Here is a 57,671-nt window from a genome sequence, read left to right on the forward strand (position 1 = left end):
GCAGTCTCGTGGTACCACCCAAATTCCTCTAATTAGTCAATTAACCAATTAGAGCTCATTGAATAACGTAACATGTTATTAAACGATGTACTTTCATACATATCTCCAAAGTAGTAAAGTATTTATAAATTATAGAAGCTTCCAGCCGATGGCCTCTATTCCCTGTTTTTAGTTAAACACTTTTTCTTTTTCTCTGAACTCGATATTTAATTATCTATAATCATATATTAGTTAACTAATTATTTCAATGTGCAAATATCTTATAAATAATGATGTTTATATTTCTTTAACTTTAATTCTGTATACAGTTTGTCTAGTAATATTAACTTCTTTAGCTATTTGACTAATAGAAATTCCTTGATCTAGCATTTCTACAACACGATGATATACCAAACGCTTTTGAGGATCTTTAGCATTGGGAGAATACAGAACAGGTCTCCCGTTATATATACCTTTTTCTTTGGCTACTTTAATACCTTGAGCTTGTCTACGTTTACTTTCATTTCTTTCTTGTTCTGAAATCATTGCTAAAATTTGAATAATTAAATCTTTCATGAATTTATCTAGTAGTGGATTTCCAATCACTTCATTCATCATAGGTAAACTCGTTATCATTAATTGCACTTCTTTATCTTTTAAATAATTAACTGTTTGAATTATTTCATCATAATTTCTTCCTAGTCTATCAATAGATTCGACAATTAAACGATCTCCCATTCTTAAAAAATCTAATACTTCCTGAAAAACAGGTCTGTTTTCTATAGATTTAACTGATTGTTTTTCTGTGAAAATTTTCTCAGCAACAAAATATTTTGAATTTTCAATTTGCCTATCTAAATTTTGATTAATGGTCGAAACTCTTGCATATCCAACAATCATTCCCCCCCTTAACTTACACCCTAATCACATAAAATGTTTAACGTTTATCTTTTATTATAATTTTATATTTTTGTTATATGATGATGTGAAAGGAGGCTAGATATAAAATATTTTGAATCAAAAAGCTGGAATTATGGAGGTGTTAAAATGGATAAGAATTTGGCCGACTACACACATTTTCAAAGCCAAGAAGCTATGAAAAAACATAAAATCATTGAAGCCTATATAAAAAAACAGAAGTCAGTTCAAGATATTAGTAATAATAAACAAATACCTCAAAGAACAATTTAATCTTGGGTAAAACGCTACGACAATAAGGGATTAATAGTATTAATAAACAAAAGACGAAAGGACTTAGATAAAGTTAAAGTAAACCAAGATACGCTCAATTATATTAAAAATGAATATCTATCTAACAAAGGTATACCTATAGCATCAATACACCGTAAAACTATATATTGGTGTAATCAAATGAACTACCCTTTACCTAATTATAAACAAGTTTATGCAAGTATTAAAAAAATATCTAATCATTTAAAATCCTACTCTAATTTAAATAGTAACAAATATGCTTGTCATAGTTACATCCTCCGATATGTACATATTAATAATTAAATTCACTTTTCTATCGATACATAAACACTTTTAGGTGAAAATGTATTATTCTTGGAGGATATTTATAACTTTATAGTAATGCGAAATTTTAAAGCAATTAATTTTCTTAACTACGTGAATATAGTATGATGCTTATAACAAATAAGTAATTAAGTTAGGAAGTTTTAATATGAAATCAATATTGCTAATAGGGCAGTCGAATATGGCGGGGCGAGGTTATTTGCATGATGTTTCGCCTATTTTAGATGAACGTATTATGGTTCTTAAGAATGGCAGATGGCAAATGATGGATGAGCCGATTCATAGTGATCGTTCTGTAGCGGGTGTAGGACTAGCTGCATCGTTTGCCAAGTTGTGGTTAGATGACCATCCCGATGAAACGATAGGTTTGATACCTTGTGCAGATGGTGGAACTTCTATGGATGATTGGGACCCTGAGGGTATACTTGCTAGGCATGCTATTACTGAAGCGCAATTTGCACAAGAAACGAGTGAAATTATAGGTATATTATGGCATCAAGGCGAGAGTGATAGCTTTAATCAACAATATAAAACGTATGCTTCAAAATTAAAGACGCTCATCGATCATTTTAGAAACACTTTGAAAATACCTGAAGTACCATTTGTGTTAGGATTGCTTCCAGATTTCTTAGGGAAGTCAGCATTTGGTCAGAGTGCAGTAGAATATAAAGAAATTAATGAAGCATTACAACAAACAGCTGAAGAAAAAGACAATTGCTATTATGTTACGGCAGAGGGATTAACTTCTAATTCAGACGCCATTCATATTAACGCGATTTCCCAACGTCTCTTTGGTATACGCTACTATCAAGCATTTGCAAAATCTGAACACGTTGTCCACCCGTTACCAGAAGAAACACAAGCAGATATATTATTATATAAACAAGAACAAACAAAAAACGAGGAGTTGTATATGCTTGTTGCTCAGTTCTCCAAAAATGAAATTACTTATGAAAATTTTATAAAAAGTATGAAAGAGTTACAATAAATCAAAATTTCCTGGGAAATGAACTTTCTCCAATTCCCCTGTCCTGCCTTTTTTAAATATTTCAATACATTTAGGGTAATTGTAATATTACAAGATATTTGAAGAGGTGAGGATATGGTCAGATTTTCAATTAGACGCGTTGTGCTTACAGGGGCAATCGGCGGGTTCTTAGCAGGCGCTGTAAAAATAGGATGGGAAGGTCTTTTACCACCACGAACGCCTAAACGTGATGAAGAACCACCACCTGTTAAGATGATGGAAATATTTAATGTGCCTGATAAAATACGTAATGCGTCTTATGTATATAACGGCAATGAAGTGTCATTTTCAGTCATGGGTATCCACTATGGTTTTTCTATAGTCAATGCTACATTGTACGCACTATTAAGTGAAAAATACAACTCAATTTCAAGTTGGAAAGGTGGAATGTTTGGTATAGGTGTCCACGTGTTATTTCATGAGATTATGTTACCCATGCTAAAACTTACGCCTAAAGTTGATGAAATACCACCAGAAGAACATTTTTCAGAATTGATTGGTCATATCATATGGATGAATACGATAGATTTTGTGAGAAATTCAGTGAAATAATTTTACGTAGTATAAATTAACGCCCTCACCATATACATCTTATAGTATGTGTTGAGAGCGTTTTTGATTGTAATAGCTTAATTAATACGACCTTTATTAATTTTTGTGAGACTTTCATTAACATCGAATATTTTAGCATTTACATAAGGTACACCCATAGATTTTATACGTTGGCTATGCATCTCTAAATACTGATTTGCATGAGTTTTATTATCAAACGCGTAAATACCACCTGCTTCTTGTTCGGACTCATTTTCAGTCCAAATCTTCCATAAAAATCCTGGTTCATGATTTATGGATTCTGCTAAATCTTTAAATTGTTCAGCCATTTCATTGCCAAATGGTCCATTTAAAGGAAAGTCTACTTGTAGAATTGTTACCATTTAAAACATCCTTTCGATTTAAATTAACTATAAGTTCATCATAACTAGAATTAGTAATTACGTGTACCAACAAAAGCTCAAGTATGTCGTATATTTCTTTAAAAATAGAACGTTAATAGTTAAAACAGTATAATTTTCGTTATTTTTAAAAATAAAATCATTTTGATTTAAAATCAGTTTTAAAGGGAAAGTAATTAAAACTATGTTTATAAGGAGGATAACTATGGATTATACATTATTAGGTAATTCGGGCTTATCGGTATCAAAATATGCGCTTGGTAGCATTCCATTCGCGGGGACAAATGGTTTTGAAAACGCGGGTGGCATATCTCAAGAGTTGAGGAATTACATGATAGACTATGCATTGGATCAAGGAATAAACCAATTCGATACGGCTAATTTATACGCTAAAGGTGATGCAGAAATTGCATTGGGTAAAGCGATTAGAGACAAACGTGAACAGATGGTGATCAGCAGTAAGACTGGCTTTCAATTAACAGATAATCCAAATGATGGTGGGGCAGGTAGAGTTAACATAGAGCGCTCTATTGACGCTTCTTTAAAACGGTTGAATACGGATTACATTGACTTATATTATACACATTTATGGGACGGCCAGACGCCTGTAGAAGAGACGATACAAGTAATGAATGATTTGATTAAAAAAGGTAAGATTCGCTATTGGGGCGTATCCAATTATAGTGGTTGGGCATTAGCGAAGACGCATTCTCTAGCAGTATCAAATCATATGGCTCCTCCAATAGCACAACAGATTTATTATACACCCGAATCAAGAGAAGCAGAATACGAGTTATTACCTGCTGGCAAAGAATTAGGGGTAGGTAATAGCATTTGGTCGCCTCTAGGGGAAGGATTGTTAACAGGTAAAATTAATAGACAACAGTCTGGTGAGTCAGGCACAAGACAAGGTGATGGCTGGGCGGAACCTTATATAAAAGATAAAGAACTATTTTATAACCTCGTAGATACATTACAAGAAATTGCTAATCAACATCGTGTTTCAGTAGCACAAGTAACGCTTGCATGGCTTAGAGATCGTCCGAATGTTGATTCTCTTGTGTTAGCTGCTAGAACCAAAGAACAACTACAAGATAATATTGCTTCATATAATTTAGAATTAACAAACCAAGAAATAGCCGCTATTACTGATTTAACTACTCCAGAGCCGATATATCCTCTATGGCATCGTGCTATGAATTCTTATGAGAAAGCATCAAAATCAGAGAAAGTTTATTTGGACGGTTATAATCAATTAATGTCTAATAAAGATACTTTGTTATAAAAAAATTTTTATAATTAAAATTTGCTAGCCGAGGCAATAAGTCTCGGCTATATTTTTGCGTTGATTAAATATTACTTTTGAGATGAAAATAGAAATATTAAAGCAAATTATAAAAAGTTTTACTAAGCATAAATTAATTTTTTCATTATACTATTAGAAATAAAAAATAATTTATTAAATGTTTAATATCATATTGCAATTAAAAATATTAGGTGTATGATTAAGGTGAATAATTACACTTTTGCAGATAGGTGCTCTAAAAATGGAGGAGTGATTATATTCGTTAGTTTGGTTATATATAAGTAAACTTAACATTGGTACTGTTTATAAGGACAATCTCTTGCATATTTAACGAGTAATGGTCAAGAAGTAAAAGTAATAACGTCAAACGTGAAGTTATAGTGAAGCTGCTGCTAATCTAAACTCTTTAAACCCTTGGATACAATTATAATGGATACACAACTCATGAAGTATTACTTCCAGTAAATAATGGAATTGTACAATTGCTAAAATACGGTAATAGCACAATTGATAGCTATAAAGTGAATTCATATCATTCTACCGGACTTGATTAATCAAAGATGGTATATGACACTACAATTAATTTTAATAATCAAAATTACCTATATCAGATAGAAATTCATTAGTAATAAAAAGTTGTTGTTTGGCAAAAAAGGACATTAATTTCAAGGAGTGATTTATTATGCGTAAAACAGGCAAGATACTTTCAGCAACTGTCGTTGTTTCAACGCTTGTCGTAGGTTCTTCAGCAGCATATATTACGACAAATAGTCCGAGTGCACAAGCAGTTGAGCAAGAGCAAAAATGGGGACATGGTGAAGGTGGTGCTGGTGGTGCAAATACTGAAAGTAATGCAGAACTAAAAGCTGAAACACCATGGTACAACTACGAGGGTTATACGACATATGACCCATCATTCACTCAAGATTATAACTTTGTACGCGCTTTAAAATACGACAATGTTTCAATTAATGGTTATAAAGTAGATACAGATGCTAAGAAAGAGTTTGACCATGTTAAAAAGGTTTATGACACTTCTGTATCCTTTAATAGCGATAATGAAGTTGTTCAAATAACATTCTTCACAAAATCGAACTCAGTTGCTAAAGCAACATTCAAAGATGCACACAATTCTAATGAAATTATTGAGGAAGGGAAATTAGGTAATAAAGATGGAACATTTGTAAAATATGAAACTAATAATGGTTTCTATACGGCTTTCTTTGATCAAAACGATAATTTAATGGAAATTACAATTGGTCAATAAAATAAGTTAATAACGATAACAATTTAAAATTGTGGATTGAGAGGCTGGGGCATTAATTGTCTCAGTCTATATTAAATTAATGATTCCTATACATAAGCTATTTACTTAGGTGTTCTAGTTTTGAGAATTAGTAGTGCTTATGCATAGTTCAGTTCGGATAAATCTTTATTCCTTTCAACTATAGTCATTATAATCGGGAGCACGGCGGAATCTTTTTAAATAAATTAGATTTTTGTCTGACTCTATTATAATGTTATTTTTCATTAGTGAATTTAACAGTTATAATTATAAAAAATCTAATAAAAACATTTTAAACAATTAGGAGGATGATTTTTATGAAAAAAGTATTTTTAGCTATTATGGTGAGTATGATTACACTGTTACTAGCACATTTAACGCATTATAATAGCGCATCTGCGAGTGAGATAAAACATATTGAAGACAAGAATGATGTAACTATAGGTGTTTATGGTATGAATACTGAAAATGGTAAAGTATACAAACACAACGCTGACGAACGATTTGCTTTTGCGTCCACGTATAAAGCGATTGCGAGTGGAATTTTGCTTAATAATACGTCTCAGGATAAACTCAATAAAAAGGTAAAAATAAATGAACAAGATATTGTTGCGTATTCTCCAGTTACCGAAAAATACATAGGAAAAACAATGTCATTAAAATCTTTAGTGAAGGCGTCGATGCTCCAAAGTGATAATACTGCAAATAATAAAATAATAAAGGAAATTGGCGGAATTAAAGGATTTAATAAAGAACTTAAAAATTTAGGAGATGCTACTTCAAAACCTCAAAGATTAGAACCAGAGCTAAATAATTATGATCCAGCTAAAATTGCTGATACAACGACGCCAAAAGCAGCAGCCACAACCTTAAATAAATTGTTATCTAGCAGCCAAATGGATAAAGAAAATCAAACGCTATTAAAACAAGTTATGGTTGAAAATGAAACTGGTGATAGTTTGATTAAAGCTGGCGTACCTAAACATTATACGGTAGGAGATAAAAGTGGCCAAGCTTTAACTTATGGAACGCGTAATGATTTGGCATTTATATACACTGACGAACACAAAAAACCTATTATTTTAGCAATTTATACGAAACAAGGTCAAAAGAATGCAAAACCAGATGATAAAATAATCGCAGCGGCAGCGGAAAAAGCAATTGAAAAATTGAAATGATAACTTTGAGTTATCGAGAAAACAAAACAATCACTTATAATAGTTAAACAAAGGGTTATAGAGGAGTTCAAAATGGAAATTAAGCAGATGAAGTATTTTGTGGAAGTTGTGAAAAATGGTGGTATGACTCAGGCATCGGAGCACCTTTATATCGCACAATCTACAATTAGCAAGAATATCAAAAGCATTGAAGATGAATTTAATATTACGTTATTCGATAGACGCAAAAAACACATTATACTGACGGATATTGGTCAAATATTTTATGATAAATGCGTTGAAGCTTTGGCTGTATTAGATGATTTGTCGCTAGAAATGGGAGATGTCACAAACTTAGAACGTGGACATATTCGTGTGGGTATTTCTGCTATTATGAATGTTCGTTTATTTACAGAAAGTTTGAATGAATTTCACAATAAATATCCAAATGTAACGTATGAAGTGATAGAAGGTGGTGGAAAAGCTGTTGAATCCTATCTGAATAGCGACGAAATTGACGTTGGTATCACGACGTTACCTGTAGATGACGACATTTACCATGCAGTGCCTTTATATAACGAAAAGTTATTATTAGTGGTGGACAAAAATGCAGAGTTAGCGAAACAATCATCTGTGTATTTAGGAGATTTGAAGAGTGAACAATTTATCATGTTCCATGATGATTATTATTTAAAAGACCAAATTATTGAGAGTTGTAGGAAAGTTGGGTTTCATCCGAAAACAGTAGCAAAAATGTCGCAAATTACTTTTATTGAAAATATGATTCGTGATGGAATTGGTGTGAGTATCTTACCCGAGAGTATAGTACGTATTTTAAATGACGGCGTTGTAGGTATTGAGATTACGGGCGCCGATGCGGCATGGAATTTAGGTTTGATTTGGAAAAAAGATAGTTATATGAACCATGTGACGCATGAATGGATTCAATTTTTAACAGAGTACAAATAATATTAATCTACACCAGCAAATTAATATTATTAGGTAATTGAAGTATTCCAAAAGAGAATGTTAAGCATTCCAACTATGTATTTTAATCATGTTAAAGGCCATACTATAATAGAGTTGTAGAGGGTTATAAGTACTCATTAATAAATTATTCATATTGATTTATAAATAAGTATTTCATGATGTATTTATTTTATCGTACACCTAAGATACGATAGCAGTTTAACAGACAGTGGTTATTAACTGGGTTCATAATTTATAAAGAAAAAATCGTCTGAAGTTATGTATTACTTGGATAATGCATTACTGCTACACAGAGTCGATGTAGCGAAACCTAACATGGTTGTTATTTGTAAGCCTTAAACAGATAAAAGATGTATTACTCATGAAAACGTACTCATAATATTTCGAAATGGTAAATAAAACCAATATTAAATTAACTTTCTCCCAGTCATGAATGTTAAAAACACCCCATCGAACGCTATTGGTTAAGCATTATTTCGACACAAGACGACGCAACGTAGATAAAACGAACCTATATATAACGTTATTATTACTGGAACTTAGTAAAACTTATCACTACTGACTGCTATAAATCGATAAGATGGCACGCGCATCTATGAAGTCACTTATTAGATTTAAAAAACAATTACCAGATAAAACTATAATACATTGGACGAAATAAATATTTCGTTTGAACTCATAAAAATGCGGTAACCCTCTAGATAAATATCTCTCAAACAATCACGCCCAAAACTACACTGTCCATGTAGTCTTGGGCGCTTTGTTTGTGTATATTGATTAGTTATCATCACTTGCAGAAGGGTGTAGGTGATACGCAGGTTCCGTAGGTTCATCTTTAATGACTTTATCTAAAGTTGTAACGATTTGTTGTGCAATTTCGGCAGTAGGTACACCTATAGCGTGAACAGGGTAATCCAATTTTTTAATTTGTGGAATATTATCATAAGAATAAATTATAGGTTGATGATCTGAATCCATAGCGTTAATCGTTCCTACAGTAATATCGTAGCTTCCACAAATGACACCAGGTGAGAGCGCTCCATCGTTTAAAAATTGTTTTACTGCAGCCTCCGCGTCTATCGCATTTAATCCGTTAGAATCGATAATTCGATAGGTAACATTGTTGTTTTCACAGTAATTGATGATGGCTTCTTTTTTGGCAATTTGACGCGCATCTGTTGTGTTGATATCACCAATATAGTCTATCGTATCGATACCTTTAGCAAGCAATCCTTTTATTGCTAGAATCATCGCTTCAGCGTGGTTCACGTTAACAATTGGGTAAGGGATATTACGATCGACGCCATAAGCCACTACAGGTACGTTGTTATATATTTCTGGAGGTAGATTAGAGTCGTCACCTTCGTCAAAAATTACGATACCGTCACAGCCAAATTCAACAAATTTTTTCGAAGCAGCAGCGACATCATCGATAGACACAAACATGACATAACCTAATGATTTAATAGCCAAATTAATTTCTGTAATGAGGTGCGTTACGGCGACACGATCTACTGATGGCCAGATTAATCCAATTGTGCCACTTTTTTTAGAAACAAGAGCTCTTGCTGAATGATTAGGGATATAATTCATTTCAACGGCCTTTTGTTGGATCATTTCTTTTGTTTTTGGTTTAACTAGTTGGGAATTTTTCAATGCTTTACTGACTGTGGAATAGCTGACACCACAGGCTTCGGCAACGTCTTTTAAAGTCACAGCCATAAAACTTCTCCTTGAAATAGATTGATTTAAGTTAGAATTAATTATACCATAGAGACAAGCATTACAATATTTTTTTGGATATTAATAACAACGTTGTTATTTTGCTACCAAACTATTTTTTAAAGGGGATGACAAGATGAATTCCATAGAAACAATGAAGACAATTCAACAAGGGCAACATATTGCGGTGATGCGTACAGATAATGCTGAATCATTTTTAGATATTGCGCACACCATCATAGATAAGGGACTTAACATTATTGAAGTAACATTAACAACACCGAATGGCATCGATATTATTGGCGAATTATCTAAGAGAGAAGATGCAGTTATTGGCGCTGGTACAGTGTTAGATAGTGTTTCTGCACGTAATGCTATTTTAAATGGTGCTAAATTTATAGTAAGTCCATCTTTCGATAAAGAGACTGCAAAAATAGCTAATTTATATGATGTACCATATATTCCTGGCTGTATGACAGTTAAAGAAATGGTCGAGTCTTTACGTTATGGTTGCAAAGTATTGAAGCTATTTCCAGCGACACAATTTTCTCCAAAGTCTATAAAGGATTTTAAAGGACCTCTACCTCAAATTGAAATTGTACCAACAGGAGGCGTTGGTAAAGATAATCATCAAGAATGGTTAGATGCAGGTAGTTTTGCAGTAGGTATAGGCAGCGAAATTACAAAAATTTATCAACAACAAGGTAAAGCAGGGTTAGCGCAATATGTAGCAGAATTAAAAAGCGAGGGATAATTTATGACGGTATTTGGATTTGGCGAAGTGTTACTACGCTATACTCCGCCTAATTATGAACAGCTTAAGGACACACATACATTTGACGTTAATGTCGGTGGTGCAGAATTAAATGCGCTCATTACACTAGCAGAATTTGGGCATAAAACAGAGATGTTAACGGTGTTACCACAACATGCGCTGAGTCACATAGCATTACAAAAAATGTATCAAACACGTGTAGGTACTGAATTTGTGAAACAACAACAAGGTAGAATTGGAACTTATTATATGGAAGAAAGTTTTGGTTATAGAAGCGGTAAAGTTATATATGATCGTGAGCATTCCACATTTGCTGAACATGGGAACACGGTTGTCGATGACTTAGCTACGCAAAGTGGTGATTACTTTATTTTCACAGGTATTACATTAGCTGTGAATAAAACGATTCGTGAGCAAATTGTATCGGTTCTTACTAAATTAAAACAACAGGGTACTAAAATTGTGTTTGATATTAATTTCCGTAGCAATTTATGGACAAAAGCAGAAGCTTTACCAGTAATTCAATCTGTATTACCACTTGTCGATGTATTGTTCTTTGGCAAAAAAGATGCCACACACTTGTTAGAGACTAATGATGAACATGATGATATAGAAACGTGTGCTAAGACGATACAAAAGCAATTTGATATACATTTAATGGCTTCCAGTAATAGAAATATTGAGCAAAGTACATTGCAAGGTATTACATTAGCTGGCGAAAAATTTATTAACGGTAAAGCATATCCATATACTGTACTTAATCGAATTGGTGCCGGTGATGCATTTATGGCTGGATTCTTACATGGTCTTGTAAAGGGCTGGCAATTAGACGCTGTAACTGACTTTGCTACAAAATGCTCAGTGATACAACATACGACAAATGAAGATGCATTAAATATAGAAGAAAATGCAGTTCATAATCTGTCATCTCACTTTGGTGAACTGAAACGTTAAGATCTAAATTAAAAGGAGCGAAAAACATGAAAAAATTTTTAGCTCTGTTTGTAAGCGCATTCTTTTTAGCTGGCATGTTAGACATTGCGTTATCAGATTATAAAGTTAGCGCAGAAAGTAAGGAAAAAGAAATTATGTTAGCGCATAATCAGCCAACCGAGCATCCAGTACACAAATCACTTGAAATTTTTAAAGATAGATTAGAAAAAGAATCCCATGGACAGATAAAAGTTAATATATACCCAAATGGACAATTAGGTAGCGAACGTGAAGCAATTGAAATGACACAAACAAATGCAATACAGATGACTAAGGTTTCAGCAGGAGCATTAGAAAGCTTTTCACCAACGTACTCCTTGTTTAATATGCCTTATTTATTTGAGTCACAAGATAGTTATCGACATGTGATGCAAAAACAATCCGTACAAGATGCCTTTTTCAAATCAACTGCTGATAAAGGATTTTTAGGTATTACTTATTATGATGCAGGCATGCGTAATCTCTATACAAAAGATAAAAAAGTTGAAACAAGCAAAGATTTAAAAGGATTGAAAACTCGCGTTCAACCTAGTAAAACGAGCGTCGATTTAATTAAATCACTTGGCGGTACGCCTACACCTATGGATTTTGGAGAGGTGTACACTGCAATGCAATCAGGTGTGATTGACGCTGGAGAGAATAACGAAACAGCATTAACAAGTAATAATCATGGTGAGGTGGCTAAACATTATTACTATACGGAGCATGCCATAGTTCCAGACATATTAATTATGAATAAAGAAACCTATGACAGTTTTTCTGAAAAACAAAAACAGTGGTTGAAAGATGCAGCGGCTTATTCAACTGACAAACATGAAACGATTTGGGATAACGCGATTGAAGATAGTAAGAAAACAGCTAAAGAACAAATGGGAGTGAAATTTCATGATGTAGATAAATCTTCCTTCAAAGCGTCTTCTAAACCTTTACAAGATGAATTTAAAAAGAATCCTGACACTAAAGCGGATTATAAATTAATCGAAAAGGAGGAACAACGCTATGAAGAAAGCAAAGACCATCATTGATAAATTATTGCTAACTTTAGCTGGTATTGCACTTTTCGTAATGGTTATCCTCTCGATTTATCAAGTATTGACACGTTTTATCTTTAATAGTCCAAGCACTGTAAGTGAAGAAATAGTGAGGTTTTTATTAATTTGGTTTGGTTTACTAAGTGCAAGTTATGTATTCGGTATTAAACAACATATAGCGATATTATTTATCCGAGAAAAACTACCCAAAAAAATACAATTAATAATGGAAAAAATTTCGGATATTATTTTAATAATTGTAGCACTCGTTCTAATGATTTGGGGCGGTTATGAGGTAGTTAAACTAACATGGTTACAAATCGCACCATCAACTGGTTTGTCAATGGCTCTGATGTACGGTGCACTTCCCGTTTCAGGTTTGTTTATTATTTTTTACGCCATATATAACCTGTTAGATAAGCAAGAATTAGCGACCGTCCAAGAAACTAATAAGGAAGATGGAGGTGAGCATATATGACAATAATGGCAGGTTTAGTATTGTTTATAACTTTTTTCTTCTTCCTATTATTCGGTTTGCCTATTGCACTGGCGATTATCTTGAGTTCTATCATCACGTTGTTAATGATTCTACCATTTGATGTGACCATAGTGACGGCAGCGCAACGAATGGTTACGGGTATTGATGATTTTACGATGCTCGCTATACCACTCTTCGTTTTGGCTGGTATCATCATGAACAATGGTGGCATCGCATTTAGGTTAGTTAATTTTGCGAAAGTCCTTGTAGGTCGTTTGCCTGGCTCATTGGCGCATACCAATATTGTTGGTAATATGCTGTTTGGTTCGATTTCAGGGTCGAGTGTAGCAGCTGCAGCTGCAATGGGGCGCATCATGGGACCTATGGAAGAAAAACAAGGATATAGAAAAGAGTATTCGGCTGCTGCAAATATTGCTTCTGCACCTTCGGGTTTAATGATACCGCCAAGTTCATTATTAATTGTTTATTCACTTGTGAGTGGCGGGACATCAATTGCTGCATTATTTATAGCTGGTTATATACCTGGGATTTTATGGGGCATTGCCTGTATGATTGTAGCTTTTACTATGGCCAAAAAACAAGGCTATAAAGTATCTGAAAGTATTGGCTGGAGAGATAAATTATTTTTAACATTAGATGCTTTACCAAGTTTGTTGTTAATTGTCATTGTTATTGGCGGTATCGTTTCAGGGATATTTACTGCGACTGAGGGTGCTGCTGTAGCCGTACTTTATTCGACTGTTTTATCGCTTATTTATAAAAGTTTATCATTGAAACAGATTCCTAATGTAATTAAAGAAACAGCAGAGATAAGTGGGATGATATTGTTCTTAATTACCGCTTCTGCACTATTTTCACTTGTCATGAGTTATACCGGATTACCCGAAGCAATTTCAAATGGCATTATTTCTATGACAGATAATCCAATCATTTTATTACTATTAATAAATGTCATTTTGTTGGTTATTGGTACTTTTATGGACATCACACCAGCCGTATTAATATTTACACCGATATTTTTACCAATTTCAGAAGTTTTAGGCTTAGACCCAATTCACTTTGGTATTATTATTGCTTTTAATTTATGTATTGGAAATATCACGCCACCGGTTGGCAGTGCCTTATTTGTAGGTGCAAGTGTTGGTGGCGTGCGTGTAGAGGCAGTGTTCAAATATTTAGTACCTTATTTCATCGCATTAATTATCTTAATGTTATTTATAACATTTATACCAGAACTTTCATTATTCCTTCCTAAATTATTAGGATTATAGAAAAGGAGCAAAATATTATGTCATTAATTACTGATGATTTTTTACTAAACAATAAAACAGCAGTGAAGTTATATGAAAAGGCGAAAGACCTACCTATATATGATTTCCACTGCCATTTAGACCCTAAAGAAATTTATGAAAATAAAAACTATGAAAACATTACACAGCTTTGGTTAGGAGGGGATCATTATAAATGGCGTTTAATGAGAGCTTACGGTATTGAAGAAGCATATATCACTGGTAATGCAGATGACTTTGATAAGTTCCAGGCATTTATGCATATGCTGCCGTATTCAATCGTTAACCCGATGTACCATTGGTGTGCGCTTGAATTAAAACGTTATTTTAATGAGGATACTGATTTAGATAAAGTAAATGTAAAAAAACTTTATAAAACATTAAACCGTAAATTAGCTAAGACGTCACACACGCCACAGAATTTAATAAAGCAAAGTAATGTGAAAGTTGTATGTACAACAGATGATCCATGTGATGATTTGAAATATCATCAATTATTAAATGAAGATAAAAAAGTAACATTCAAGGTGTGCCCTACATTTAGACCAGATAGCTATGTGTTTTTAAGTAGTGCAACAGTGCAAGAGAAAATAGATAAATTAGATGAAGCGACTGATTGTGATGTTAGTAATTTAAATAATTATATCGAAGCGTTGAAAGCACGTGTACATTACTTTGATAGACAAGGAGCTAGGAGTTCGGACCAAAGTTTTGAAAAAACACCACTGATGACAGCTTCGTCTGAAGAAGCTAATGCTATATTCGAAATGTTAGTAAGCGGTCAAAGTGTTTCAGAAACTGAACAATATGAATTAGCGGGCTATATTTTAACAGAAATTAGTAAAGTCTATCACGAATTGAATTGGGTAGTTCAGTTCCATTTAGGCCCTACAAGAAATAATAATACAAACATGTATGACAAAGTAGGTCCAGACAGTGGTTTCGATAGTGTTGGTGAACAACTCAGTGCTAAAAGATTAAACGCCATGTTAGACCACCTTGAACAACATCAAGCACTTTCAGATACTATTATTTACCCAAATAATGGAAATGACCATTTAATGGTACAAGCAACTGCAGGTAACTTTTCAAATAGTCAACACAAAGTACAGTTAGGTGCAGCATGGTGGTTCAATGATACGAAAGAAGGCATGGAAAAACATTTAGTGGAATATGCTAACGTAGGTTTGTTATCTAAATTTGTTGGCATGCTTACAGACTCACGCAGTATGATTTCTTATACACGCCATGAGTATTTCAGAAGAATCTTATGTAATTTCTTGGGAGATAAGATTGAAAAGGGAGAAATTGCATTATCACCATCAACAATCGATCAAATAGTGAAAGATATTTGTTATAACAATGCAGTTAATTTATTCAAAATTGAAGGAGTTAAGGAGGAATAATTATGGAATTATCATTTCGTTGGTATGGTGAAGATGACCCAGTAACTTTAAAGAATATTAAACAAATTCCAGATATGAAACAAATTGTTACGGCGATTTATGATATCCCAGTTGGTGAAGTTTGGACATCTGAAAGAATTTCTCAGTTAAAACAATCTATTGAAGCGGAAGGCTTAAAGTTTGAAGTAGTAGAAAGTCTGCCGGTTAGTGAAAAAATTAAAATGGGGACGACGGAACGTGATGCTTTAATTGAAAATTATAAAGTATCGTTAAAAAATTTAGCGGCTAATGGCGTTAAAACAGTCACATATAACTTTATGCCTGTATTTGATTGGACACGTTCACAGTTAGATTATGAACTTGATGATGGCTCTAATACGTTAATTTATAAACATGATCAATTGAAAGACATCGATCCTTTAACAACTGATTTGAATTTACCGGGATGGGACGAAAGTTATTCTAGAGCAGAGATGAATCAACTCATTACAACATATCGTGAAATGTCAGATGAACAACTGTGGGAAAACTTAAAATATTTCTTAGAAGCAGTGTTGCCAACTGCAATTGAACACGATATTGATTTAGCAATTCACCCGGATGATCCACCATGGTCAATTTTTGGTATCCCTCGTATTATCAAGAATAAAGACAGCTATAGACAATTATTAGCTATAAATGATAGTAGACATAATGGTATTTGTTTCTGTACTGGATCTCTTGGTTCATTAGCTGAGAATGATTTGCCAAGTATGATTCGTGAATTTGGCGAGCATATTCATTTTGTGCACATGCGTAATGTGAAACGTTTAGATGAATTTTCATTCGTTGAAACAGGGCACTTATCTAAAAATGGATCTGTAGATATGAAAGCAGTTGTAGAAGCCTTAAGAGATATTGACTTTAAAGGTACAATCAGACCCGATCATGGACGTATGATTTGGGAAGAAACAGGAAAAGCAGGTTATGGGTTGTTCGATAGAGCATTAGGGGCAACATATATTAATGGTTTAATTGAAGGAGTGAGCAAATAATGACTGAACAATTTAAAAACGTTAATGTCGTTATTACAGGTGCCACAGGCGTAATAGGTTCAACATTTGTGAAAGCACTTGTAAAAAAAGGCGCGAATGTTGGTATTTTAGGGCGTTCCGAAGAGAAAATTGTGGACTTGCAAAATGAAATTGATAAAGAAAAAAGACAAACTGTAGCATTAGTCGCAAACGTATTAGATAAAGCGTCGTTACAACAAGCTAAACAAACCTTTAACGATAAATTTGGAAAAATATCTGTGCTTATTAACGGTGCAGGAGGTAATAACCCAAACGCTACTACTAATGATGAAATGTACGATGAAGATGGTGACAAAACATTCTTTGATTTAACCGAAGAAGGCGTAGATAAAGTCTTTAAGTTAAACTATACGGGTACATTCTTACCATCACAAGTGTTTGGTAAAGATGTTGTAGAAGTTGAAACTGGGACAATTATTAATATATCATCGATGAATGCTTTTACACCATTAACGAAGATTCCAGCATATAGTGGTGCAAAATCATCAGTAAGTAACTTTACGCAGTGGTTGAGCACATACTTTGCAGGCCATATACGTGTGAATGCGATTGCACCAGGTTTCTTTGAAACAAACCAAAATAAAGCACTATTACGTAATGAAGATGGTTCATATTCTGAACGTGCTTCGAAAATTTTATCTCAAACACCAATGAATCGTTTTGGTGAACCTGAAGAAATATTAGGTACACTTTATTGGTTAATGGATAATAATATGAGTGGCTTTGTTACTGGTATCGTCGTACCAGTCGATGGAGGATTCTCGTCATATTCTGGTGTTTAGAGCAAATTTGTAACTGATTGAGCTATCAGTAAATTGGCGATGCGAATGAGAATATAATCAAATTTCCCTATGGAAGTTGTCGGCGTCAGTATAGTATCAAAGTTTTGACGTTATAATGAATATGGGGCCTAAAACATCTCTGACTAGAGAATAAGCATCAATTTCTATTGAAATTATATATATGAACTGTTCTAAAATAGTGGGGCTAAAATAAAAAACACTTTCGTTGAATCTATATCTATCATTTCGATAAGTGTGTCATTTAAATTCTAGTCGTTAACGATTTTGTAACATACTGAAGCCCAGCGGATATTAGAAGTAAGAGACTCCAGGCTGGAAGCATATTATAGGTAAGCGTGCACGGTCAAAATTGTAAAGTTGTTATATAGCAAGGACTAACCCGTTTTTAATACGCATTAGTCCCTTGTTTTGAGAAAAAGGGGTTTGTGTCCCAAACTCATTGTGCAAGATGACAAAACAAACGTTATAACAACATTATTAATAGTTAATATTCTTGTAGGAGTGTGATACGAAATCAACGTTAAGGCAGTTGGTTTCTGATCCACTCTTATTTTTATTGGGAAAGTATATTGAGTTTAGACGATAAATGTTACATTTAATTAATTTTGTGAATTGGCGCGAAATGAAGAGTGAGTAACTGTTATCATTGTAAAAATAACTACAGATTAATTGCGAAAAAGCATTGATAATAATTATCAATTAATCCATAATGTAATGCATATGCACATTTATAATTTATAGATTAGGTGGGATGTTGTGAAATCATTTTTGAATTATTATAAGCCATACAAAGGGTTGTTTTTTATAGATTTTGGTTCTGCCATAGTTGTTGGGTTATTAGAATTAATTTTCCCGCTCATAACAAGTATTTACATAGATCGCTTGTTACCAACTAATAATTGGAACCTTATTGTGATTTTTGGATTAGTATTGCTAGGCATCTTTGCTGCTGAATCAGTGCTTAAATTTGTAGTAACATACTGGGGACATAAATTAGGTACGAATATAGAGCGAGATATGCGGAATGATTTATATAGTCATATTCAAAAATTAAACTTTAAGTATTTCGATAATCAAAAATCTGGAAAATTAATAGGACGCCTAACCAATGATTTAATGGATATTGGGGAAGCGGCACATCATGGGCCAGAGGATATATTTTTATCTATTATGACTTTGGTGGGTGCGTTTGTGATTATGTTGACAATTGACGTAAAATTAGCACTAATTACATTCTGTGTTGTGCCAATTGTTTTTATATTAGCTATATATTTCAGTCAAAAAATGTCTCGAGCATTTAAAGGGCTGTTTGCGAATGTGTCTCGTTTTAATGAATTGATAGCAGATAATGTTGGCGGTATCAGATTAGTTCAAGCATTTACTAATGAGCGTCATGAACAACAGAAATTCAATCGTATTAATGATAATTTTAGAGCTACCAAATTAAAAGCATATAATTACATGTCGTGGAATATTACGATTAGTCATATTGCCCAAAAACTAACACTAGTTATCGTGTTAATCGTAGGTAGTTATTTCGTATTACATGGGGACTTGAGTTATGGTGGGATCGTAGCTTTTATTATGATTACGAATGTATTGTTTAAACCATTAGAACAAATCAATATGATTATCGAATTATTTCCAAAAGCAATTGCAGGTTTCAACAATTTCAGAGAAATTTTAGCAATAGACCCTGAAATACAAGATGATCCACAAGCTACTAAAATGCCCGTGAAACCTGAGACAATTGAGTATAAAGACGTGTCATTTGGCTATGGAGAGACACCCATTTTAAATCATATGAATTTAACAATTCATCAAGGTGAGAAGATTGCATTAGTTGGTCCAAGTGGAAGCGGAAAGACTACAATTAGTTCATTATTACCACGTTTCTATGAAGTGGATGAAGGTGATATTTTAATAGATGGACAAAGCATTCAATCTATCCAATTAGCATCATTACGTTCAGAAATAGGAGTTGTGCAGCAAGATGTTTTCTTATTCTCTGGCACGCTAAGGGATAATATTGTCTATGGACATTTAGATGCTGATGAAACACAAATATGGGATGCCATTCGTAACGCGCAACTCGAAACGTTTATAAATGAACTACCATTCGGTCTTGATACCCTCGTAGGTGAACGAGGTACAAAATTATCTGGAGGACAGAAGCAACGTATATCGATTGCTAGAATGTTTTTGAAAGATCCATCTATTATTATTCTAGATGAAGCAACAAGCGCACTAGATATTGAAACAGAAAATAAAATTCAAAAAGCGTTTAAAAAACTTTCTGAAGATCGAACTTCTTTAATTATTGCGCACCGGTTATCAACGATTAAAGATGTAGATCGTATAATATTTATTAAAGACGGTCAAATATTGGAAGAGGGAAGTCATGAAAGCCTCATGAAACAGGATGGTCCTTATAAGCAACTGTATGCATCACAATTTGCGGAAGTTGAGGCATTTTAATTTTGAAGTATATAAATAAGAAGCGTGCATCACTAGGTTCGAGACCTAATGGTGCACGCTTCAATGTTCTTACAAATAGAAAATGGTGTTAGTAGATTGACTGTGTGGCTAGAATGTTTCGGATTGTGCATCTGTATTTACTGTAATAAGTTTATTAAAGTGATTATGATAAGCTTCCCAATCAATTTTTGAGTTAGTTTGGTCAGTAATCAACACATCGATAATGTCGTTAGGACAAACATGATAAAGCGACACCTTATCGAATTTAGAGCTATCGGTAAGTACATAAATTTGTTTGGCTTGTTTAACCATTTGTATTTTTGTAGAAGCTAGTGTGTCATTAAAATGCGTAACTCCTTTTTCTAAGTCGATTGCAGGCGTTGCAAGAAATAATTTCGAAGGGTTAAAGTGCTTAAGCGCTTCGTTTGTCAACATACCATTCAATAAGTAATTGTCTTTATATAACGTACCACCAGTAACAATTACTTGGTTAGATGTTGATTTTAAAATTGAAGCAATATGGATGTCATTAGTAATAATTGTTAAATTACTTTTTTGTGCAAGTGCACGTGCAAAATGCAATGTCGTCGATCCAGAATCAATGAACAATGTGTCATTCGCTTCAATAAATTCAGCTGCTTTTTGACCTATAGCTACCTTTTCATAATAATAGCTAGTTTCACGGTCATCAAAGTTTAATTCATCCCAAACTTCAGTGTCATTTAATACGACGCCGCCATGTGTCCGTTTGATTTGGTTGTACTGTTCTAATTTATTTAAGTCACGACGAATTGTTGCTTCATGTACATTGAATTCATTAGCTAAGGTGTGTACTGTAGCTTTTTTATTAGTTTTTAAAAATGTAATAATATGTTGTTCTCTTTCAGCTGGTAACATCGACGACAACCTCCTAAATATATTGTTTGGTTATTGTTAATTATGATGGATATTCATCATTTTTCATATGTTTTGGCATTTTAATAAAATAAGTCATAAATGTACTGATAAAGTATAGAATGGCTAGAACCCAAATGACACCGATTGCTTCTATACTACCGATAAATAGGTAAACAATCATCGGGCCGACAAATACGGGTAAACCGGCGCCTAAATTAAGCACGGATAAAGCTGCACCCTTATCTTTTTTAACAAGGGAAGGTACTAATGCAGAAAGTGGTACATATGCTGCAATAAACGCGCCCCAACAGAAACCAACAATTGTTAATAATACTAAATTACCATCTGTCCAAATTGGGACATAACCCATCAATAATACCGAAATACCGCTACCAATGCCACCGAAATACATTACAGTGTTACGCCAGCCGATTTTGTCCCCAACAACACCGAAAATAAGATTGAATAAGATATTACCAACAAAAATAGTGGACCATACCGCTAACCATTTTGAAGTCGGGATGCCAAAGGATGATAAATAGATAGGTAAAAAGACTGGAAATGCGAATTGTGCTGTCGTATTAATTACACGGACAATACCACCTAATAAAACTTTTGGTTCTTCTGCTACAATAGTCACACCTTTAAATACTTCTTTAAGTTTTTCTAATGCGCTGCCTTGGCTTGAAGGGAGTGTATCTTTATTTAATATTAAAGTAAAGAACCCACCGAGAACAACCCAAATTAATGAGCTCCATAATGTATTTATGTGGCCTAAATATTCAATTGCCCAAATAGAATAGAGGGCGCCAAGCACATTTAAACCACCTGTGAATACAAACCAGAACCAACCTACTGCTGCGCCAAGTGTTTTTTGCTCTGAACGATATGATATCCATACTAAGAATGAGTACGCAAATAATGGATAGCCCAAACCTCTTAATGCGTATGCTGGTAACATTAGTGCTAAGTTTTGAGAAGGAATTGCAAAGCCGACGAAGAAAATTGTACCGATAATATAGAAGAATAAACCTAATAACATGGTACGTTTACCGCCAAGCGCTTCCGCAAATACCCCACTTAACCAACTTGCTATAGCAACTGTAACTCCGTATGCAGAGAAGAGTAAGCTTGTTTCTTGAACTGAGAAACCATGTCCATGTAACCAAGGGCTTAGCCAACCGATCTCTAACCCGTCACCCATCATAAAGATGATGATACCAATATAGCCCCAAATAATTTGTCGAGGCATACCTAGAATAGAACTTGAATTATTCATTTATAAACCACCTTTTATTCATTTTGCCAATGATATTGTAAATAAGTTTTCTTCCATCCTTTGTGTGCAGCTGTATCATCTAACGCTACTTTCAAATCATCTGTGTTATAAATATGGTAATATTTGTCAGGAATCAATTGTCTTAATGCTTTTTGATATTGTTTGTTACTGAAAGCATTGATAAGTTGTTCGAATTCGCGCTTTGTACTGCGAGAACTGCCTGAAAATGTTAATCCTTTTTCCAGTACATCTCGTGTGTTGATACCGACACGTTCTTCTGTGACTCCCATTAATACAATATGGCCTTGTCTATCAATTAAATCAATTGCTTGATTAATAGCAGATTCTGAGAACTTGCCTCCTGCACATTCAAAGACAGTATGAACTCCACGATGTTGTGCAAAATCATAGTCAAAGACTAAATGAGTCGTTGCAAAGCTTTCAAAAGCTGCTAATTTTTCTTCAACAGCTCCAAATACTAATAATTGTTCTTGCTCAATACCGTAAATATAATGTAATGCAGTGGCTGCTAAATAACCTACTGGACCATCACCGAATATAGCAACCTGAGGAGAGTTATCCGTAGTGATATGTTCAAGCTGATTGATAGGGAATAACGAAACAGAACATAATTCCGCTAACAAAGCAACATCTTCATCTAAAGTATCAGGTACTTTAACTACATTATCTCCAGGTACAACCAGCTTATCTTGGCATATACCATCAAAGCCGCTTCCCATAAATAATGCGTGTTCATCATAATTATCTTGATAGGAAGAAGGCGCAAATGATTGTTTACGTAAATAAGAAGGAATATTTGGAACGATGACAACCTTATCTCCCTGAATAAAGTCCGGATGCTTGGAATCTTCAACAATACCGATTCCTTCATGAAATAATGCCATAGGTAATTTTTCTGCAAGTGCTTCGGGACGACGGTTACCTGTATAATAGCGTAAATCTGCATGACAGACGCTTGCTTTTGTTGGTTTAACGATAATATCTCTATCGTCATAATCATGAATAAGTGTAGCTTGTTCGAATTGACCAGGTTCAGTTAATCGGAAAGCATTCGATTGAATTTTCATATTTGCGCATCTCCTTGTTTTTTATTGTTCATCTATGTTTATATCGCTAATAGTAAACGCTTACATAAGTGTTTGTCAAACTATTTTTGCTTTATAATGCATTTATTTGTCGTTTTATGATTTTTTATGTTGATTTTTGTAACAATCTTAATTATGCTTTAAGAAAGCGTTTTCTTATTAGAAAGTGAATGGGGGCTTAAACAATGACTTACAGTATAGGTGTTGATTTTGGTACAGGGTCAGGAAGAGCATTTTTGATTAATACTGAAAATGGAAAAATTGAAGGGCAATATATAAAAAATTATACACATGGCACAATAGAAGGCACGTTAGGTGGAGAAAAGCTACCTCAAAGCTTTGCGCTGCAAAATGGTAATGATTATATGGAAGTCATTGAAACAGGTATTCCTGCAATTTTAGAAAAAACTGATATTTCACCTTCTGAAATCGTCGGCATAGGTATTGATTTTACGTCTTCAACAGTTATATTTGTAGATGAACAAATGGAGCCTATACACAACAAAGCAGGTTTTCAAGATAATCCACACGCTTATGTAAAGTTATGGAAACATCATGGTGCACAAGATGAAGCAGATTTACTATTTAAGACGGCACTAGAAGCTAAAAATAGATGGTTAGGTTACTATGGATTTAATGTTAGTAGTGAGTGGATGATTCCTAAAATCATGGAAGTTAACAATAAAGCGCCTGAAGTTATGGCCGTTACTGCAAATATTATGGAAGCAGGCGACTGGATTGTAAATCGTCTGACTGGTCAGAATGTAAGGTCTAATTGTGGCTTAGGATTTAAGTCTTTTTGGGAAGAAGAGACGGGTTTTCATTATGATTTATTTGATAAAGTAGACTCAGATTTATCAGACATTGTACGTACAAAAGTTGATGCGCCTGTGGTTAACATAGGTGATAGTGTCGGTACGCTGAGTAAAGAGATGGCTGACAAGTTAGGACTGTCACAAGATACACAAGTTAGTCCTTTTATTATTGACGCACATGCAAGTTTATTAGGTATTGGTTCGGAAAAAGATAAAGAAATGACAATGGTCATGGGAACGAGTACATGCCACTTAATGCTTAATAAAGAGCAACATAAAGTTCCTGGTATTTCTGGCTCAGTTAAAGGAGCTATCATCCCAGATTTATACGCTTATGAAGCGGGACAAACGGCAGTAGGCGATTTATTTGAATATATTGCGAAGCAAGCCCCTTATGATTACGTTAAAGTAGCAGAGTCACGTGGGATTTCTATATTTGATTTACTTAATGAAAAAGCGTCTAAACTTTATCCAGGTGAAAGTGGTCTTATCGCCTTAGATTGGCATAACGGTAATCGTAGCGTATTAAGTGATAGTAATTTAAAAGGCAGTATCTTTGGGATGAGCCTACAGACAAAACATGAGGAAATATATCGTGCATATTTGGAAGCAACCGCTTTTGGTGCAAAGATGATTATGCAACAATACCAAGGATGGCAAATGGAAGTTGATCATGTGTTTGCTTGTGGTGGTATTCCTAAAAAGAATGGTTTGCTCATGGAAATCTATGCCAATATATTGAATAAAAAGATTACTATAATTGATAGTGAATATGCACCAGCCATAGGTGCAGCAATTTTAGGTTCTATTTGTGGTGGTGCACATCCTGATTTTAATTCAGCTATAAAAGCAATGAAAGAACCAGTGCTTTATCAAGTAGAACCAGATCCTCAACAAGTACGTATTTACAAAAAATTATTTAGCGCTTATAAAGAATTACATGATTTACATGGTTACAAAAAAGCACGTATTATGCGTAATGTTAGTGCTTTAATGTAAATTTATAGCATTAATGCGATGTAAAAAAGTAAAGACTACAGCTAAAAATGCTGAGTATTTGTGGTTTATAGGTATTAAAAGAGGAAAAAGATATAGTAACTAATGATACTAAGGGGATGACTATTGTGGAATGGGAAATCGTTAATTTAGATATGGAGTTTAAGGTGAACGCTTCGGTCGAAAAAGTGTTTGAAGCATGGACAAATCCAAATGTTTTTAAGCAATGGTTATTTACTACTAAAGAGACAAATAAAGTAGCACAGAACCAGTTTGAAATAAATGGGGAGTGGGAGATAGTTGATGAAAGAGGAGGTAAAACATATAGAGCCACAGGCACCTATATGGATATTGTAAAACCATATAAATTGATGTATTCGTTTAAAATGCCTCAATTTAGCTATTTAGAAGATATCATAACCGTTGAATTTATAGATTTAGAAAATGAGACGCAAGTTAAATTTAATCAAGGTTTAAAAGTACCATTAGATGATACATTTAATAAACAATCATACGAACAATCAAAGGAAGATGCTAAAAAGCAAACAGAAGAAGGATACAATAAAATGTTTGAACAACTAAAGCAAATACTAGAGTGAAAATATATAGCATTATCATATGTATGATAAGCCCCTCATTACATAATAAAGGTAGTGAGGGTTTTAGTATGTATTTTAGTTAGCTATTTTTTGTAATGAGAAGTTACTTTTTTCTATCATGTTCTTAATAAGGTTAAAGGCTAATTGGCAGCGATAGAGAAACAACATTGTTTATATTAATAAAGACTAAACCTCTAGGTTGATTAGAAGTCGAAGCGCTATTTTACGCTATTATTTATGCATGTGGGAAAATAGAAAAGTTATAATTCACTCTATAAAAACAAAAAACTACTAATCTCCCGTGAATACAGTTGATTAGTAGCTTGAAAAACTATATTTAGAAGTTGTACAGAGAATGTAAGACGACGATACTTGATTATAAAAGATTAGGACATAAAAGTACTAATAGCATCAATTAAACTATAAATACCTAAAAAGCTTACAACTAAAACCACTATCCCCCCGATAATATTAAGCCAAATGGTATTCGTAAAGTGACCCATTAAGTTTTTCTTATTAATAATAATAAAAATTAAAATGGCCACAATAGGTAAGATAATACCATTTAAAGCTTGTGCAATGAGTAATACTTGAAGCGGTTCAAAGCCTAAGGCCGAAGTGATAATACCTATAATTATAATAATCGTAAATATAGACTTATATTTTTTACTGTTCATACCACCTTGCCATCCGAGTAGACTGCTAATAGTAGCAGCAGCGCCTGTGGGGGAAGCAATAGCTGATGATAGACCTGCAGCAAATAATCCAATACTGATTGCAATTGGAGCTGCGTCGCCTAATACAGGTTCCAATGGCCCTGCAAGCTGTATAACGCTTGTGACTTCTTTACCTTGAATTAAAGTGGCTGCAGAGATTAATACTGCGGCAGATATGATACCACCTATTGATATCGAGACGATTGTATCCCACCGTGCGAATTTTAATTCTTTTATGTGGCCAAACCGTTCATGGACTGCCGTAGAATGGATAAAGAAGTTGTAGGGCACAACTGTTGTACCAATAAGTGCAATAACTGTGAGAATTGAACCATCTGGTATTGTAGGGACAAAAATGCCTTTTAAGATACCAATAATATCCGGCTTTATTACAATCATGGTAGTAATAAAAATAATGCCCATAATAACCATGAGTACGATCATTATTTTTTCTAAAAAACGATAATTACCAAATAAGCCGATTAGTAATATAAAGAATCCGATTACCGGAGCTACCCAATGCTCAGGCAAATTTAGCAAATATGAAGCACCAAGTGAGGTGCCAATCAAGTCACCACTGATATATGCTGCACAACCAATGGTTACTGCGATTAAAGTGAACCAAACTATAATCAGCTTGCCAATTTTATTTTTAAATAAGTCTTGGATAGCCTCGCCTAAACCTTCACGCGTGACAAGAGATAAACGAATAATCATCTCTTGTAGCACAATTGTAGCAATGATGGAAAATACTACTGCCCAAAGTAAACTATATCCAAATCCTGCGCCACCTTGAGTCATGGTAGTCACAGTACCTGGACCAATAAAAGAGGCTGTAATAATCATTCCTGGACCAAGTGAACGTAAAACTTTCTTAGCACTTTTTATCATCTAAACCACTCCTCAAATTATTTTGATTGATTTAAATAAGCGACGTGGCCAGCAAGCACATATAGTACTGCTGTAGAGACAAAGTGGGCTGAGTTCTGGTTGGCATCCATCATTGGGTATACTTCTACATAATCCATACCACAAAGACCTAATTTACCAAATTCATGAATCATCGTTAATAATTCATAAGAAGTTATGCCGTTACCGTCTACGGGCCCTCCTGGATTAAAAGCAAAGTCCAATACATCACTACAAATTGTTAAGTACACAACGTCAACATTTTGACTTGCTTGATCGTAAATGTCGCGAGCATATTGTTTTAAATCTTTAGCTTCACGAATATCATTAATTGTTAAAGTAACAGCGCCAGCTTCTTGAGCGTAACGTCCAGTAGCAGGTTGATTTCTAGGACCGTGGATGCCTGTATGAATAATACTTTCATTTCGTATGCCCTCGGTGTTATAAAGGTGCATAAAAGGCGTGTTACGTGCATAAGATTCACCTTCATAGTCGGGCATATTATCATAATGAGCATCTAAATGTATGATGCCAACTTTTTTACCAGTTTCTGTTAAAGATTTAAGGATAGGGTATGTAACACCGTGTTCACCACCAAAACCAACTAAAAATTTTTCGCTTTCCCAAAGTGGTTTAGTAAAACTTGCAATATTATCATAACTTTGTTTATTATCGTGTGCGACAAAAGGAACATCACCCACATCTCCGATAGTTAAGTGTTCGCTGATATCAATATGATTTAATTCAGGTAAATATTGGCTGTAGCGCGCGGAACAACTGCGTATTTGTTTTGGACCTAATTCAACTCCAGTATAATCGCCCCAAGTACTTTCGCCTTCGAACGGTGCACCATAAATTATGACATCTGTGTCTAAAGTGTTTGTTTGAGTCAGGTTCTTACTATTTAAAAAGCATGGAACATTACCGTAAATATTATTTTTCATAATGTATATCCTCCCCTTTATTGTAAATAAGTATATAGATAATTATTTTGTATTTCAAATAAATCTGAAAATTCGAATTTCTATAAAACGGTAATATATAATAAATAACTTACATAGATGTAAAATATATTTTAAGTAGAAAACTTTACGTTGTTGGTATTAATTGGTGTTTATTAAGTAGTAGGTTAGTGATAAATAAACAAAAACATCCACTAACGTCATTTAACGCCAGTGGATGTTATATACAATATCTATTTCATTATTTACACGCTTTATGAACCGGCCTGTTACGTATTAAACGCTAAGCCCAACCACGGAAGCGTGATGCTTCAGCAGTACGTTTGATTCCTAAGACATAAGCAGCTAAACGCATATCCATTTTTCTATCTTCTGCTAAGTCATATATTGTATTAAATGCTTCAACCATTTTTTCACGAAGTTTCATATTAACTTCAGCTTCAGGCCAATAATAACCCTGATTATTTTGTACCCATTCAAAGTAAGAGACAGTTACGCCACCAGCACTAGCTAAAACGTCAGGAATAATTAAGACGCCACGCTCAGTTAAAATACGCGTCGCTTCTGGTGTTGTCGGTCCATTAGCTGCTTCAGCGATAATTTTTGCTTTAATTTGATGCGCATTATCCTCAGTGATTTGATTTGATAGTGCAGCAGGTACTAAAATATCACAATCAACCTCAAATAATTGTTCTTTAGGTATACTATCATCAAATAATTGTGTGACTCTGCCATGTTGCTCTTTGAGTTCAACGAGACGATCTACATCTAGACCGTTAGGATTATGTAACGCTCTGAAACTTTCAGAAATAGCTACAATTTTAGCACCCATATCATGTAAGATCTTTGCGATAAAGCTTCCAGCATTACCAAAGCCTTGAATTGCAACACGAGATCCTTTAATATCAATATTCTTACGCTTTGTTGCTTCTTCGATTGTGATAACTGCACCTAGCGCAGTTGCTCGGTTACGACCTTGTGAACCACCTAAAGAAAGGGGTTTACCCGTAATAAATGCAAAGGCATTAGAACGATTAATCTTACTATATTCATCCATCATCCAAGACATGATTTGCGGATTTGTGTAAACATCTGGCGCTGGAATATCACTCTCAGGGCCAACAAATTGTGAAATGGCTTTAACGTAGCCTCGGGATAAACGTTCTAATTCTTGATTACTCATTTGTCGAGGGTCACAGATAATACCACCTTTACCACCACCAAAGGGTAGATTTGTGATGCCACATTTCAACGTCATCCACATAGATAATGCTTTGACTTCCTCTTTATTTACATCGGGATGAAAACGAATTCCTCCTTTAGTAGGACCAACAGCATGATTGTGCTGTGCACGATACCCAGTAAATGTTTTAACCGTTCCGTCATCCATACGGACGGGTACACGTACTTCTAAAAATCTTAAAGGTTCTTTTATGAGTTCATACATGCCATCGTCAAAACCTAATTTATGTAAAGCTTCTTTCGTAATTTCCTGTGTTGAAGTTACTAAATCATTATGTTCTGTCATTACATTACTCCTTTACCTATTACTTATTACTTATATTTCATGTTAATGGCATGTAGAATGAAAATCAATACTAAAAACTGAATTTTTATAAAAGTAAGAAAATTCAGTTAACAAGATAACGCTTACTTTTTCAAGTAACTTCCTATCTTGTATGCGTATGTGCGTTGAACTTAGCTTAGTATATTTTGTAACTTTATATTGACTAAATTTTCAGAAATCAATAGAATGATTAATAATATAAAAAATTATATATTGAGTACTTAAAGATAAGGAGCACATACAATGGAACAAACGACATTCAAACGTGCGATGAAGCAGCGTCATCTTATGTTATTAAGTTTTGGCGGCGTCATTGGTACAGGTTTATTTTTAAGTTCTGGATATACATTACAGCAAGCGGGACCGCTAGGAACTGTATTGTCTTATTTAGTAGGTTCAATCCTTGTATACTTAGTTATGCTTTGTTTAGGACAATTAGCTATTAAACATCCTGTAACAGGAGGATTTCATACATATGCTAGCAAATATATTCACCCATCTGTGGGGTATATCGTTGCATGGTTTTATTGGTTAACGTGGACGGTAGCTTTAGGGTCTGAATTTACTGCGGTAGGCATTTTGATGCAAAAATGGTTTCCTGAAATACCCGAATACATATTTGCTGCCAGTGCGATTATATTAGTATTGATTTTTAATATCGTATCGACAAGGTTTTATGCGGAAGTAGAATTTTATTTTTCAATGGTAAAAGTGATTACCATAATTGTATTTATTATTTTAGGTATATGTGTCATCTTAGGCATGATTCATTATAGTGGATATGAAGGCATAAATACCATTACGCAGAGATATACTAATCCGACTTTCCCTAATGGTATAGGAGCAGTATTTTTAACAATGTTGGCTGTAAATTATGCATTTAGCGGAACAGAATTGATAGGAATTGCGGCCGGTGAAACGGAAAATCCTAAGCAGGTAATTCCTAAGGCGATACGCGCCACTTTATGGAGGCTTGTTATCTTTTTTATAGGAACGATGGTTATTATTTCGATATTAATTCCTAGCTATCAAGGGAAATCTTTAGAAAGTCCTTTCGTGGTTATTTTCCAAAAAATGGGGATTCCATACGCTGGGGATATTATGAATTTGGTGATTATTACAGCATTATTATCTGCTGCTAATTCAGGGTTATATGCCGCCAGCAGAATGATATGGAGTTTATCAAATGAAGGTGTATTTCCTAAATGGTTTGGACGTTTAAATAAATATCGTATGCCTATAAATGCGACGCTATTTAGTATGGTAGGAGGCTTGTTAGCTTTATTATCCAGCGTTTACGCAGCCGATTCACTATATGTTGTACTCGTGTCTATTGCTGGTTTAGCAGTGGTAATTGTTTGGATGAGTATATGTGTTTCTTACTTTAATGCTAAAAGAATTGATCACAGTTTGAAGATACATCAATCGGTACCTATTATTGGATTTATCTTATGTTTAGTATCGTGTGTTGGAATGATTTTTGACTCTAATCAAGCACCAGCCCTTTATTTTGGTATACCTTTTGCAACAATCGCATTATTATATTATTTTGTTAAGTACCACAAGAAATGAGGCAAATAAATGAGGTTATTAGAAAAGTTAGAAGATCAATCACCATTAGTGTTAGATGGTGGATTAGCAACAACATTGGAACAAGCAGGGTGTAATTTAAATTCATCTTTATGGTCGAGTGAAGTATTAAAAAATAATCCTGTCAAAATTAAAGAAGCACACCAAGCATTTACAGATGCAGGAGCAGACATATTACTTACGAGTACATATCAAGCAAGTTATCAAACATTTTCAGATATTGGATTGAAAGATATTGAAATAGAGCAGTTATTTACTACAGCTGTTGGTCAAATCATGGAATCGACTGCTTCAACGCAAGTAATCGTTGGTAGTTTAGGACCTTATGGCGCATATTTAAGTGATGGTTCTGAGTATACAGGTGATTATGAATTAAGCTACGAGGATTATTTTAAATTTCATCGCGCACGTATAGATGCATTAATTACAAGAGGGATTCATGATTTTGTTTTTGAAACGGTGCCTAAATTTGAAGAGGTTAAAGCTATTGTTGAGTATATTGTGCCGTATTATAAGAATCAAACATTTTGGTTATCTGTAACGGTAGATGATTTTGGTAATTTATCTGATGGTACAAATTTTGAAGATTTATGCGAATATATCAAAACACATAAAGAAGAAATTCCAATATTTGGTATTAATTGTTCTTCTGTAGTTGGTGTTAATCAAGCAATCGATAAAGGGCTCACTAGTTTACCGCAGACAATTGCACTTTATCCTAATGGTGGCGCACAGTATAATGCGGAAACAAAGCAGTGGGAGAGTAAGGGCGACAGTCACTTGATTATTGAACAAGTCTCCAAGTGGTTAAAACAGGGTGTTAAAATAATTGGCGGTTGTTGCCAAACGACACCAGAAGACATTAAAAACATACACGTTAAAATAAATGCATAGACTTGATTATAATATGTATGAATATATTAAATGAATTTTTGTTATAACTTATGGAAAATACGCTGCAAGAAATAATTTTTTAGATTATTTCTTGCAGCGTATTTTAATGTAAAACGATAAGATATTAAGTAAAATTTTAAAATTGATTATATTGTTAGCACTATATAACTTTCATAAAACAAAGAGAAATTCAACTTACTTGAGTTTTAAATTTCAGTCAGTGACAAATAAACTACTTTGTGTTTTATTTATAGAGACGTATCACTTTTCGTCTTGTTCTTTTTTCTAAAGAAGAGAAGTGTAGTACCTATTAGTAGTAATAAACTACTCCAAATAGTTGTATTATGCTCTTTTTCACCAGTATTAGGTAATTGTTTCTTTTCAGCTGATGACTGTGGAGCATCTGTTGTTGAACCGGAGTTGTTTATTACTGTATTGCTTGGGCTAGCTTTTACAGTCGTACTAGTATTGATAGTTTCTATATTTAATTTTGTATATTTTTGTGAGTTGAGTTCAAATACTTTATTGTGTTCATTTGGTAAAACTTCAACTTTCTTATCTTTAGTTGAGAGCTCTCTATTTTCTTCAGATGTCGGTTCCGGATTTGGCGTAGGCTCAGAATCAGGTGTTGGTTCTGGGTCAGGTGTTGGCTCAGGATCAGGTGTTGGTTCTGGATCAGGTGTCGGCTCAGGATCAGGTGTCGGCTCAGGGTCAGGTGTTGGTTCTGGATCAGGTGTCGGCTCAAGATCAGGTGTTGGCTCAGGATCAGGTGTTGGCTCAGGATCAGGTGTCGGTTCTGGATCAGGTGTTGGTTCTGGATCAGGCGTCGGCTCAGGGTCAGGTGTTGGTTCAGGATCAGGTGTTGGTTCAGGATCAGGTGTCGGTTCAGGATCAGGTGTTGGTTCAGGATCAGGTGTCGGCTCAGGATCAGGTGTTGGTTCAGGATCAGGTGTTGGCTCAGGGTCAGGTGTCGGTTCTGGATCAGGTGTTGGCTCAGGGTCAGGTGTCGGTTCCGGATCAGGTGTTGGTTCAGGTTTAGGTTTCGGGTCGGTTCCTTCTCCATTTGCATTATTTTGATAGAATAAAACTCCGTTATCCCAACTTGCTTGCGTATAATAATTCTCATAATATGGTGAGAATCCTGAAAGTGTTGTTCTAAATGTTAGTGATTGCGCATCACCATCATAAGCGCTATCAAATTTTACTACATAGACACTATCTAAATTATCAAAGTCTATTTGATAATTACCATTAGTAACATTTAAATTAACGTTGTTCGTTACATCTTGGAACATTGAAGTATCTGAAGTATCGGCATATACGCTTTGGTTTAATTCATTAGGCTTAGTTACTTTAAAAACTTTTACGGATGGTATATTACCGTCTTGATGATTACCTTTAAGTATTTGACCATAAACAGTGGCACCAGAAATTTTAAAGTTATTTGGATTAATATAAGCGAGATGAGAAAAAGTATTATTTTGTTTATTTAATAAAGTAATACTTCCGTTAACGCTTAATCCGGCATTGTTTATACCATTTAAATATTTTATATAAACATCTTTTTGAGTCTTATGTCCATTTATTGTTGCAACAATTGATTGATTACTATCTTTAGTTACATATTTAGGATCGACAAATAAATTTAGAGACAAATTTGTCTTTATGTTCTCTCTGTTATTAACATAATCTGTAAATGTATATCTAATTTTACCATTTTCTAAAATATTTCCATTTGCAATAACTGTTTCTCCATTTTTAATTTCTGGAAATTTAGTTATGGCAGATACGCCTCGTGTATTTACATTATTAGAAAGTGAAATATCAAAATAATCACCTTCTTTAACACCCTCACCAAACGATAATTCATATTTTAAGGTTGATTTTTCACCGTTATGTGGTTTAACCGTATCATTTGATTCAATATTACTATTAACCACAGTAATTTTATCACTTACATCTTTACCAACTACATTTTCATTACTAGATACTTCAGGGTTTGGATTCGTAGCATTATATGTAGAAATTGTGCGTTTTGGTGAAGTAATGTTTTCAATTGATGATATTTGTGCTTTATCTTTATTAGGTTCACTTACTTCATTTTTCTGTGGTGTGTTTTGTTCAGATGTAGCGACAGATTGCGTAGTTTCATTTTGCGAATGGGCTACGTTAGAAGTTGGTACAGAGTTAGATGGTGTTTGTTCACCAGAACTAGCGTCTTTATTGTTTCTGTTCGTATCTAATTTAACATTTTCGTTTTTATCGTTCATATCTTCTTGAGGTGATTCTTCAAGTTTAGTGCTATCTTCAATTTTTAAAGTTTCATCTGCTTCGATTCTTTTATCATTGTTAACGGATTCCGTCTTTTCTACATCATTTTTATTTAACGCTGTATCATTAGGTGCAGTTATTTCATTGTTAATAGCAACCTCATTTGATGTATTGTTTTCACTTTGTGCTGCACTGTTTTGATTATTTGAATCGATTTTTGTTTCTTCATTCGTAGTCTCTGATGCTTTTGCCTCCCCAGAAGCACTTAGACCAATGGCTAGACAAGTACCTAAAAGTACTGAAGCAGCTCCAAATTTATATTTGCGAATACCAAATTTTTCATTTTTCTTTATAAACATAACATTCTCCTCTTTTTAAAATTCATATTATATTGTGATATAGATAAGTATTATAATTTATTTTATATACTTACGCAATGTAATAATTAATTGTTTTGAATTATTTATTAAATGATAAAAATAAGATTAGCTTTGCTAATCGTTTAAAAGTTAATTATTTTATGAATTTTAAAAAATGACGCACAAAATTTTTTGGGCGTAAAAAACTACTCAATCCTCATGAACTTTGAGAATCAAGTAGTGTGTTAGAGTAATTATATTTTACTGTGTATAAGTAATATTATATTTACGAAGGCTGTTTTTGTCTTAATGCAAATTCTTTAAATGTGATAAAGCGTTTATGGCTTTCATCATATAATTTAAATTTTAACGAAGCGAAACTTTCTCTAATCGTAATTGAGGTTGCATGATGTAATGGTGTAACATTGTCATGCGTGGCTTCTAAAGCATAATTTGGAATTCTAGGGTTTAAATGATGCACATGATGATACCCGATATTACCAGTTATCCATTGAATAAATTTTGGTAATTTATAGTAAGAACTGCCATCAATAGCTGCTTTAACATAATCCCATTCGGATGATTCTTCAAAATAGGAATCTTCAAAAGTATGTTGGATATAAAAGAGCCAAATACCGATCATTCCTGAAATAAAGACCATAGGAGCAAAAATAGCAAAAAATTGACTAACCCCTAATAGATAAATAAGCCCCCCATAAATGACTAATAATAAAATATTATTAAGCCATGTATTAGTACGTTCTTTTGTTTTAGCACCTTTTGCGTTAAAGCGATTAGATACAAATACTAAGAAAAACGGTCCTAAAACAAACATTACAAATGGATTGCGATAACATCTATAAGTTAAACGTTTAAAACGAGACGAAATTTGATATTCTTCAACTGTCATGACCCAAATATCTCCAATGCCACGCTTCTCCAAATTCCCACTACCTGCATGGTGCATTAAATGTTCTCTACGCCATTTTCGATAGGGAAAGAAGGTTAAAAAACCTGTCACATTACCTAATAAATCATTATGCTTCTGTTTTTTTAAATATGAACCATGACATGCATCATGAAAAATAATGAACGTTCTAATTAAAAAGATTGAAGCACATATACTAATAATAATTGCTAATGACCAATGTACTTGATATAAAAACCCACTTGCTACTAACAACGCAAGGAGGGGGATTATTGTATTGATTATTTGGATTGTACTCTTTGTATAGCTCGTTTTTTCAAACGGTTTGACCATCTTACGTAACAATTTCTTTTTATCTTTTTCCATTTACACCAAACTTTCTATCCACTCAGAAATCAATTTTTACTGAAGTGTTTAATTCAGTGTATAGAAGTGGGACACCTATTACAAACATTTATTTGAATTATTTGAATACTTTTTAATAAAAAGTGAAATAATGGCTAGTAGAAAGCTTTATCTAAAAATAAAATTTAATTCTCAGTTAATTTAAATGTTTATATTTTAATCAATTAATGCGTTGAAAAATTTAAAATTGTAAAACCTCAATGATATTTAAATAATTTTATATCAATAGTTGTAATTTTCAGAAAAAAAGAATATTATACAACCAAGCATTGTGAGGTATATGCATGCAATATTTAAATTAGTTTATTTATAGTAAAACAAAGGGGCAAATAAACTGAACATATATTAATTATGCTTAAAAACAACTGAGGTGGGGCTAGTTTTATGACGAATACTTTAAACAGAGAGTTAAGCAATAGACATATTCAACTTATTGCGATTGGTGGCGCTATTGGAACAGGATTATTCTTAGGGGCAGGACAATCCATAAGTTTAACGGGGCCATCCATTTTACTAACTTATATTATTGTCGGTTTCGTATTGTTTATGTTTATGCGTGCAATGGGAGAAATGTTATTACATAACACAGAGTACAAAACATTTGCAGACATCGCACATGATCAAATAGGTCCGTTTGCGGGGTTTGTAACTGGTTGGACATATTGGTTAACTTGGATTACATCTGGTATGGCTGAAATTACAGCAGTTGCAAAATATGTAGAATTTTGGGTGCCAGATTTACCAAACTGGATAACATCATTATCATGTATTTTGATATTAATGGCATTTAATTTAACAAGTACAAAAATGTTTGGAGAATTAGAATTTTGGTTCGCAATTATAAAAGTAATTACAATTATCGCATTGATTGTTGTAGGTATTGTAATGATAGTATTTGCGATACAGACACCCTTTGGAAAAACGAGTGTATCTAATGTTTTTAATAATGGTTCATTTTTTCCACATGGTGCATCTGGCTTTTTCATGTCATTCCAAATGGTAGTATTTTCATTTACAGGTATTGAAATTTTAGGTATTACAGCAGGTGAAACGAAGTATCCAGAAAGAACGATACCGAAAGCAATTAATAGTGTGCCTATAAGAATTTTATTATTTTATGTAGGAGCATTGGCGGTTATGATGTCTATTATTCCATGGCAAGATATTGATCCGAATAACAGTCCATTTGTTAGTTTATTTGCATTAATTGGTGTGCCATTTGCAGCAGGACTTATCAATTTTGTAGTATTAACAGCTGCGTCGTCAGCGTGTAATAGTGGTATTTTTGCTAATAGCAGAATCCTATTTGGATTATCAGAGAAAAAGCAAACACATCATTTATTGATGAAAACTAATAAAAAAGGCGTACCGTATATCGCAATTTTAGTGACTTGTGCGTTATTATCTATAACAGTGTTGCTCAATTACTTAATACCTAATGCAACTCAAGTATTCTTTTATGTAACAGCAATATCAACTATATTGTTAGTTATTGTGTGGATGTTTATCATGCATTCTTATGCGAAATACGTTAAATCACATCCAGAAAATCATAAAAAGAGTGCATTTAAACTTCCTGGTGGCATAAACATGGCAAGAACGGTTCAATTATTCTTTGTTTTCGTATTAATTATTTTATTCTTTGTTCCTGATACGAGAATGGGTATTGTGTTATCGCCAATATGGTTTATTCTACTTGCATTAATTTATTTGAGGTATACAAGAAAAGCGCGTAAATTAGAGATGGACGGTCATGGTCATAAATAGATGTCTAAGATTGTGTAGTTATTTAAGCAGTAGATGACTAAAGTGAAAAATCCCTAGTTTTATGCAAGGGTTTGGCAATGGTGACCATTGGTCAAAAACATTATACTCTGGGGCATTTTTGCTAAGGATGAATTATTACAATGACACTATTTTAACAAAAATGTTTTCTGTACTATTCAAAGTTTAAATAACTCATTGTAGGCATTATGATGAAATTTAATGATATTCATTAAATTTTTTGATGTACGAGAGGAGGTAAGTTTGAGATGGAGGCTGTATATGCTAAGGACGATCAAGGTGCTTATCAAACACTGAAACTAACTATTGAAAAAGATAGTGAAACTGTTTTTAGTTTATTAAGCACGACTGAGGGTGTTCAGAAATGGTTTCCTCAATTATCATTTAAGGAACGAAAAGTTGGTGGCAAGATGACATTTCATATGGATGAACAAGACGATATGGAGATGGAAATTACTGCTTTCGAAGATAATGTAGCTATTGGTTACACATGGGACACCGGTGCAGTAAGATTTGATTTGTATGATAGTGGACGTGAAACAGTGCTTATATTAGATGAGTTTTTACCGTTTGATTTTCCGCATATCATTTTAGACTTTTCGGGTTGGCAGTTCCAAATGCAAAGTATAAAAAACGTTGCAGAAACAGGAAAAACCTTAGACCAAAGTGAATGTGATTTGGACAGTATAAAAGATGAAGTAGAAACACAACTTGATTTAGGTTAAAAATTTAAATTTAGTAGAACTTCAAAAAATAAAGACTATACGATTGTATAAGTGCAACTAATTCAATAAACTAAGTAATGATTTTAGCAGTTTGATTTTTTATTGTGATAATTGTCGCTTAAAACCAAAATAAAGCTGGGACATTAAATTTAATGTCCCAGCTTTATTTTTTAGTCTATAAAATTAGAATTTATCTTTTAAGTCTTTTGCTTTATCTGAAGCTTGATCTTTCACTTCTTTTTGCTTATCTTTGTCGTTTTTTACTTCGTCAACCTTATCTTTTGCTTTGTCTTTAAATTCGTCAAATTTACTCATTATAAAAACCTCCTTTAAGATTTGTGACACAAGTAATTTTCCACTTATTAATGTAAATAAACATATTTCTTTATATTGATTGAAAAAGATAAGAAGACAATGACGTTAGTATTATTAGAAAAATATGGTATATCGACTTTTTAACAGTTTAGTTAGATGAGAAAAATAAGTGACGATTTTAATAAAAAAGTAGAGAAAATAGAGGATATATTTTATAATATGGTAGATTAAAAGCAAGTCAATAATTTAATGGAGGTTTAAGCATGGAATATACTTTACCTAATTGTCCAGAGTGTGATTCAAGTTATACATACGAAGATGGAAATTTATTCGTTTGTCCTATGTGTGGTCACGAATGGTCTGAAGCTGAAAATGATGAAAACAAAGAAGCTCAAATTACAAGAGATGTGAATGGGCAGGAATTAGTTGACGGGGATGCTGTTACAGTTATTAAAGATTTAAAAGTAAAAGGTACATCATTTGTAATCAAACAAGGTACGAAAGTAAAAAGTATAAAAATAGTTGAACCTGACGATGGCCATGACATCGACGCGAAAGTTGATAAAATTGGACTAGTGGGATTAAAATCTTCACTTGTAAAGAAATTAAAAGGTTAGAGCAAAATTTAGCATAAAATAACAACATTGAGGGATGGGATAAAACCTGATTTAAATAAGGAATCTCATCCTTTTTGTTATTTATATTTAGTGAAGTTAAGTAGCTGAAAGATTATTTATAGTAATTGAATAAGTGTATTTACTATAAATGAATATGACGTTACATCGAAAAATTACATGTTGTGTATATCTCTATATGTTATTATAAATCTAACTATTTTACATTCGTTAATTATGTTAGGTATGAAATTTATCTATAATTTTCTCAGATAACAAATACGAATTTAATTACTTATTACGAGGAGATTGAGTATATGTCAAAAGATAACATTTTTATAAAAATTAAAGAAAATATAAAAAACTTATCTCAATCAGAAAGAAAGGCAGCCAATTTTATAACTAAAGAACCAACAGATATTATGTTTGATACTATAAACGAATTATCTGAGAAAGTTGGTACCAGTACTACAACAATTATGCGTCTCGCAAGTAAATTAGGTTACTCTGGTTATACAGAGTTGCAACGAGACATTCAAAATTTTATAAAAGATGGAAAAGCACCTCAGTCTAGATTAACTTCTAATTTACAAAATATAGAGAAAGATAATTTGTGGACAGAAACGGTTAATTTTCATGCTACACAATTACAACAATTTTCAAACCAACTTGATGAGCAAACTTTGGATAAAGCTATAAATTTAATTGAAAATGCTAATCTTATTTGTTGTACATGTGTGAGAAGTGGCTTGCCTGCAGGTCATTATTTTTCACAAAATATAAATAGAATAAAAGGCAACTGTAACCTTATAGTAGCGGATACTTCAGATTGGGTAGATGAAGTTGTGTCAATGAATGCTCAAGATGTGTTAGTGGCGATTAGTTATCCTAGATATGCTAAGCGTATTAATGATTTCGTGAAAATCGCCAAAAATAAAGGTGTGAAGATTATTGTAATAACAGATACATTTTCGTCTCCATTGGTTGATTACGCAGATGTAATTCTACCTTGTGATTCTAATAGTTTAGCTTTTCACAATTCACCGATATTGTCACTTGTAGTAATTGATTACTTGATTAATGCTTTGGCAGTTAAAGAAACTAAGAAGAATTCAAGTCGCTTAGATGATATAAATGAAATATTAAAACAAATAAAATATCACACGAATAACTAAAAAACAAACCATTTTAAAAATATAATGGTTTGTTTTTTTATGTAATTTTTTATGTAAGGGTTTACATTTGTTTAGGCAAGTGGTAACTTTGTAAATAATATTACAAATAAAAAGTTATATGTAATAAATTTTACGAATGGATGGTGGCTCAATGAATGGTAATAATGATGAGATTTTAAAGCGTTTAGAGAAGCTAAGTTCAACGTTAATTGCAGATAGCATGAAATTTGAAAATATTATGAATCATAGATTAAAGCCAGTTAATTTTCAGGAACCTCTTGTCGGGCAAGCAAGAACGGTATCACTTTATCCAGGAGATAATCTCTACTTGCACCTTGGAATATATGAGGCAAAACCAGGAGAAATATTGATTGTTGAAGGAAAAGATTCTACAACTTCAGCTTATATGGGGAACTTGATGGCAGCAGCAGCAGAAAAACTTGGTATAAAGGGAATAATTATTGATGGCTTAATTAGAGATAAAAAAGAATTAGAAAGTATGAATATACAAATCTACGCAAATGGATTTATACCTAAAGGACCGAGAAAAAATGGACCAGGTGCATTTGATATACCAATTCAATGTGGAGGAGTTTTAGTAAATCCATATGATTTTGTAGTTGCAGATGAGGATGGTATTGCAATCATCCCTTATAAAAAAGCAGAAGAATTTATAGTAAAAGCAGAAGAAAAATTAATATATGAAGAAAAAAGATTAAATACTATAATGTCATTTAGCTTGGAACAGGGGTATGACAAAAGCACAATAGAGCCGTCCTGGTTAAGAGAAAATATTGAAAATCAATAGGGGTGGATAAAATGAATATAGGATTTATAGGGTTTGGAGAAGTTGGAAAAGAATTGTCTAAAGGATTTAGTAAACATGAAGTAAATCGTATATATGCTTATGATCCATTACTGATAGGCTCAGATTCTAAAAAGTTATCTGAAAGAACCGAGATTAACTACGTTGAAAAGGCAGAAATTGTAGCAAAACAAACGTTATCTATATTATTTGTTGCTGTTCCTGCGACAAAAACTGTAGAAGCTTGGTCAGAAATAAGTGATGTTGTTGCTAATGAAACAGTACTAGTAGATCTAACAACTGCTAGTTCTGAAGAGAAAAATAAGGTGAATGAAATGATGTACAACAAAGGCATGACAATCATAGATGCTGCAATACTTGGTGCATTAAAAGTATATCAAAATGAAGTGCCTATATTAGCATCTGGAACACAAACAAATAAGTTTATAGAGTTAGGTTATCAAATTGGGATGAATATTACTAAATTAAATGAAAAAGTCGGCGATGCTACTAATTTTAAATTTGTGAGGAGTATATTTACAAAAGGATTGTCTGCATTATTATTTGAAGTTATGGCATCTGCAGAACAACTTGATATTACAGAAGAAATATATGAATCTATCACCAGTACGATGGATAAAGATAACTTTGGAGAAATTATAAGTAGATATATAAAAAGTAACGTAAAACATTCACAGCGCCGTGAGAAAGAAATGAAAAATGTAAGTGAATTTTTAGAACACCATCACATCAAACCTGTAATGACTAAAGCTACGATTCAAAAATTGAAAAATATAACTCAATCAAATTTAGAAAATAAATTACGAGATGAAGTTGATGATTGGTGTAACGTGATAAAGGCTTACAATCAAAAATAAATAGGAGGCATGTATATGGGGATATTGGCTTTATTAATTTTTGTATCTATTTTAATTATATGGAGCGTTTTCTTAAAAAGGAATTTAGGAGAAGCGTCATTAATTGGGTTTATCGCGTCAAGTCTTTTAGGTGGCAAAGAAGCTTTAGGATTACTTGCAAATGGTTTTTCATTTGCGGCAACATTTTCAGTGCTTTATGCTGCACTAGCATTTGTATTTATGGCATATATCATTGATAAATTAGGGATTGTTGAAAAGCTATTAGCGATTTTAAATTCTATGGTAGGAAAGATTCCAGGAGCGCCAGCGTATATGGACGCAGTAGGGTCAGTTGCATTAGGCACGCTGTCAGGTGGTGATTCCGGTAATACGGCTGCCACTGGTTCAATTACAGGACCTTGGATGTTGAAAAATAAATGGAAGAAAGAGATTGCCGCATCAGTCATGGTTGGGAATGGTGGTATAGCATCCGTATTTCCACCAACTACTTCAATGTTTATCATACTTGGCTTCGCTCCAGTTGCTGCGGCGGTAGGCGTTGGTGAGTTTTATATTGCATTGTTTATTGCATCATTATATCAACTTGTCCACAGATTATTAATGATTTGGTTCTTTGTAAAGAAGCAGAATATAAAAGCATTCTCTATTGAAGAATTAGAGCCATTAAGTAGTTCATTTAAAAGAGGATGGACTTCGATATTATTATATATTGGCGCCATTATTCCTTTAGCTATAACAATTGGACCATTAGGGGAAAAACTAGTAAGTATACCATCAATAGGAGAAAAATCATTAGATAGTATAGATATCGTTGTATGGATACCAACTTTAATGATTACTATCGCCTTTATATTAGGAAGAAAAAATTTACCAAAAACAGTACCGGAGTTTATGAAGTTTATTCAAGCTTCAATACCGAGATTTACTACAATTGGTGCTTTAATATTCTTTGCTGTTGCAGCGAGTGAAGTTTTAACTAAATTAGGTTTATCAAATAATATTGCCTTTCTTATAGAAACGGCGAATGCACCAGCTTGGTTAACGCTATTACTCATAGGTGTAGGTATTACAATTATTGCTGGACCTTTAACATCTACTGGGACGCTTACGGCAGTAGGGCTGGTTTCCTATCAAATTTTAATTTCAAGCGGATTCTCGCCATTAATTTCTGCAGTAGTAGTGATGACGTTTGCTTCTACATCGGCACAAATGCCACCTGCCTCAGGATCTATTTATATTGCTTCAGGGATTGTTGATGCTAAACCTGAAAAAACATTTGGCATGTTGATTGTACTTTATGCACTGCCTGTAATTATTATAGGTTGGCTTATAGGTATGGGTATATTGCCAATATGGGGAGGATAAAATTTATGGAAAAATTACTAGAAAAAATTTTCGCAATTTTCTTATTACTTTCAATTGTAACGGCACTTATTATGGTAAGTGCACAACTACTTGGATTAATTATGCTTAACGGAGAATTTATTATAAAAGTAAATGATATGTTGTTAACACCTGCTATTATTTTAGCCGCAATATTTTCAGGAGTAGCATTTATATTAGGTTACTTCCCAAAATATAAAGATAAAAATTAAAGTATTAAAAATATATTTTATGTCTGAAGTGAAATGAATAAAATAATAATTCTAAGCTACTAACTTCAATTTCTTTAAAGAATTTAGTAGCTATTTTAATGTTTTATTTATTTGAACATTTTAATCTTTATGTGTAAAAATTATTTGAATTAAGTGCATAAAAGTAATTGTTTTTATATACTATGTGTAATTAAAACATTGTGAATTTTTTCGTAATATCTTACTTTGTAAGATTATAGTGATAAAAATTTCATAATAATAAGGGGATTAGAAGACAATATTATGAAGAATCAGATGCATATTGTTTCACTTATTTATAGTACAGGTTTACATCCTGCTTCATGGAGACTAGAGCATTCTAAGATTGATGAAATAGGCCAAATTACATACCAACAAGAAATTGCTAAAATTGCAGAACGTGGTTGTTTAGATGCTATATTTTTAGCGGATGGACAATATATTTCCCAAGAAAATACAGGACATTTATCTTATTTTTTAGAACCTATCACTACATTGACGGCTATTTCACAAATCACTAAGCATATTGGATTAATAGCTACGTTATCTTCTACATTTTATGATCCATACAATGCAGCACGCTTAATAGGTAGTTTAGATCATATTAGTCATGGGAGGGCCGGTATTAATATTGTTACCTCACAATTTGACAATGAAGCACGTAATCATTCAATGACTCAACTTCCTCCTTTAAATGAAAGATATAAAAAAGCAGAAGAATTTGTACATGTATTGAAACAATTGTGGCAATCGTTTGACAGTCATGCATTAATTAATGATAGAAAATCTGGCAGAGGTATAGAGTGGTCTATAGTAAATGAAATTAATCATGAAGGAGACTATTTTAAGATAAAAGGCCCTATTAATTTACCATCTAGCCCTCAAGTATATCCGGTTTTGTGTCAAGCTGGTACTTCGCTTCCAGGTCGTGATTTTGCTTCGAAAGCAGTAGATATGATCTTTTCAGTAGCTTGGAACAAGGCAGACGCTAAGAGATTTTTGAAAGATATTGAGAAACGAACAGAACAGCTTAATAAGTCTGAGGGTAGACCATTGATTTTACCAGGTTTGACTGTTTATGTTGCAGATACGATGGAAGAAGCTGAAGAAAAAAGAGCGGCACTAGATAGTTTCATAGATGTGAATGATAAAATTAAGCAGATTGAACAAAGTATAGGGCAAAGTGTTGAAGGATGGGATTTTGATGCTGTAGTCCCCCCTTTACCATCTTTTGATAAATTACCGACAAAAGTTGTGTCGAAAGCGCGTTATGAAGCAATAAGAAATACTATAGAAACAGAATCGCTTACATTAAGAGAACTAGCACAGCGTGTAAGTACATGGATGGGACATAAGACAATTGTTGGAGACCCAATAACAGTTGCAGATATGATGCAAGAATGGTTTGAAGAGGAATGTTGTGATGGTTTTACGCTTATGCCGCCTACTTATCCAGATATGTTTGAAGCTTTTATTGATAAAGTAATTCCTATATTGCAAGAGCGTGGCTTATTTAGAAAAGCGTACACGGGAACAACTTTGAGAGAAAATTTACAATGCGTAGTGGAATAGCGCGTTAATGCAAAATATAGTAGCAAAAAGAGTTACAAAATTTCATGAAAACAAAGAAAACGTCAAATTCTATATCTCAAGAGAATTTGACGTTTATTTTCTTCATAGAAAAACTTACTATATTCTTGATTTTTTTGTTATAAATTGTAAAAAGCTGTAAAAGTTTGATCTAAGTCGATTTCAGCATTTTGTAAAACTGTGATTCAGACAATATTGTTGTTCCTTTCTTTTTATACAATTTAGAACATATTAATACGGTTGACGAGCACGTTGTTTACCATGCATAAAGTAATAAAGTATTATCGAAACAATTACTAAAATTGACATAGTTAAGTATAGATTTCGGTATCCCATCAATGGAATGACAACTCCTAGCACAAATGGTCCAATGCCTGCGCCGAAATCTGCAAACATATAAAACGTAGATGTCGCTAAGCCGATTTTATCTGTAGGTGATTGTTGAATAGCGATGGCTTGGGCAGTTGGTACTATCGTGCCATAGCCGATCCCAATAAATATTGCAGCAATGAGTAATAAAATACTTGTGTGGGTTAGACTTAATAGTATTAGACCGAAGGTAAAGCTGATTAACACAGGGTACATGACCTTATTTTCACCGTAATTATCGTAAATCTTACCTGTAAATGGGCGAGTTACAAAGGTGCTCACTGCATAAACAACAAAAAAGAAACTTGATGCAGTGGCAAGGTTGATTTGTTCTGTGTAAACCGTTAAGAATGATAAAACGCTTGAATAAGCAATACCTACGAAAATAATAACAAATGAAATTGGTAGGGCTTCTTTTTGAATATATGCAGCCACGCCTGTAATTTTCTCAGTATTAGATGTTTGGACAGATACTTTTGGTAACCCTTTGATTAATAATGCCACAATTAAAGCGACGACAATAACGATAAGACTAACTATAAAGATAGATTGGAAACCAAATTGTCGATTTAATATTATGCCACAAAAAGGTCCAATCGCGGATGCAGTTGTTACACTAAGTGCGTAATAACCAATACCTTCGCCTTTGCGCTTTTCTGGAATAATTCTTGATGAAATCGTACCGGTTGCAGTTGAAGATAATCCAAAGGCAATTCCATGTAATAGTCGTACAATCATTAATATTAACAGGCTATGAATTGCGAAATACAAGCCAACAGTTATGATAGAAAAGATAATCCCAAAGAGCAGCACTTTTTTTGGTTTCAAATTGTCAATCACACGTCCAGAAGCCAAACGTCCGAATAGCATGCCGATAATAAATATGCCTGCCGCTAATCCTCCCATACTTTCTGAAGCGTGATATTTATCAATAGTAAATATGGTGACTGTAACGATTAATGTATAATGAATCAAATACATTAAAAAATTTACAATTGTAATGGAGATAAAATCTTTTGACCAGAGTTTATCATACATACGAAGACCGTCCTTTAATTAATTTTTCATGCACTATATATTATAATGATTAATATACGCTAATGTAAAATTAGAATTTATGATATTTGTATAAGTATTGCTTATATAAAAGGGGGTGGGATAATGAACTTTGAACAATTAACTTATATTCAAAAAATATATGAAACGGAATCAATCGTTAAAGCAGCAGATATTATGCATATCAGTCAATCTGCGATGAGTCAGTCAATCGCAAACCTAGAATCAGAAGTAGGATATAAAATATTTAATCGATCACGTAAAGGAACTTTGCCAACTGAAGTTGGGAAGAAACTGATTCCGTTAATGATTAATATTATTGAAGCGCGTAGTGAATTATTATCTGAGGTAGACGCGATGCATTCAAATATCGAGGGTTCATTAACAATTGCTACGATACCTACACTATTCAATAAAATTATTCCTAAAGCATTATCTGCATTTAAGAGAGATTATCCACATATTGAAGTGGAAGTAATCGAAAGTGATAGAGATGACATTTTAAAAATGGTTGAAGCTCAGGTAGTTGATATAGGATTGATTGGTAAAGCTGAAAATGAACAGTTTGGACAGCACATTGTAGCGCATTCATTGAATATTGCTACAGATTTTAGGTTGATTGTGCCTAAAAAATCAAAATTATCATTGCAAAACACGGTAGATATGAAAGCGATTAGTGAATATCCTTTTGTTTTGTACGATCGCAATTTCTACCATCACAATTTCAAGCAATTTGAAGATGACAATGGCCCCTTGAAAATTGTGTTCCGTACTAATAATCCAAGTGTGTTAATTAAAACTGTGTCAGAGGGTTTAGGGATAAGTATTGTATCAAGTTTGATGTTGGAAGATGATCCGTTTATATTGAATGGCTTGATAGAAATGTTGCCTATTGGCTCCCCGTTTGATTATTATATTTATTTTACGGCACTTACACAATCAGATAGAACTAATGAACAAACAATAAAGAGATTTATAGAATATTTAAGAAAATGAATAATCGCAAAATAAAGCAGAACCTATAGGGTGACATTGAAGTCCTTATAGGTTCTGCTTTTTAATTATTTTATTTTATTGAGAAAATGATAAAAGTAGGATAAATCAGAGATTTGTTGATTACAAACTGTACTATCGAAGCATATATAATCACCTTTTTTAGTGTATTGTCCATCACTAGTGGTGCGTGTTTTCCTCATGAATAAGGTAACACGAGACTCCTTATTACAAATTGAACAAAAGCCTTTAACTGTTTGGTTTGAAATATCCCCATAAAACCCATCTAATTTTCCAAAATCATTATAATAGATTATATATTTTCTATTGGAAGCCACATCGTTCCAACCAATAAATGTACTTTCTAATAGCACTTCATTACTGATAAGTGGTGTTTTCAATTTCTTTACTTTTCTAAAAACCTTATCTACTTGTTTTTTAGAAGGGTGTTCGAAAGGCAAAACATAACCTTGAAGTGTACTTAAGATTTTTTCAGCTTGCATTTTTGATAATTGGTAATTCATTAATTTTTCAACTTCTAATTGAATATGTGAATCTACTTTTTGAAACGTATTGAGAATTTGTTCACGTGTAGCCTCTTGGATAGAAGTGATAGTATTAAGGTCATTGACTGAATTGTACACATTGATTAAATGCGCGACATGTTCTTTTATATAATTAAACTGATAAGGGTATAGTTGTTTTTTCATAATTTGATATTCCTCTCACATTTTAATAACTGTATGCATAAGATAGATGCTCTGTGAAAAGAAAAAGTTTTACAAAGCATCGACTATTTTACTCGAAAACTTTGTATTAACAATGTGGCATTTGTATGCAACATATTATCATCTCCATAAATACTTATTAAATAACTTATACCAACATATAATACCTGTGTCAAACGTTGAATTTTATCACAATTTACTAGATAAATTTTATATTAAATAGAGATATAGCAACTAGAAATAGTGAAGAATGTAATGGCTAAATAGTAGACATTAGCGATTTACACTGCTAAAATTCAAAGCGAATGTTCACTCAAAGTATACAAAAAAGCGTTTTTATAGTATAATATTGTTGAAAATAGGGGTATTGTCCACTGGGAAAATACATTACAATTTCTGTAATATACAAGGGAGATATAAATATGAAAAAAATTATTATTACTGGTGCATTAGGACAAATAGGAACTGAATTAGTTGTGAAGTGTAGAACATTATATGGCAATGACAATGTTTTAGCTACTGATATTAAAGAGCCAGAAGCTGATGCTGCAATTGCAAATGGTCCATTTGCAATATTGGATGTGACTGATAAATCACGTATGAATGCACTTGTTGAATCGTTTAAGCCGGACACGATTATGCACATGGCTGCTTTATTATCCGCTACTGCTGAAAAAAACCCGTTATTTGCATGGGATTTGAATATGGGGGGATTAATGAATGCTTTAGAGATTGCACGTGAGCATGATTTATTATTCTTTACACCAAGTTCTATAGGTGCGTTCGGTCCATCAACACCTAAGGTAAATACACCACAAGTAACGATTCAGCGTCCAACTTCAATGTATGGCGTGAATAAAGTTGCAGGTGAATTGTTATGTCAGTATTACTTTGAAAAGTTCGGTGTTGATACACGCAGTGTAAGATTTCCAGGCTTAATTTCACATATTAAAGAGCCAGGTGGCGGCACAACAGACTATGCGGTTGATATTTATTTTAAAGCTGTAAGAGAAGGACGTTATTCAAGCTTTATTGAAAAAGGCACATTCATGGATATGATGTATATGGAAGATGCAATCGATGCCATTATCCAACTTATGGAAGCAGACGGTGTTAAATTAATTAACCGTAATGCATATAATTTAAGTGCGATGAGTATTGAACCAGAAATGGTTAAAACAGCAATTCAAGAATATTACCCAGACTTTAAATTAGACTATAATGTAGATCCAGTGAGACAATCAATTGCTAATAGTTGGCCAGATAGTATTGATGTAAGTTGTGCAAGAGCAGAATGGGGCTTTGATCCACAATACGATTTAAACAAAATGACTAAAGTGATGTTAGATGCTATCGAAGGTAAAGAAACAGCTGAAGTAAGATAAAACAATACCAGCTGTTATTCAATAGAATTTAAAAATTCAAGCAGCTATGATGATAATTAAAAATGGAGCGTTTGCTGTTATAAATTATAACTAAATACTATTTATTTTCGTCTGTTAAGCGTATAGAAAGTCTAATACGGCGTGGATATGTTGCCAAAATTTTGAATTTGATAACATGTCTACGCTATTATTATTAATAAAAATATTAAGATCAATGAAAATGAAACAGTTATAAAACAGCATTTTACCAGTTATGAAAATTAGGCACTTATGCAGAAACTTTAGCTTAGGTGCACCTATTATATAAATCTTTTCAAACTTTCAATCGTCATATTAAGGGGGAGGTGAGTATAACGAAAACAGTGTATTAAAATTGTTTTCTGTTCCTCTCCCTTATTATTTCTTTATTTTAAATTTTTTGAAAATTATTGAACAGCACTCGTTGGATTGATATAATTTAATGTAATACTCAAAGAAATACCATTAGGAGGAAAAATCATGTCAGAAAAAATTGAATTTGTACAACGAGAAACACTTAAAGAAAAACCGGATCCAAGTGATTTAGGTTTCGGGAAATATTTTACAGATTATATGTTAAGTTTCGACTACGATATTGATCAAGGATGGCATGATTTAAAGATTGTGCCTTATGGACCAATTGAACTTTCTCCGGCAGCACAAGCCTTACATTACGGCCAAGCAGTATTTGAAGGTTTGAAAGCTTACAAGCATGACGGTGAGGTAGATTTATTCCGTCCCTCTGAGAACTTTAAACGTATTAATAATTCATTATCACGATTAGATATGCCGAAAGTTGATGAAGAGGCAGTGTTAGAAGGGTTGAAGCAATTAGTAGATATAGAACGTGATTGGGTGCCAGAAGGTGAAGGTCAATCGTTATACATACGTCCATATGTTTTTGCCACAGAAGGTATTTTAGGCGTACGCCCTTCTTATTCATATAAATTATTAATTATTTTGTCACCATCAGGTTCATATTATGGTGGGGAGTCGTTAAGTCCAACTAAAATTTATGTAGAAGATGAATATGTGCGTGCTGTTCGTGGCGGTGTAGGCCATGCAAAAGTTGCTGGAAACTACGCTGCTAGTTTATTAGCACAAACGAATGCATCAGCACAAGGCTATGACCAAGTATTGTGGTTAGATGGCGTTGAACAAAAATATGTAGAAGAAGTCGGTAGTATGAATATCTTCTTCGTAGAAAATGGTAAACTTGTAACACCAGAATTAAATGGTAGTATTTTACCAGGTATTACACGTAAAACTGTAATTGAATTAGCGCAAAATTTAGGCTATGAAGTGGAGGAACGTCGAGTATCTATCGATGAACTTATTGAAGCGCATAATAAAGGTGAATTGACAGAAGTATTTGGTACGGGTACTGCAGCAGTTATCTCACCAGTAGGTCAATTAAAATATGGTGAAACTGAAATTGTTATTAATAATAATGAAACTGGTGAAGTTACTCAAAATTTATATGATAATTATACTGGTATCCAAAGTGGTAAACTTGAAGATCCACAAGGTTGGAGAGTCGTTGTACCAAGATACTAAACCACACAAAAATATAATGATTATTGAACAATAATCTAAATTATGAGAGTAAATTGTAATAACTAATATAATATTTGAGGCTGAGACATACCAATGTATGTCCCAGCCTCGCTTTATGTATGATTTGATAAAATGTATTCCAATAGAATTATTATTTTGAAGATGACTGAGATTGATTTTCCTCTTTTATACCATCTTTAGCACCTTTTTTTATATCATCTATATGATAAAATCCACTAACGACAATCATAGAAACTACAATGACACCAATACCTTTAAACCAACTAGATGGAGACATTTGTTTTTCTCTTTTAGCAAAATATAACCCGATTAATACGGCAACAATAATAAAAGTAATTGCGTAACCCATAAAACAAACCTCCTTTTTGAAATGTTTGAAAATAAACAAAACTAAATTTTTAAGAAAATACCTTCATATCAAAATAGTAACACAACTTTTTAAAACATTAAATATTTAAAAAATAGTGTTTAATGCAATCATTATTAAAGTGAAAGTTGTTTTTGAAAGGAACATCGACGTGAATAAAATATTGAACATTACCAGTTTTATTATGCTTATCTTGTTACTACTATATATATTGATAAATTATAATGCTTTGCCTAAAACGGTGCCAATTCACTATGATTTATACAATCATCCAGATGGATGGGGTGATAGAAATTCATTGTTTGCCATTCCTTTGGTAGGTTTGATGATATGGTTTTTAATGTATTCATTGTATAAATATTATCCAAAACTTATAAAACTAGATATTAACTTAAGAGGCGAACAACCGACAAAGAAGGCGATTAAAACGCATATAACTTTTGTTGTTATTTTGAACTTTGAAATTACTTTGTTTATTTTTTTAATGGGAGTAATGGATATCTATAATATCAAAGGTGGGTCGATACATTTAGGCATCTTTCAGTTTATCGCTTTCGCTATAGTTATTGGAGTAACCTTAATATGGTTAGTAGTGATCGACTATAAGAACAAAAGGAAATAATATAACGAAGGCAGTTTCATTATTTGTATACAAAGTTAGTTTTATATTAAAATAAAATAGGTTTTAAAAACAAAGATAGTGTGAAACTATAGGAGCTGTTCTAGCGATGAAATGGATTTTATTTGATAAAGATGGCACGATTATATATTTTGATCGTAGTTGGATGAAGATTGGTTTACAACTTGTAGATGATTTTATGGAAGTTTACCAAGATGAAATTGGAGATAAAGAAGCGGCTTACGCGCATTTAGGTGTTGTCGATGGAGAAATTCAACCAGGCACAATCATGGCTTCAGGTGCCTTAGATGAAATGGTTAAAGCGTTCTGTGATATTGCAGGCCAAGATGTTACTAAATGGGCACAAAGTAGAAGTCAAATACTTGTAGATAACCGTGTTCCAGAAAATGTCTTGGTAGAAGGTATTGAAGAGACACTTGAAACCTTAAAACGCCAAGGTTATAAGATGGGTATTGTAACAAGTGATTCTAAAAAAGGTGTGGAGCAGTTTCTAGAAATTACGAAATTCGATCATTTCTTTGATGTGGTTATTTCAACAGAAGCAAACGCAGTTGAAAAACCAAATCCAGAAGTACTTAATCCGTTATTTGATTATTATGATGTAGCGCCTCAAGATGTAGTTATGGTAGGTGACACTGCAAATGATATGCAAACAGGTGTTAATGCGGAATTAGGCTTGAAAATTGCTGTTTTAACGGGTGTGGGTTTGGAACAAGAATTTACAAATGCGGATTACATAGTAGAAACTGCAAATGATATTGTGGAAATAATAAATCAATAGGCTTAACCACTAAATTATGTCATAATATACGTAACGTATATTATGATTTTTTTATATTTAATATAAGTGTCGAGGTGATTAGATGATTGATGGTAAATATGCCGATTATCAAGGTGAAACTTATAAAGTAGTGGAAATTATTAGTAATGAAGTTGTATTGGTCACTGAAGACGAGCGAGCTTTAGCGCATGGTTTTAAAGCAAATACGACAAACCACACTGCACACGCGTTGTATTTTAAACACGTTGCACGAGATGATATAGATGAAATGTATGCACTGTATCAAGAAGCGAGATACGGTGGTGCTGTTTTTGATCTCTATCAAGATACTGAGGGGCAATTATATATTGGTACCGAAGATGAAGATAAGGCTAGCACCTTTGGCTTAGTACAAACAGATGAATATTACTATAGTAAATACGTGACTGAAGATGAAATTGAAAAAATTATATATCGAAGTCATATTGAATAAATTACGATACCTGAATAAAAAGTCACTCCGACTAAAAGTTTAGTGGAGTGACTTTTTATGTAATGTTAGAGGCTAACGTTGATCAACTTTACGGTATGTGTCAATGACATGACGTATTTTATCGATAACTGGGTTTAATGATTCGGGATCCTCGTGTAAGTCATATTCATTAATGTTTACTCGAACAACAGGGCACGCATTAAATTCGGAAATCCAATCTTCATAGCGTTGGAATAATTTTTGCCAATATGCTACATCTGTTTCAATTTCCATTTGACGACCACGTTGCTTAATTCGTTGAATTACATCGTCATAATCACATTCTAAATAAATTAAGACGTCTGGTTTAGGGAAGTAAGGTGTCATTACCATAGCGTTGAAGAGTTCAGAATAAGTTTGAAAGTCTTCAGAACTCATTGTTCCTTGTTCTTCATGCATTTTGGCAAAAATATCAACATCTTCATAAATAGAACGGTCTTGAATAAAACCGCCACCGTATTCAAACATTCGTTTTTGTTCTTTAAAGCGTTCTGCTAAGAAATAAATTTGTAAATGGAAGCTCCAACGTTCAAAATCATTATAAAATTTATCGAGGTAGGGATTATTATCGACATTTTCAAATGACGTTTTAAAGTTAAAGCGTTCTGCTAAAGCTTTTGTTAATGTTGATTTGCCAACGCCTACTGTACCAGCGATAGTAATTACAGCATCTTGTGGAATACCATATTTATTCATGCTCATGTCCTCCAATAAGTGGTTTCACTAATTCTAAAATATAATTATAATCTTCATCATACTTAACAAAGTCAAGTTGAGTAGTATCGATTCGTATAACGCGAGCGCCCTCTGATTTAAGAGACTCGTAATAAGCATTATAGTCACGCTTTAGATTTAATAAATAATCATCTGCAATTTGATGTTCAAAGCTACGATTACGATGTGCAATACGTGTTTTTAGCATTGCTAAATCAGCATCTAAAAAGATGATAACATTCGGCATTTCTAAATCTTCGGTTAAAATATCGTATATTCTTGAGAATTTATTATATTCTGATGTGGTTAAGGTATTATTCGCAAATATCTTATTTTTATATATGTGATAATCGCTAACAATCCCATTATTAATTAAAGCAAGATCTTGAAATTGTTTATATCGATTACATAAGAAAAACATTTCTGTTTGGAAACTCCATTTTGAAATGTCATCATAGAAATCTGATAAAAAAGGATTTTCTGTAATAATTTCTTTTTCTTCATAATATTTATAAGTTTGACTGAGTTTATGTGCTAAAGAAGATTTTCCGACTCCAATCGGACCTTCAATTGCGATAAAATGTTTTTTCATATTTTCCGCTCCAATGTTAAAATAGACATTAAATATTGTACCATATGTGAGGTGTGTGAGACACATGACAAATCACCAATTTTATATGAAAATGGCGATTGAAGAAGCTAAAAAAGCTGGCGATATAGGTGAAGTACCTATTGGTGCTGTGATTGTTAAAAATGATGAAATTATTGCAAGAGCACACAATTTAAGAGAATCAAAAAAAGACCCAACCGCACATGCAGAATATCTTGCTATTCAAAAAGCATCAAAGCTCTTAAATAGTTGGCGACTGGAAGAATGCCAACTATATGTGACATTAGAACCTTGTGTTATGTGCGCTGGTGCCATTGTAATGAGCCGTATTCCACAGGTGATATATGGTGCAAAGGATCCCAAAGGCGGATGTGCGGGTAGTCTAATGGACCTCTTACAAGAACCTAGGTTTAACCACCGTGCACAAGTAGAAAGAGGTGTAATGGAAGAAGCATGTAGTCAATTATTGACTGAATTTTTTAAGAACATAAGAAAAAAGAAAAAAATCATACAAACAGCCGATAATACAAATAACTAAACTTTTGGTAGAATAAGAATGTGTTACAAAATTATGGCAAATGAGAATGAGATGTAATTAAATTTGTGTAATCGATCTAAGAAGGGAACGAGGTAAACGAATGATAAACTTAATTGCTACAGATATGGATGGGACGTTACTTAATGCCGCACATGAAATATCCGAGGAGAATATTAAAGCCATTAAATATGCGCAGTCACAAGGGATTACTGTTGTAATAGCAACAGGTCGTGCTTTTTATGAAGCAAACACGCCTGTAAATCAAACAAATTTAAAAATGCCGTATATTTGTTTGAATGGCGCTGAAGTGAGAGATGAATCATTTAACATCATGAGTACTTCTAATTTGAACCGTGAATTAATCAATAGAATTACGCATGAACTTAAGAATGAAGATATCTACTACCAAGTGTACACAAACTTAGGTATATATACAGAAAATCCACAGCGTGACTTAGAAATTTATATAGATATTGCTGAACGTGCAGGACAAAATGCGGATGTAGAAAAGATTAAAGCGGGCATCCAAAAACGTATTGATAACGGTACTTTAAAAGTGGTAGATAATTATGACAAGATTGAAGATACACCTGGTGAAATTGTAATGAAAATTTTAGCGTTTGATAGCGATTTGTCTAAAATTGACCGTGTCAGTGAAAAATTAGCACAATCAGAAAGTCTTGCAATATCTTCATCATCTAGAGGTAATATTGAAATTACGCATTCAGATGCACAAAAAGGTATAGCTTTAGAAACAATTGCTGAACGACTAAACATTGATATGAAAAATGTTATGGCAATCGGCGATAATATGAACGATATTTCAATGCTTGAACGTGTAGGATATTCTGTTGCTATGGAAAATGCTGCGCCAGAAGTGAAAGTAGTAGCAACATACGCAACAGATTCTAATGAAGCAAGCGGTGTTGGTAAAGCAATAATGAAACTACTCCAAGAAAACAATGAAAAATAGTATGAGGTGAAGTAATAAATGAAAGGTTTAATTATAGTAGGTAGCGCGAAATTAGGTTCGCATACTACTGCATTATCAAAATATTTAAAAGGTCATTTTGAAGAACATGATTTTGAAGTCGATATCTTCGATTTGGCAGAACGTCCAATCCATCAACTTGATGTATCTGGTGCTTCACAACCAAGTGAAGATTATAAAAACAATTTAAACATATTAAAGGAAAAAGCGAGAGCAGCAGACTTCTTTGTGTTAGGTAGTCCGAATTATCACGGTTCATATTCTGGTATTTTAAAAAATGCATTAGATCATTTAACA

55 protein-coding genes (1 of these 55 running past the window's edge) are annotated in these 57,671 nt (G+C 33.2%); 38 read left to right on the top strand and 17 right to left on the bottom strand.

Features of this window, described 5'->3' with window-relative positions; genetic code table 11:
• Positions 1-276: 276 nt before the first annotated feature.
• Entirely contained in the window at positions 277-879 is a 603-nt protein-coding gene (locus ACF91D_RS10610; RefSeq protein ID WP_069792813.1) for a recombinase family protein, read from the bottom strand.
• A gap of 147 nt (positions 880-1,026) precedes the next feature.
• Between ACF91D_RS10610 and ACF91D_RS10615 the strand changes: the two genes are divergently transcribed.
• The 3 genes from ACF91D_RS10615 (at position 1,027) to ACF91D_RS10625 (ending at position 3,094) form a co-directional block, all read left to right on the top strand.
• Complete coding sequence (locus ACF91D_RS10615; RefSeq protein WP_237282876.1) at positions 1,027-1,170, top strand: hypothetical protein; 144 nt, start codon at positions 1,027-1,029, stop codon at positions 1,168-1,170.
• Between the two features lie 493 nt (positions 1,171-1,663).
• Entirely contained in the window at positions 1,664-2,503 is an 840-nt protein-coding gene (locus ACF91D_RS10620) for a sialate O-acetylesterase (RefSeq protein WP_069792812.1), read from the top strand.
• A 114-nt stretch (positions 2,504-2,617) separates the two neighbouring features.
• Positions 2,618-3,094 (top strand): DUF1440 domain-containing protein, encoded by a 477-nt coding sequence (locus tag ACF91D_RS10625; RefSeq protein ID WP_039068561.1) that lies wholly within the window; start codon positions 2,618-2,620, stop codon positions 3,092-3,094.
• A gap of 77 nt (positions 3,095-3,171) precedes the next feature.
• On the opposite strand, the gene ACF91D_RS10630 is transcribed toward ACF91D_RS10625, so the two are convergent.
• On the bottom strand, positions 3,172-3,477 hold the full coding sequence (locus ACF91D_RS10630; RefSeq protein WP_039068559.1) for a monooxygenase: 306 nt from the start codon (positions 3,475-3,477) through the stop codon (positions 3,172-3,174).
• A 223-nt stretch (positions 3,478-3,700) separates the two neighbouring features.
• On the opposite strand from ACF91D_RS10630, the gene ACF91D_RS10635 reads away from it, so the two are divergent.
• From ACF91D_RS10635 to cidR, 4 genes are all read left to right on the top strand, one after another.
• Positions 3,701-4,780 (top strand): aldo/keto reductase, encoded by a 1,080-nt coding sequence (locus ACF91D_RS10635; protein ID WP_039068558.1) that lies wholly within the window; start codon positions 3,701-3,703, stop codon positions 4,778-4,780.
• Between the two features lie 703 nt (positions 4,781-5,483).
• Entirely contained in the window at positions 5,484-6,068 is a 585-nt protein-coding gene (gene isaB / locus ACF91D_RS10640; protein WP_327620820.1) for an immunodominant staphylococcal antigen IsaB family protein, read from the top strand.
• 335 nt (positions 6,069-6,403) lie between these two features.
• Positions 6,404-7,264 (top strand): class A beta-lactamase, encoded by an 861-nt coding sequence (gene bla, locus ACF91D_RS10645; RefSeq protein WP_107549690.1) that lies wholly within the window; start codon positions 6,404-6,406, stop codon positions 7,262-7,264.
• A gap of 72 nt (positions 7,265-7,336) precedes the next feature.
• Positions 7,337-8,212 carry a cidABC operon transcriptional activator CidR gene (cidR, locus tag ACF91D_RS10650; protein WP_039068555.1) on the top strand — a complete coding sequence of 292 codons (876 nt, stop codon included), beginning with the start codon at positions 7,337-7,339 and terminating at the stop codon, positions 8,210-8,212.
• Between the two features lie 798 nt (positions 8,213-9,010).
• On the opposite strand, the gene ACF91D_RS10655 is transcribed toward cidR, so the two are convergent.
• On the bottom strand, positions 9,011-9,955 hold the full coding sequence (locus tag ACF91D_RS10655) for a LacI family DNA-binding transcriptional regulator (protein ID WP_039068553.1): 945 nt from the start codon (positions 9,953-9,955) through the stop codon (positions 9,011-9,013).
• A gap of 136 nt (positions 9,956-10,091) precedes the next feature.
• Between ACF91D_RS10655 and eda the strand changes: the two genes are divergently transcribed.
• The 9 genes from eda to ACF91D_RS10700 all read left to right on the top strand — a co-directional run bounded on the left by eda (position 10,092) and on the right by ACF91D_RS10700 (position 20,302).
• Positions 10,092-10,709 (top strand): bifunctional 4-hydroxy-2-oxoglutarate aldolase/2-dehydro-3-deoxy-phosphogluconate aldolase, encoded by a 618-nt coding sequence (gene eda, locus ACF91D_RS10660; protein WP_039068551.1) that lies wholly within the window; start codon positions 10,092-10,094, stop codon positions 10,707-10,709.
• A 3-nt stretch (positions 10,710-10,712) separates the two neighbouring features.
• Positions 10,713-11,684 carry a sugar kinase gene (locus ACF91D_RS10665; protein WP_101093905.1) on the top strand — a complete coding sequence of 324 codons (972 nt, stop codon included), beginning with the start codon at positions 10,713-10,715 and terminating at the stop codon, positions 11,682-11,684.
• A 26-nt stretch (positions 11,685-11,710) separates the two neighbouring features.
• Positions 11,711-12,748, top strand: a complete 1,038-nt coding sequence (locus ACF91D_RS10670) for a TRAP transporter substrate-binding protein (protein ID WP_107549691.1) — start codon at positions 11,711-11,713, stop codon at positions 12,746-12,748.
• Positions 12,723-13,232 carry a TRAP transporter small permease gene (locus ACF91D_RS10675; RefSeq protein ID WP_327620819.1) on the top strand — a complete coding sequence of 170 codons (510 nt, stop codon included), beginning with the start codon at positions 12,723-12,725 and terminating at the stop codon, positions 13,230-13,232. The genes ACF91D_RS10670 and ACF91D_RS10675 overlap by 26 nt, the downstream gene beginning before the upstream one ends.
• Positions 13,229-14,524 carry a TRAP transporter large permease gene (locus ACF91D_RS10680; protein WP_069792808.1) on the top strand — a complete coding sequence of 432 codons (1,296 nt, stop codon included), beginning with the start codon at positions 13,229-13,231 and terminating at the stop codon, positions 14,522-14,524. Before ACF91D_RS10675 ends, ACF91D_RS10680 begins: the two co-directional genes overlap by 4 nt.
• Positions 14,525-14,541: 17 nt before the next feature.
• Complete coding sequence (uxaC, locus tag ACF91D_RS10685) at positions 14,542-15,948, top strand: glucuronate isomerase (RefSeq protein WP_069792807.1); 1,407 nt, start codon at positions 14,542-14,544, stop codon at positions 15,946-15,948.
• Between the two features lie 2 nt (positions 15,949-15,950).
• On the top strand, positions 15,951-16,982 hold the full coding sequence (locus ACF91D_RS10690) for a mannonate dehydratase (protein ID WP_107548764.1): 1,032 nt from the start codon (positions 15,951-15,953) through the stop codon (positions 16,980-16,982).
• Complete coding sequence (locus ACF91D_RS10695; protein ID WP_039068542.1) at positions 16,982-17,803, top strand: SDR family oxidoreductase; 822 nt, start codon at positions 16,982-16,984, stop codon at positions 17,801-17,803. Before ACF91D_RS10690 ends, ACF91D_RS10695 begins: the two co-directional genes overlap by 1 nt.
• Before the next feature lie 777 nt (positions 17,804-18,580).
• Positions 18,581-20,302, top strand: a complete 1,722-nt coding sequence (locus tag ACF91D_RS10700; protein WP_101050493.1) for an ABC transporter ATP-binding protein — start codon at positions 18,581-18,583, stop codon at positions 20,300-20,302.
• Positions 20,303-20,410: 108 nt separating this feature from the next.
• On the opposite strand, the gene ACF91D_RS10705 is transcribed toward ACF91D_RS10700, so the two are convergent.
• From ACF91D_RS10705 to ACF91D_RS10715, 3 genes are read right to left on the bottom strand one after another with little or no spacing between them, the layout of a single operon-like run.
• Entirely contained in the window at positions 20,411-21,199 is a 789-nt protein-coding gene (locus tag ACF91D_RS10705) for a DeoR/GlpR family DNA-binding transcription regulator (RefSeq protein WP_107549692.1), read from the bottom strand.
• Between the two features lie 40 nt (positions 21,200-21,239).
• The gene (locus ACF91D_RS10710) at positions 21,240-22,478 is read right to left on the bottom strand and encodes an MFS transporter (RefSeq protein WP_107549693.1); all 1,239 of its coding nucleotides are present in this window, start codon (positions 22,476-22,478) and stop codon (positions 21,240-21,242) included.
• A gap of 14 nt (positions 22,479-22,492) precedes the next feature.
• Complete coding sequence (locus tag ACF91D_RS10715; protein WP_069792806.1) at positions 22,493-23,566, bottom strand: alcohol dehydrogenase catalytic domain-containing protein; 1,074 nt, start codon at positions 23,564-23,566, stop codon at positions 22,493-22,495.
• 203 nt (positions 23,567-23,769) lie between these two features.
• On the opposite strand from ACF91D_RS10715, the gene ACF91D_RS10720 reads away from it, so the two are divergent.
• Together ACF91D_RS10720 and ACF91D_RS10725 are read left to right on the top strand one after the other, a co-directional pair.
• Positions 23,770-25,398 (top strand): ribulokinase, encoded by a 1,629-nt coding sequence (locus ACF91D_RS10720; RefSeq protein WP_039068538.1) that lies wholly within the window; start codon positions 23,770-23,772, stop codon positions 25,396-25,398.
• Positions 25,399-25,514: 116 nt separating this feature from the next.
• Positions 25,515-25,994 carry an SRPBCC family protein gene (locus tag ACF91D_RS10725; RefSeq protein ID WP_232785905.1) on the top strand — a complete coding sequence of 160 codons (480 nt, stop codon included), beginning with the start codon at positions 25,515-25,517 and terminating at the stop codon, positions 25,992-25,994.
• A 386-nt stretch (positions 25,995-26,380) separates the two neighbouring features.
• Here ACF91D_RS10725 and ACF91D_RS10730 read toward each other — a convergent pair whose 3' ends face one another.
• The 3 genes from ACF91D_RS10730 to ACF91D_RS10740 form a co-directional block, all read right to left on the bottom strand.
• A complete protein-coding gene (locus tag ACF91D_RS10730) occupies positions 26,381-27,601 on the bottom strand; it encodes an Nramp family divalent metal transporter (RefSeq protein WP_039068536.1) in 1,221 nt (406 codons plus the stop codon).
• Between the two features lie 17 nt (positions 27,602-27,618).
• Positions 27,619-28,563: an agmatinase family protein gene (locus ACF91D_RS10735; RefSeq protein WP_039068535.1), complete on the bottom strand. Its 945-nt coding sequence runs from the start codon at positions 28,561-28,563 to the stop codon at positions 27,619-27,621.
• A gap of 301 nt (positions 28,564-28,864) precedes the next feature.
• On the bottom strand, positions 28,865-30,109 hold the full coding sequence (locus ACF91D_RS10740; RefSeq protein ID WP_069792804.1) for a Glu/Leu/Phe/Val family dehydrogenase: 1,245 nt from the start codon (positions 30,107-30,109) through the stop codon (positions 28,865-28,867).
• Positions 30,110-30,391: 282 nt separating this feature from the next.
• On the opposite strand from ACF91D_RS10740, the gene ACF91D_RS10745 reads away from it, so the two are divergent.
• Both ACF91D_RS10745 and mmuM read left to right on the top strand, forming a co-directional pair.
• On the top strand, positions 30,392-31,720 hold the full coding sequence (locus ACF91D_RS10745; RefSeq protein WP_039068533.1) for an amino acid permease: 1,329 nt from the start codon (positions 30,392-30,394) through the stop codon (positions 31,718-31,720).
• A 9-nt stretch (positions 31,721-31,729) separates the two neighbouring features.
• Complete coding sequence (gene mmuM, locus ACF91D_RS10750; RefSeq protein WP_107548765.1) at positions 31,730-32,632, top strand: homocysteine S-methyltransferase; 903 nt, start codon at positions 31,730-31,732, stop codon at positions 32,630-32,632.
• A 248-nt stretch (positions 32,633-32,880) separates the two neighbouring features.
• Here mmuM and ACF91D_RS10755 read toward each other — a convergent pair whose 3' ends face one another.
• Positions 32,881-35,262, bottom strand: a complete 2,382-nt coding sequence (locus ACF91D_RS10755; RefSeq protein WP_327620818.1) for a fibrinogen-binding adhesin SdrG C-terminal domain-containing protein — start codon at positions 35,260-35,262, stop codon at positions 32,881-32,883.
• A gap of 286 nt (positions 35,263-35,548) precedes the next feature.
• Complete coding sequence (locus ACF91D_RS10760) at positions 35,549-36,556, bottom strand: fatty acid desaturase (RefSeq protein ID WP_039068947.1); 1,008 nt, start codon at positions 36,554-36,556, stop codon at positions 35,549-35,551.
• 423 nt (positions 36,557-36,979) lie between these two features.
• Here ACF91D_RS10760 and ACF91D_RS10765 point away from each other — a divergent pair, with 423 nt between their 5' ends.
• Both ACF91D_RS10765 and ACF91D_RS10770 read left to right on the top strand, forming a co-directional pair.
• Positions 36,980-38,362, top strand: coding sequence for an amino acid permease (locus tag ACF91D_RS10765; protein WP_107549195.1), 1,383 nt, complete (start codon positions 36,980-36,982; stop codon positions 38,360-38,362).
• A 266-nt stretch (positions 38,363-38,628) separates the two neighbouring features.
• Complete coding sequence (locus ACF91D_RS10770; RefSeq protein ID WP_101093912.1) at positions 38,629-39,105, top strand: SRPBCC domain-containing protein; 477 nt, start codon at positions 38,629-38,631, stop codon at positions 39,103-39,105.
• A 183-nt stretch (positions 39,106-39,288) separates the two neighbouring features.
• Here the strand turns inward: ACF91D_RS10770 and ACF91D_RS10775 are convergent, their stop codons facing one another.
• Positions 39,289-39,420: a hypothetical protein gene (locus ACF91D_RS10775; protein ID WP_017723505.1), complete on the bottom strand. Its 132-nt coding sequence runs from the start codon at positions 39,418-39,420 to the stop codon at positions 39,289-39,291.
• Between the two features lie 263 nt (positions 39,421-39,683).
• On the opposite strand from ACF91D_RS10775, the gene ACF91D_RS10780 reads away from it, so the two are divergent.
• The 7 genes from ACF91D_RS10780 to ACF91D_RS10810 all read left to right on the top strand — a co-directional run bounded on the left by ACF91D_RS10780 (position 39,684) and on the right by ACF91D_RS10810 (position 46,077).
• Positions 39,684-40,037 carry a zinc ribbon domain-containing protein YjdM gene (locus ACF91D_RS10780; RefSeq protein ID WP_039068944.1) on the top strand — a complete coding sequence of 118 codons (354 nt, stop codon included), beginning with the start codon at positions 39,684-39,686 and terminating at the stop codon, positions 40,035-40,037.
• Positions 40,038-40,351: 314 nt separating this feature from the next.
• Positions 40,352-41,209 carry a MurR/RpiR family transcriptional regulator gene (locus ACF91D_RS10785; RefSeq protein ID WP_107548822.1) on the top strand — a complete coding sequence of 286 codons (858 nt, stop codon included), beginning with the start codon at positions 40,352-40,354 and terminating at the stop codon, positions 41,207-41,209.
• Positions 41,210-41,360: 151 nt separating this feature from the next.
• Positions 41,361-42,017, top strand: coding sequence for an RraA family protein (locus ACF91D_RS10790; RefSeq protein ID WP_069792796.1), 657 nt, complete (start codon positions 41,361-41,363; stop codon positions 42,015-42,017).
• A gap of 11 nt (positions 42,018-42,028) precedes the next feature.
• A complete protein-coding gene (locus tag ACF91D_RS10795; RefSeq protein ID WP_069792795.1) occupies positions 42,029-42,892 on the top strand; it encodes an NAD(P)-binding domain-containing protein in 864 nt (287 codons plus the stop codon).
• Positions 42,893-42,907: 15 nt separating this feature from the next.
• On the top strand, positions 42,908-44,257 hold the full coding sequence (locus ACF91D_RS10800) for a TRAP transporter large permease subunit (protein WP_081325005.1): 1,350 nt from the start codon (positions 42,908-42,910) through the stop codon (positions 44,255-44,257).
• Positions 44,258-44,262: 5 nt separating this feature from the next.
• The gene (locus ACF91D_RS10805) at positions 44,263-44,487 is read left to right on the top strand and encodes a hypothetical protein (RefSeq protein WP_318760349.1); all 225 of its coding nucleotides are present in this window, start codon (positions 44,263-44,265) and stop codon (positions 44,485-44,487) included.
• A gap of 282 nt (positions 44,488-44,769) precedes the next feature.
• The gene (locus ACF91D_RS10810; protein WP_107549973.1) at positions 44,770-46,077 is read left to right on the top strand and encodes an NtaA/DmoA family FMN-dependent monooxygenase; all 1,308 of its coding nucleotides are present in this window, start codon (positions 44,770-44,772) and stop codon (positions 46,075-46,077) included.
• A gap of 249 nt (positions 46,078-46,326) precedes the next feature.
• Here ACF91D_RS10810 and ACF91D_RS10815 read toward each other — a convergent pair whose 3' ends face one another.
• Positions 46,327-47,502: an MFS transporter gene (locus ACF91D_RS10815; RefSeq protein ID WP_327620817.1), complete on the bottom strand. Its 1,176-nt coding sequence runs from the start codon at positions 47,500-47,502 to the stop codon at positions 46,327-46,329.
• A gap of 123 nt (positions 47,503-47,625) precedes the next feature.
• Between ACF91D_RS10815 and ACF91D_RS10820 the strand changes: the two genes are divergently transcribed.
• Positions 47,626-48,516, top strand: a complete 891-nt coding sequence (locus tag ACF91D_RS10820; RefSeq protein ID WP_069792791.1) for a LysR family transcriptional regulator — start codon at positions 47,626-47,628, stop codon at positions 48,514-48,516.
• Between the two features lie 65 nt (positions 48,517-48,581).
• On the opposite strand, the gene ACF91D_RS10825 is transcribed toward ACF91D_RS10820, so the two are convergent.
• Positions 48,582-49,223 (bottom strand): FusB/FusC family EF-G-binding protein, encoded by a 642-nt coding sequence (locus tag ACF91D_RS10825; RefSeq protein ID WP_069792790.1) that lies wholly within the window; start codon positions 49,221-49,223, stop codon positions 48,582-48,584.
• Between the two features lie 440 nt (positions 49,224-49,663).
• Between ACF91D_RS10825 and ACF91D_RS10830 the strand changes: the two genes are divergently transcribed.
• Together ACF91D_RS10830 and ACF91D_RS10835 are read left to right on the top strand one after the other, a co-directional pair.
• On the top strand, positions 49,664-50,626 hold the full coding sequence (locus ACF91D_RS10830) for an NAD-dependent epimerase/dehydratase family protein (protein ID WP_101093915.1): 963 nt from the start codon (positions 49,664-49,666) through the stop codon (positions 50,624-50,626).
• A gap of 498 nt (positions 50,627-51,124) precedes the next feature.
• A complete protein-coding gene (locus ACF91D_RS10835) occupies positions 51,125-52,201 on the top strand; it encodes a branched-chain amino acid aminotransferase (protein ID WP_039068931.1) in 1,077 nt (358 codons plus the stop codon).
• A 151-nt stretch (positions 52,202-52,352) separates the two neighbouring features.
• Here the strand turns inward: ACF91D_RS10835 and ACF91D_RS10840 are convergent, their stop codons facing one another.
• Complete coding sequence (locus ACF91D_RS10840; RefSeq protein WP_208182286.1) at positions 52,353-52,571, bottom strand: hypothetical protein; 219 nt, start codon at positions 52,569-52,571, stop codon at positions 52,353-52,355.
• Between the two features lie 169 nt (positions 52,572-52,740).
• On the opposite strand from ACF91D_RS10840, the gene ACF91D_RS10845 reads away from it, so the two are divergent.
• The 3 genes from ACF91D_RS10845 to ACF91D_RS10855 all read left to right on the top strand — a co-directional run bounded on the left by ACF91D_RS10845 (position 52,741) and on the right by ACF91D_RS10855 (position 54,482).
• Positions 52,741-53,211, top strand: coding sequence for a DUF1648 domain-containing protein (locus tag ACF91D_RS10845; RefSeq protein ID WP_327620816.1), 471 nt, complete (start codon positions 52,741-52,743; stop codon positions 53,209-53,211).
• A 106-nt stretch (positions 53,212-53,317) separates the two neighbouring features.
• Entirely contained in the window at positions 53,318-54,010 is a 693-nt protein-coding gene (locus tag ACF91D_RS10850) for an HAD family hydrolase (RefSeq protein ID WP_039068928.1), read from the top strand.
• Between the two features lie 82 nt (positions 54,011-54,092).
• Positions 54,093-54,482, top strand: coding sequence for a hypothetical protein (locus tag ACF91D_RS10855; protein WP_107550104.1), 390 nt, complete (start codon positions 54,093-54,095; stop codon positions 54,480-54,482).
• A 72-nt stretch (positions 54,483-54,554) separates the two neighbouring features.
• Here ACF91D_RS10855 and ACF91D_RS10860 read toward each other — a convergent pair whose 3' ends face one another.
• Positions 54,555-55,217: a deoxynucleoside kinase gene (locus ACF91D_RS10860; protein ID WP_039068926.1), complete on the bottom strand. Its 663-nt coding sequence runs from the start codon at positions 55,215-55,217 to the stop codon at positions 54,555-54,557.
• Positions 55,210-55,827, bottom strand: a complete 618-nt coding sequence (locus tag ACF91D_RS10865; protein ID WP_039068924.1) for a deoxynucleoside kinase — start codon at positions 55,825-55,827, stop codon at positions 55,210-55,212. Before ACF91D_RS10865 ends, ACF91D_RS10860 begins: the two co-directional genes overlap by 8 nt.
• A 64-nt stretch (positions 55,828-55,891) precedes the next feature.
• Between ACF91D_RS10865 and tadA the strand changes: the two genes are divergently transcribed.
• The 3 genes from tadA to ACF91D_RS10880 all read left to right on the top strand — a co-directional run.
• Complete coding sequence (tadA, locus tag ACF91D_RS10870; protein ID WP_039068923.1) at positions 55,892-56,383, top strand: tRNA adenosine(34) deaminase TadA; 492 nt, start codon at positions 55,892-55,894, stop codon at positions 56,381-56,383.
• Between the two features lie 100 nt (positions 56,384-56,483).
• Positions 56,484-57,356, top strand: coding sequence for a Cof-type HAD-IIB family hydrolase (locus ACF91D_RS10875; protein ID WP_039068922.1), 873 nt, complete (start codon positions 56,484-56,486; stop codon positions 57,354-57,356).
• Between the two features lie 18 nt (positions 57,357-57,374).
• On the top strand, positions 57,375-57,671 hold the 5' portion of the coding sequence (locus tag ACF91D_RS10880) for an NADPH-dependent FMN reductase (protein WP_039068920.1). Its footprint extends 270 nt past the window's final position; 297 of the gene's 567 nt are visible here — the first part of the coding sequence; its start codon is at positions 57,375-57,377; its stop codon lies beyond the right edge, outside the window.

The sequence above is a fragment of the Staphylococcus sp. 231237_7MaSpsaltlick genome, from assembly GCF_043107035.1.

Excerpts from the sequence above, each read along its gene's own strand:
- ACF91D_RS10610 (WP_069792813.1), bottom strand. The coding sequence starts at position 879 with ATGATTGTTGGATATGCAAGAGTTTCGACCATTAATCAAAATTTAGAT.
- ACF91D_RS10615 (WP_237282876.1), top strand. The coding sequence starts at position 1,027 with ATGGATAAGAATTTGGCCGACTACACACATTTTCAAAGCCAAGAAGCT.
- ACF91D_RS10620 (WP_069792812.1), top strand. The coding sequence starts at position 1,664 with ATGAAATCAATATTGCTAATAGGGCAGTCGAATATGGCGGGGCGAGGT.
- ACF91D_RS10625 (WP_039068561.1), top strand. The coding sequence starts at position 2,618 with ATGGTCAGATTTTCAATTAGACGCGTTGTGCTTACAGGGGCAATCGGC.
- ACF91D_RS10630 (WP_039068559.1), bottom strand. The coding sequence starts at position 3,477 with ATGGTAACAATTCTACAAGTAGACTTTCCTTTAAATGGACCATTTGGC.
- ACF91D_RS10635 (WP_039068558.1), top strand. The coding sequence starts at position 3,701 with ATGGATTATACATTATTAGGTAATTCGGGCTTATCGGTATCAAAATAT.
- isaB (WP_327620820.1), top strand. The coding sequence starts at position 5,484 with ATGCGTAAAACAGGCAAGATACTTTCAGCAACTGTCGTTGTTTCAACG.
- bla (WP_107549690.1), top strand. The coding sequence starts at position 6,404 with ATGAAAAAAGTATTTTTAGCTATTATGGTGAGTATGATTACACTGTTA.
- cidR (WP_039068555.1), top strand. The coding sequence starts at position 7,337 with ATGGAAATTAAGCAGATGAAGTATTTTGTGGAAGTTGTGAAAAATGGT.
- ACF91D_RS10655 (WP_039068553.1), bottom strand. The coding sequence starts at position 9,955 with ATGGCTGTGACTTTAAAAGACGTTGCCGAAGCCTGTGGTGTCAGCTAT.
- eda (WP_039068551.1), top strand. The coding sequence starts at position 10,092 with ATGAATTCCATAGAAACAATGAAGACAATTCAACAAGGGCAACATATT.
- ACF91D_RS10665 (WP_101093905.1), top strand. The coding sequence starts at position 10,713 with ATGACGGTATTTGGATTTGGCGAAGTGTTACTACGCTATACTCCGCCT.
- ACF91D_RS10670 (WP_107549691.1), top strand. The coding sequence starts at position 11,711 with ATGAAAAAATTTTTAGCTCTGTTTGTAAGCGCATTCTTTTTAGCTGGC.
- ACF91D_RS10675 (WP_327620819.1), top strand. The coding sequence starts at position 12,723 with ATGAAGAAAGCAAAGACCATCATTGATAAATTATTGCTAACTTTAGCT.
- ACF91D_RS10680 (WP_069792808.1), top strand. The coding sequence starts at position 13,229 with ATGACAATAATGGCAGGTTTAGTATTGTTTATAACTTTTTTCTTCTTC.
- uxaC (WP_069792807.1), top strand. The coding sequence starts at position 14,542 with ATGTCATTAATTACTGATGATTTTTTACTAAACAATAAAACAGCAGTG.
- ACF91D_RS10690 (WP_107548764.1), top strand. The coding sequence starts at position 15,951 with ATGGAATTATCATTTCGTTGGTATGGTGAAGATGACCCAGTAACTTTA.
- ACF91D_RS10695 (WP_039068542.1), top strand. The coding sequence starts at position 16,982 with ATGACTGAACAATTTAAAAACGTTAATGTCGTTATTACAGGTGCCACA.
- ACF91D_RS10705 (WP_107549692.1), bottom strand. The coding sequence starts at position 21,199 with ATGTTACCAGCTGAAAGAGAACAACATATTATTACATTTTTAAAAACT.
- ACF91D_RS10710 (WP_107549693.1), bottom strand. The coding sequence starts at position 22,478 with ATGAATAATTCAAGTTCTATTCTAGGTATGCCTCGACAAATTATTTGG.
- ACF91D_RS10715 (WP_069792806.1), bottom strand. The coding sequence starts at position 23,566 with ATGAAAATTCAATCGAATGCTTTCCGATTAACTGAACCTGGTCAATTC.
- ACF91D_RS10720 (WP_039068538.1), top strand. The coding sequence starts at position 23,770 with ATGACTTACAGTATAGGTGTTGATTTTGGTACAGGGTCAGGAAGAGCA.
- ACF91D_RS10725 (WP_232785905.1), top strand. The coding sequence starts at position 25,515 with ATGACTATTGTGGAATGGGAAATCGTTAATTTAGATATGGAGTTTAAG.
- ACF91D_RS10730 (WP_039068536.1), bottom strand. The coding sequence starts at position 27,601 with ATGATAAAAAGTGCTAAGAAAGTTTTACGTTCACTTGGTCCAGGAATG.
- ACF91D_RS10735 (WP_039068535.1), bottom strand. The coding sequence starts at position 28,563 with ATGAAAAATAATATTTACGGTAATGTTCCATGCTTTTTAAATAGTAAG.
- ACF91D_RS10740 (WP_069792804.1), bottom strand. The coding sequence starts at position 30,109 with ATGACAGAACATAATGATTTAGTAACTTCAACACAGGAAATTACGAAA.
- ACF91D_RS10745 (WP_039068533.1), top strand. The coding sequence starts at position 30,392 with ATGGAACAAACGACATTCAAACGTGCGATGAAGCAGCGTCATCTTATG.
- mmuM (WP_107548765.1), top strand. The coding sequence starts at position 31,730 with ATGAGGTTATTAGAAAAGTTAGAAGATCAATCACCATTAGTGTTAGAT.
- ACF91D_RS10755 (WP_327620818.1), bottom strand. The coding sequence starts at position 35,262 with ATGTTTATAAAGAAAAATGAAAAATTTGGTATTCGCAAATATAAATTT.
- ACF91D_RS10760 (WP_039068947.1), bottom strand. The coding sequence starts at position 36,556 with ATGGAAAAAGATAAAAAGAAATTGTTACGTAAGATGGTCAAACCGTTT.
- ACF91D_RS10765 (WP_107549195.1), top strand. The coding sequence starts at position 36,980 with ATGACGAATACTTTAAACAGAGAGTTAAGCAATAGACATATTCAACTT.
- ACF91D_RS10770 (WP_101093912.1), top strand. The coding sequence starts at position 38,629 with ATGGAGGCTGTATATGCTAAGGACGATCAAGGTGCTTATCAAACACTG.
- ACF91D_RS10775 (WP_017723505.1), bottom strand. The coding sequence starts at position 39,420 with ATGAGTAAATTTGACGAATTTAAAGACAAAGCAAAAGATAAGGTTGAC.
- ACF91D_RS10780 (WP_039068944.1), top strand. The coding sequence starts at position 39,684 with ATGGAATATACTTTACCTAATTGTCCAGAGTGTGATTCAAGTTATACA.
- ACF91D_RS10785 (WP_107548822.1), top strand. The coding sequence starts at position 40,352 with ATGTCAAAAGATAACATTTTTATAAAAATTAAAGAAAATATAAAAAAC.
- ACF91D_RS10790 (WP_069792796.1), top strand. The coding sequence starts at position 41,361 with ATGAATGGTAATAATGATGAGATTTTAAAGCGTTTAGAGAAGCTAAGT.
- ACF91D_RS10795 (WP_069792795.1), top strand. The coding sequence starts at position 42,029 with ATGAATATAGGATTTATAGGGTTTGGAGAAGTTGGAAAAGAATTGTCT.
- ACF91D_RS10800 (WP_081325005.1), top strand. The coding sequence starts at position 42,908 with ATGGGGATATTGGCTTTATTAATTTTTGTATCTATTTTAATTATATGG.
- ACF91D_RS10805 (WP_318760349.1), top strand. The coding sequence starts at position 44,263 with ATGGAAAAATTACTAGAAAAAATTTTCGCAATTTTCTTATTACTTTCA.
- ACF91D_RS10810 (WP_107549973.1), top strand. The coding sequence starts at position 44,770 with ATGAAGAATCAGATGCATATTGTTTCACTTATTTATAGTACAGGTTTA.
- ACF91D_RS10815 (WP_327620817.1), bottom strand. The coding sequence starts at position 47,502 with ATGTATGATAAACTCTGGTCAAAAGATTTTATCTCCATTACAATTGTA.
- ACF91D_RS10820 (WP_069792791.1), top strand. The coding sequence starts at position 47,626 with ATGAACTTTGAACAATTAACTTATATTCAAAAAATATATGAAACGGAA.
- ACF91D_RS10825 (WP_069792790.1), bottom strand. The coding sequence starts at position 49,223 with ATGAAAAAACAACTATACCCTTATCAGTTTAATTATATAAAAGAACAT.
- ACF91D_RS10830 (WP_101093915.1), top strand. The coding sequence starts at position 49,664 with ATGAAAAAAATTATTATTACTGGTGCATTAGGACAAATAGGAACTGAA.
- ACF91D_RS10835 (WP_039068931.1), top strand. The coding sequence starts at position 51,125 with ATGTCAGAAAAAATTGAATTTGTACAACGAGAAACACTTAAAGAAAAA.
- ACF91D_RS10840 (WP_208182286.1), bottom strand. The coding sequence starts at position 52,571 with ATGGGTTACGCAATTACTTTTATTATTGTTGCCGTATTAATCGGGTTA.
- ACF91D_RS10850 (WP_039068928.1), top strand. The coding sequence starts at position 53,318 with ATGAAATGGATTTTATTTGATAAAGATGGCACGATTATATATTTTGAT.
- ACF91D_RS10855 (WP_107550104.1), top strand. The coding sequence starts at position 54,093 with ATGATTGATGGTAAATATGCCGATTATCAAGGTGAAACTTATAAAGTA.
- ACF91D_RS10860 (WP_039068926.1), bottom strand. The coding sequence starts at position 55,217 with ATGAATAAATATGGTATTCCACAAGATGCTGTAATTACTATCGCTGGT.
- ACF91D_RS10865 (WP_039068924.1), bottom strand. The coding sequence starts at position 55,827 with ATGAAAAAACATTTTATCGCAATTGAAGGTCCGATTGGAGTCGGAAAA.
- tadA (WP_039068923.1), top strand. The coding sequence starts at position 55,892 with ATGACAAATCACCAATTTTATATGAAAATGGCGATTGAAGAAGCTAAA.
- ACF91D_RS10875 (WP_039068922.1), top strand. The coding sequence starts at position 56,484 with ATGATAAACTTAATTGCTACAGATATGGATGGGACGTTACTTAATGCC.